Consider the following 55837-nt stretch of genomic DNA (forward strand, 5'->3'; position numbering starts at 1 on the left):
ATTGCTTCGGATTTGGAACGGGACTTAGACAAAAACTGAGGCAAAAATGGCTTCAAATCGAGATAGAGAAATGCTTTCAGCTCAAATGGGCATAAATCTAGTATTCACTAGGGTTTCAGGCGTTTTTATGTTGTTGACCTCTTTCCCTTGTCCTGAAAGCTTTTCAGCCCCTTCAGGAGCCAGAAAATGTCTAAGCCCCAATAGCACAATGTTTTGCGATGTAATCGTGCTAGATAGTGCCTCAAACGTGTATTCTCACCTTCGACTCGTGTCATGTAGGTTTTGCTCACAATCTGATCTCCCGATGGAATAAATCCCGGATAAACACTCCAACCATCAGTGACATAGAAATAACATTGCCATGCTCCAACGATTGCCCACAAAGGTTCAAACGTCTTTGCACTACATCGCCTAATACCCAACCTAAAATGCCTGCTCTAAAGTGGTCTACTGCTGTCCACAGCCAAATTTTGTTTTTTTTGCCCCAACAAATGTTTCGAGTTCATCGAGTTCACCGACTTGTGGAACCACTTCTGGCTCATAGGCATCAGGCAGGTGTTCTCCAACCTGTTTGACCCAGTGAATTACAGTTGTATGGTGAACGCCTGTCACTCGTTCAATAGCTCGAAAGCCCATACCATTGACATACATCCGTAAGCATTGCTGCTTGATGTCGTCACTGTATCCTTGAGCCACGGTGTAGCTATCAACGAACTGACGGCGACAACTGGCACAGATGTAATGAAAGCTTACCCCTTCTCTTGCCGTTCTTACGGATGTGAGTAGATTGACAGTCTGGGCATTGCATCAAAACCCACCCTAATTCATCCCTCCATTATGCAACGCCCAATTTCCCTTAATAAACTGGAAAGTAGGGAAATCCGCATCTCGATGGGTGGGAATTCCATAGGTTTAAGTAGTCTGCCCTCTACTCAGAACGAACAGCGATCGCTCACAATCAATACTTAAGATACTCGAAGCAAGCGAATTAGAGATCCCTAACTATGCTGGAACAAGGCACAATCACGATTCATACCGAGAATATTTTCCCGATTATCAAGAAATCTCTCTACACAGACCACGAGATATTCTTGCGGGAACTAGTTTCAAACGCTGTGGATGCCATCCAGAAACTCAAGATGGTTTCCTTCGCAGGCGAATTCACCGGCGAACTGGGCGCACCAGAAATCAAAATCGCAATTGACAAAGACAAAAAAACCCTCTCCATCTCGGATAACGGTATCGGCATGACGGCAGAGGAGGTCAAGAAATACATCAACCAAGTTGCCTTCTCTAGCGCCGAAGAATTTATCCAAAAGTACAAAGCCAACGCAGATCAACAGATTATTGGTCACTTCGGTCTTGGCTTCTACTCCTCCTTCATGGTGGCCCAAAAAGTCGAGATTGATACCCTCTCTTACCAGCAAGGAGCGCAAGCAGTTCATTGGTCTTGCGATGGTTCACCCGTCTTTCAGTTAGAAGACTCACCAAAAACTGAACGCGGCACCACCATCACCCTCACGCTTCAGGATGAGGAAGTGGAATACCTGGAAGCAATGCGGATTCGGCAGTTGGTAAAAACTTACTGCGACTTCATGCCAGTAGCTATCCAACTGGACGGGGAGACAATTAACCGGCAAAAGGCACCTTGGAAGGAATCGCCCCAAAACCTGACCAAAGAAGATTATCTAGAATTCTACCGCTACCTCTACCCTTTCCAAGAAGAGCCGCTGCTGTGGGTGCATCTTAACACTGACTATCCCTTCATCCTGAATGGGATTCTTTACTTCCCGAAGCTCAAGCCGGATGTGGACACCACCAAAGGGCAAATTAAGCTGTTCTGTAATCAAGTATTTGTCAGCGACCACTGCGAAGAAGTCATCCCCAAGTTCCTGCTGCCGCTGCGAGGCGTCATTGATAGCACTGACATCCCCCTGAATGTCTCGCGCAGTTCCTTGACCAACGACCGGACAGTGCGGAGAATTGCCGATTACATTGCTAAGAAAGTAGGCGATCGCTTGAAAGAACTTTACCGCGAAAATCGCGGCGAATATATCCGCTGCTGGCAAGACGTAGGCACTTTCGTCAAATTCGGCTCCCTCAACGACGACAAATTCAAAAAACAAGTTGAAGACATCCTGATTTATCGCACCACTGCCAACCTTACACCAGCAACTCCAGAAACTCCCCAACCCGATATCCCATCTGTTGAAGTGCAATCTCAAGAGGGCGATGTCTGGCAAGAAGTGACCCCAAGTCAAACCTCGGCTTCTTCACCTCTCAGCCCTCAGTCCGAAGCCCTCACCACTAACTACACCACCCTTAAAGAGTACCTGGAACGGAATAAAGACCGCCACGAAAATCGAGTTTTTTACTGCACCGATGAAGTCTCCCAGGCGACCTACGTAGGACTACACAAAAACCAAGGTCTAGAAGTCCTGTTTATGGACTCCTTCATAGACTCTCACTTCATCAGCTTCCTAGAGCATGAACATCCGAATGTTAAGTTCTCCCGCGTAGACTCTGACCTCGACCAAACCCTGCTTGACCAGGATAAAGCAGGAGAAATTGTTGACCCCAAAACTAACAAAACTCGCTCAGAACAGATCAAAGAGTTATTTCAGAAAGCCCTCAACAAGCCCAAACTGAACATCCGCACCGAGGCGCTCAAGTCAGATGATCCTCAGGGAACCCCACCAGCAATGGTACTCTTGCCAGAAGTTCTGCGGCGTCTGCGGGAGATGAACGCATTGATGCAGCAGCAAAACGTTGAATTTCCTGAAGAACACACCTTAGTGGTAAATACCGCGCACCCGCTGATTCAAAATCTAGTTCAGTTAAGCCAAGGCAGTATTATCCAAGGTGAGGGTCAATCACCCACCGGCGATTTAGCTAATCTGATGTGCCAGCATATCTATGATTTGGCATTAATGGCTCAGAAAGGATTTGACGCTGAAGGGATGAAATCCTTTGTGGAACGCTCGAATCAAGTGCTAACTCGTCTGACAGCACGCTAGGCGAGTATGGGTGGGCACTGCCCACCTAAGCAATAGCTTGGGTACAATCTAAAAGCTATATCTAAATAACGACCGAAAATCTGGAGACTAGACTATGTCGCGCAAATGTCAGCTGACCGGCAAAAAGGCGAATAATGCCTATGCAGTTTCTCACTCTCACCGGCGTACCAAAAAGCTACAGGAAGCAAATCTGCAATGGAAGCGAGTTTGGTGGCCTCAAGGGAATCGCTGGGTGAAGCTAAGGCTTTCTACGAAGGCAATCAAGACTCTAGAGCTAAAGGGTCTGCAAACGATGGCTAAAGAAGCGGGAATTAACCTGAATCACTATTAGTACACACTATTAGTACAGCCTCTAGAGAATCCCTGAGTGCTTATGGCTTCTAGTAGAGCACGTTGCCTGCGATGTCTCTACACTTTGTTATTTATGTGCTGCCTGATACCCCACTTCATGGTGCGTGTTGGGCAGTTTCTTTATTTTTTTACTAGAGGTGATAGGTTTTGCACAACATCTGGGTATCTTAACTACAGTAAATCTACCCCGATTTTTTGTTAAGTTGTGTTGAAGCTAAACGCTATGTTTGCAAAGATGGTTTATAGAGACTCTTAAATCTATCCCTTGGGGGAAGCGCACATCTAGCCTTTATGCCAGAATACGGAACCGACATTTCTACTCCGGAAAGGTACTGAAAAATTTAACAAGCCATTAAACAGCCGTTAAACATCTGAGTGCGTAGTTTCCCGGTTGCCCGCCAGAAATTGGGTTGTTAAGACAGAGGAGAAATGTCGAACTATAAATTTTTGATGAAGCTTCCCCTCACCTCATAAAAAGCGAAATTTTAGGCGATTAGCCTTTTCTGATCCCTTTCGACGCCAGTTCTTAATTTTTTAAGTTTTAAACTCTTCATTCCACCCATCTCTCACCTTTGACAGGAAAGCAGCCATGTCATCCCGCAACAAGTTAGTTAAAGCTATCCAGAATCTTTTCCGGCAAATGATGCAGCTAGGAAGAGCTATTACCAAAACGCTCATGAACTGGCTTTTGCGGAGCTTAATGGTTATCGGTCGAGGCTCAAAGCCTGCCAAGTCTGGATTTATCTTGCCAACGGTGACAATGGTAATCCTAGTTGTCATCTTGCTGACGACAGCGATGGTGTTCCGGTCGTTCGATCGTTCCAAAAATGCCAGTAACGTGAGGGTGAATCAGGCAGTGCTGGCAGCGGCTACCCCAGCGCTTGATCGAGCCAAGGCAAAGATAGCGGCTTTACTTGAAGATCCGACACTGCCACGGTCAACGCCAACAGATTTTGCCTTAAATCAGGTAATTTTTGGGAACCTTAATAAGTATACTTTGGGCGATGAGACGCAGCTGCTTGTTCAATATGACATTAATGGCAACAACACTATTGAAAAGGCAATCAACCTCCCATTAGATAGTAACGAAAGTACAACCAATGCTTGGAGATTTCCGGTTGATACCGATAACGATGGGCGATTTGATAGCTATACCCTCTACGGCATTTACTTCAGGACTCCCAATCCGAGTGTAAGACCCAAAAGAACTCCTATCGAGGCGCGAACTGCGCCGATGGATGACAGTGCCGCCAATCCGGCTTGTGCAGCAGCACAAGGTAGCTTCGCTGGTTTGGTGGGAGGCACGGGTTGGTATAAAACTGGGTCTCTTTTGAAGAAAAGCTTCTATGTCTTTGCGGCAACTGTTCCATTTACCACTAACACTAATAAGCCGACTAACCCTCAGATTTTTCCGCCAGGTAGCAACAAAGGATTTTCTGCTATAGAGTACCAGCAAGACCGGGCGCAGATTCCCCTGAATAACAATGCTGTTGTGTATGAAGATGACTTAGAGATTACTCCAGGTTCGGGACTCAAAATAAATGGACGCATCCAGACCAACAGTAACTTGATAACTGGCAAAGCGGCTAGTGGAGATGTTGAGTACTACCAGGTCAGTAGCCTCGAATCTTGTTTCTATCAAGAGGAAAACGGGAAAATTACCGTTGGCGGTAATTTGCTGGTTGGGAGTACAAATGGCGCTAGTGTTAGCGCAGTAAAGGTGGATCGATACCAGGCAAACAGTGCCGCTCGTCAAGACTTAACAACGACGACTAATACGGTCAGTAACACGCCCAATCAAGCAGCTTATAACAGCCAAGCGTATGCTAATCGAATAAATGTTTTAGTCCAAAAATGGACATCTGCGAATCCGACTTACGATCCAGCAACGAGCAGCGATCCAGATGATGTTAAAAAGCAAATTCCAACGACTGCCTCGGCAGAAAAACAACAAGAGGTTCGCCTAAGCGCGCTAGAGAATTACTTCACAGAGCGTATGCGTCGCGTTCCTTATGCAGAAGATACTACGGGTGATGGCGCTAAAACTTATCTTGGAACAGGGGACACGCTGCGACCACCGGATGAATGGGTACATCCAGCCAATCCAACAAGTGGAGCGAGTAATAATGGTCTGACACTGGTGACGAATCAGCCACCAGCAACAGAACCAACAGAACAGCAAAAAGGTAAAGTTGGGGAAAAATTCGTTGGCGATCGCATCCTTGTTGGCAATGGTCTACCTGCTCAGTGGTGGGACAGCACAGCAAACAAGTTTCAGGGTGAGAAAGGACAGCAACCAGTTAAACCTAATGCAGACTGGAATTATTTCCTTGACTCCAGTAAGAAAGCACGCTACCGCACCACCCAAGTATTTCCTTTATCAGATTTAGGGAATACAGATCGGGATGGCTTCTGGGAACAACAAGCTGCTCTAGCCCCTAACCAACCACTTGAGGCAGTAGGGGGTCTTCGAGTCGTCACGGGTGCTGGAGTTTACACAGGTTATCACGTCGGTCCAGATAACGGAATAACACCTGCCAATGCTAGCGCGTCCTTCCTACCAACGCCACCAACTGTTCCCGATGTACCCTCAACCGCTACTGTAAACGAGTCACTGTTTACACCTGTCTGGCCAGACTCCATGCCAATGTGGGAAGACACACAACAAGAGGGTATTCCTGCCCTTCCTATCCCTAGCGGTGATAGAAGAGGGGATTTAGTGATGCGAGCTACGGCAGTTTATCACTATAAAGGCAGCTCTGCTAACACCCTTACACAGCGTCAAACGCCAATTGCCTGTGTCAGCAGCTACTACGACCCCAGCACTAGCGTAACAGCTAGGAACCAATCTACTTTGGCAACACCTTTTGCTGGACCACCAGGCGTTACTGGCACTATCAGAGGCAGATCTAACAACGGCATCAGCTACGATGCAGCACCAGTCGCAGCTGCATTGCCTACTACTTCAGCACCGCCAAACGGTACTACTGGTTTATTTCCCTATACAGCACCAGCATTGCCAGGAGCGGGAGCTGAGAATCCAGCAAATATTAGCGTTTCTATCTTGGATCGGCTCTACTATCAAGCCAACCTGATCTTCCCCAACGGGCGGTTTGTGAATGAGCCACTCCGCAATGCGCTGACAAGCCTAGCTGCTAATGGTGCAGCAGCTCTCACCCTCGCACAGCAATCTACTATTGATTCCACCATTTGTGCTTTAAAAATTGCTGACGGAACTCTGACTCGTAATGCCACCGTCATCCCCGATGGCAGCATCTACGAAACAACTTTTTTGGACGCCAGAGAGATTAAAGCAATTGATCGAGATAATAATCCGGCTGACGATGCTGCTGGCGGTTTAGCAACCTTTAGAGCCATCAATCCCACCAATGTATCTACGCTGACCGGGAATTATGACCTCGGCATTGAAGAGCGTCAGCCTCTAGAGATTCGCGTCACGGCATTGGATTTAAATAAGCTGCGACAAACTGAAATCGGTACCGCAGCAACAAATACTCCCTCAAAAGAGTATTTACTGCCAGACAGCGGCATTATCTATGCCACTCGTGAAGACGCTCTGCTGGATCTGAGCGAACCTGTACCTACAACGGGTACCGAAGCCCAAAAAATGTCAGCGCGGAAGAGCAAAAGCCCTGTTGACTTTAAGCTTGACCCTACCCGACGACCTAGCGGGATTATGTTAGTCAACGGTAGCATCCTAGCTCGTGGAGCCGCGACTCCCACTAATGCCTACACTTTGGTCACTCCTGCAGGGGCAGAAAAGGGTCTAATTTTAGCCACTAACTTGCCAGCTTATGTCAAAGCTGATGTTCAAGGCTTTAACCTGCACCAAACATCAGGGGGAACACGCCTAGAAGAGTTTCAGGAACAACTGGCAACGAATCCTACCTATGACGAGGACGCTTTCTATAATCGTGCAACTCCTGAATACAACTTTGCCTGCCGCAATGGACAGCCAGGGCTTAGCTGTACAGGTGGTGACTTCTGGCGACCCGCAACAGTGCTTGCAGATTCCGTCACTCTCCTTTCTGACAGTTTCAGATTTGGTTTCCGCAATGAGGGAGACTATGACCTGAGAAACAACCAGGGAGACTTAGCTTCGATAACTCAGCGGAAAGAGCGGGGCTTCTGGAACAACAACTTTGTCACCAACGGTCTTAGCAGTGGCATCAGTGTTGATGTTGGCGGCATCAAAACGCCTACAGATGCTGACTACATCAGCAACACTCCTTCCAGTAATTACGTCCCCAGTTCTTACTTCAACAACTTCATCACGCCCATTCAACGACGAGGGCAGTTCTCAGAGTATGTCATGGAAATCTGCCGGAAACTGCCTGTTTCCGAATGTGGACCAGCCGACTGGGTGATTGGTACAGGTACACCAGTAAATCTTAACTTGAGTGCCAAAGATGCAAGCTTGATCGGTAAGGATGTGGGCCAACTTTTGTCGGGCACTACCGCTCTACCTGCTCCAGGTTACGATGCTAACGGCGATAGTACGATATCGCCAGAAGAAAAAACAGCGGAGCGACGCTATCCCCGCAGGGTTGCTTTCCAACGGGATACTAGCAATTTGCTGGTGCTAAATGCTGGTAAACCAGTGCCTTTAGGAATTGATAGCAATGGAAAAGTTACAGCTTATCCGTACAGCACTTTTAGCAGCATCCGGCCTCGGACGCAACCCAATGCTCTGTTGTATCGAACAACCTCTAACACTACAGATCCCAGCAGCGCTACCCCTGGTGATTGGAGTTACAGTGACACTAAGCCGCTGTTTTACCGAACCCAAAACACTGTACCATTCGCTGCCAACGATCCGGCGTTAATCCCGAGCGCACATCCGCTCTTAGTGCCTGTATTGCAATTTCATCTCCCGAATCAAACAGCAGGTGCAAATCCTGATACGGCTAGTCCTGCATACATTAAAGACAAGACGCTCTGGCTGCACAGACCTAGTATTGATACGACTTTCAATCTGGTGGTTGCGGGAGGAGATAGCCCGCTCAACGGTTTAAAAAGTGAATCCAATGGAGGTTTGCAAAACTTTGTGCGATTCATGGAGAACTGGTATCAGGTTCCTGCCCGAATCAGCGGTTCATTCATCCAGTTTAAGCACAGTGCCCAGGCAACAGCCCCGTTCCAAGGTGCTCAAAGTTCAACGCTGCCTTCTAGTCCTTTTGGGTACACAAAGTTGTACAGCAGTGAAATCAATACCATTGGTAGCAGTGGAGGTGGCACAGCCTTCTATGTAGAACCTTTCCGGTACTGGGGTTTTGATGTAGCGTTGCTGTCTCAGTTGCCTGACAGGTTCTCCCAACAGTTCACCAGAGAGTCGCCTGGCTCGCCAAACGAATTCTATCGGGAAGTGGGCAGGGATGACGAGTGGATGAAAACGTTACTGTGTGCTAAAGAATTGGCAAATCCTGCTAACTTCGCCATCGACATTGACCAACGCCCGCCCGGTACTTTCTGTACAGCCAAGACAGGCGGTTGATTTCGGCAAACCGTAAGCAAGAAATTCTACCGAATCTAGCAAAACCCAAATAGTTCAGGTCAGATATAGCCATGATAAAACCCAAACAACAGCAACCGATATCCCAGTCTAGTCAGGGCGGTTTCACAATCATTGAGTCCTTGCTGGCAATTATCGTCGTGACTATTTTGATGGTGGGGTTAACACCCGTAATCGTTCTCTCAGTAGCAACACGGGTTCAGGCAAAGCGGGTGGAAAGGGGAACGGATGCGGCAAGGGCATACATTGATGGTCTTCGCTCAGGAGCAATTACCGCTCCCACGCCTACATCTGCTAGCTTTAATCCTGATGCTCCTTCAGGAAGTTTGACGTGCACTGCGAATGCAACTTACTGCTCGTCGCCAGCTAGTACCTACTGTATAAATCTCGATGAGACAGTAGGCTGTAGCCCGAATAGTCTTAGCGATTTGGTAGTTCAAGGTTTTCGCACAGCTACTACATCTACTGATGGTAAAGAAGGCTACCGCCTAGGGGTGCGAGTTTACCGGGCAGATGCTTTTAGCCCTGATTTTCCCGGCTCTTTGAAGAAGAATAATCCAGACAAAGTCACGCAATCAACTTATAGTGGGGGGCTAGGCGATCGCAAAGCCCCACTGTTTGAAACAACGACAGAGATTGCTGGCAGTGACACTTCGCTGAAAACGTTGTGCGATCGCATTAAAGTTAACAACCCTAGTAATCCTAGTTCTAGTTGCTCCTAGCACTGTTAGCTTAGGTTGCTAAATACTTGTGAATAAAGGGAAAACTCTAGCATCATGAATCAACTGAAATTTCTGTTAACCAGTCAGCTCAAACGTTCCCCTCTGGCTCAGAAGAATAGCGGCTTTACCCTCATCGAACTTCTAGTAGCTATAATCCTGGCTGCTTTGGTCATTGCGCCTTTGTTAGGGTTTATGGTTAACATTCTAGATAACGATCGCAAAGAACAAGCAAAGTCTGCTTCAGAGCAAGAGATTAAAGACGCCCTTGATTACATTTCACAAGATTTAGCACAAGCAGTCTATGTTTACGATAACGATGGCTTGAAAAATAATTCAACGACCAACCCAGCTACTTCTGGCATTAAAAATCAAATTCCACCTTTTGCTACAGGTTCTACAGAAGTGGGTTGCAATCCGGCAACGACTGAGTGCGTACCGATTCTTGTCTTATGGAAGCGGTCGGCAAAACCAAAAGCCATACCAACTATTACCGGAGCTACCTGCCCACCACCCCCAAATACAGTTGATAACTGTAACGATGGCAGCGTTTATTCACTTGTTGGCTATTACCTAATCAGAGATATTACCCCTAGCAATACTTGGTCTAAAGCTGCTCGAATTGGTAGATTTGAAATTAGCGATGAAGTCAGAAATCCTAATAATCCGGCTGTTTACATTACACCGCCAAAGCCGGGTTTTAAAATGTTTGACCTAAAAGCAGCAAGTAGTCTTAACTTGGCAATGAACTCGTGGACGAACTCAGGCGCTTACACTGCAAACAGCCCTAAAATTCAAGTATTGGTCGATTATATTGATAAAAGTACAGTTGGTCTAACACCTAGTTGTCCGAATCCATCAGGAACAACCCCGAATCCACAACAGGTTCCGACTACTTTAACGGGTGGCTTCTATGCTTGCATAAATTCCGATCCAAGCCAGCTTTCAACCCAAGTGTTTATCAGAGGGAATGCTTTGGCGCGAACGATTAATCCTTCTGATGAGCCTCTTCCTTACTCTTCTAACAGGTCAATTTATTATCCAAGCGCAAGCATCCAGGTGAAGGGGCGTGGTTTTCTATATAGTAAATAACCCCAACAAGTAAAAAGCCATTAAATAGGGTAAAAAAATATGGGAAATTTAGATGTGTTAAAAAAATTACAGATATGGAAGCGATCGCGCTATCAATCTGCTGCTGGATTCACCATGATCGAGTTGCTGGTAGTAATTATAATCATCGGAGTATTAAGCGCGATCGCCGCTCCTGGTTGGCTTGCTTTTACCAATCGGCAACGAGTCAATGCCGTTAATGATGCAGCCTTAAATGCCCTCCGAGAAGCCCAACGAGAAGCTAAAAGGACAAAACTTAGCTACAGTGTGAGCTTTCAAACTCCCGCTGGTCAACGACCAAAAGTTGTTGTTTATCCTGGTACTACTGCTCCTGCTTCTACTGACCCTCAATGGAGGACTTTAGCAGAGAATCAAGACATCAAGCCCGGTCAAGTTGAAGTTACTCCTAGTGCAAACACATTCACGTTTGATTACCAAGGCATCGTCAACCAAAACCCTAGCCAAACTCTTCCGTATAAAGTCACAACATCTCTACCGAACACGACTGTCAAGCGCTGCATCAAAGTGACAACTCTTTTAGGTTCAATTCAAACTGGAAAAGATGCTGCTGAATGTAATTAGTTAACAGATTAACTGGCTCTTAAAAATTGGTGAATATTAGGATTGCAAAAGACGTATCCAAAGATGAACCTTGAGAGATTACATGCATCTTTTCTGTATCTAGCTATAGCTCATGCCTAAGAAGCTGTTAAATTGCTCCAGCGGTGGGCTGATTTGGATAGAAGTTGAGTCATAAATTTAATAATTAGAATTTTGGGCGCGATCGCTATTGGAAAAAATACTGGCTAAAACCAATAGTCAATTGCAAAAATCAGCGAAGATACGGAACTCAAAAGACACATCAAACAAGGAAACTTGAGAAATTGGGTGTGTCTTTTTAGTATCTAGCTAATGCGTAAAAAGTTATCTAATTGCTCCAGCGGCGGGTTCACGCTGATAGAGAGTTTAGTAGTAATTTTAATAATAGGGATTTTAAGCGCGATCGCCGCCCCCAGTTGGGTGGGATTTCTCAATGCCCAACGTCTCAGAGTCGCCCAAGACCAAGTTTACCGAGCGATGCGAGAAGCCCAAAGCAACGCTAAGCGCGACAAAGTTTCTTGGGAAGCTAGCTTTCAAGAACAAAATGAAGTTGTTCAGTGGGCAGTTCACCGTGCCGGTATTAACCCCAGCCCCGGACAATGGCAGAATTTTGAGCAAAGTATTCAAATAGACGCTCCTAATACCACCTTAGCTTCACAGTCCTTAGGTAGTCCGCGCCGAGTTCGGTTTGACTATAGAGGTTGCGTAATTATGAATCCGCAAGAGAACTTATATCTGGCAAGGGTAACGCTGAACATTAAGAATGGTGGGGAAATCAAACGCTGTGTATTTGTTTCCACCCTTTTGGGAGCGATGCGAAAAGAGCAAGATAAAGGTTGCAAAGTGTGAATGCGATCGCAATTATCGCTCGGTAGTAGGGAATGCGATCGCATCGAGATTCTTGTTCCCAGAACGGTTGTCTGGGAACAAGAAACCCGACTATCCCTGAGACAACCAAGACTGCATCGCGGCTGCTGTCTTCTGCCGGTCAAGCTTCAAAACCAGCACTCCTAGTGGCGGCAAACACAAGTCTAGCGAATAAGGACGAGTGTGGAACGACCACTCATCTGTCCACTTACCGCCTAAATTGCCCATGTTACTTCCGCCGTACTCACGGGCATCGCTGTTAAACAGTTCGGTATAGAATCCGGGTTCGGGGACACCTACACGGTAGTGACTATGCGGCTGAGGAGTAAAATTGCACACTGTGATAATAAACTCCTCCGAATCTTTCGCCCTGCGGATAAACGCGACCACGCTATGACGGTTGTCGCTGCAATCAATCCACTCAAAGCCTTCTTGAGCAAAATCCTGAGTAAAAAGAGCCGATTCGCTGCGGTAGACATGGTTGAGTTCACTCATAAACCGCTTCAGTTTTTGATGTGACTCATGCTGCAACAAATGCCACTCTAAGTCACCCCAGACATTCCACTCACTCCACTGCCCAAACTCCATGCTCATAAACAGAGTCTTCTTGCCAGGGTGAGTAAACATAAAGGCGAATAAGCAGCGAGCATTCGCGAACTTCTGCCACTCATCCCCCGGCATCTTGCCAATGATATTACTCTTGCCGTGGACTATCTCATCGTGAGATAGCGCCAGCATGAAGTTCTCACTGTGGTTGTACCACATACTGAAAGTAATATTGTTCTGGTGAAACTGGCGGAACCAAGGGTCCATGTGGAAATAGTCCAGCATGTCGTGCATCCAGCCCATGTTCCACTTCAAATTAAAGCCCAGTCCTCCTACGTAAGTAGGCCAAGACACCATAGGCCAAGAAGTTGACTCTTCTGCAATCGACAGGGTGCCAGGGTAATAGCTGAAAATCGTATGATTTGCCTGACGCAGAAAATCAGCTGCCTCAATGTTTTCTCTGCCGCCGTACTGGTTAGGCAACCATTCCCCAGGCTCACGGCAATAGTCTAAGTAAAGCATCGACGCCACAGCATCCACACGAATTCCATCAATGTGGTACTTGTCAAACCAGAACAGGGCGTTGGCAACCAGGAAGTTCCGCACTTCATTGCGATTGTAGTTAAATACTAGAGTCCCCCACTCTTTATGTTCGCCTTTGCGGGGGTCGGCGTGTTCGTAAAGGTGGGTGCCATCAAAGAAAGCGAGACCGTGACCATCTTTGGGGAAGTGACCCGGAACCCAGTCCACTAGCACCCCAATTTCGTTCTGGTGGCACTGGTCAATAAAATACATGAAGTCCTCAGGTGTCCCATAACGGGAAGTACAGGCATAATACCCAGTTACCTGATAACCCCAAGAGCCATCATAAGGATGCTCAGCAATTGGCAATAATTCAATATGAGTAAATCCCAGCTCTTTAACGTAAGGAATTAACCGTTCTGCCAGTTCCCGGTAGGTGAGGAAACGCGCTCCTGGTTTGTAGTCAGAGACGACTACCACTGGCTCTGTCTCTCCATTGGACAACCGTGGCGGTTCAGCAGAGGAAGCGTGCAGCCAAGACCCTAGATGAACTTCATAGACAGAGATAGGATGGGTGAGCGGGTCGGTGTGGCGGCGCTTTTCCATCCAATCTTGGTCATTCCATTGGTAGGAATCTAAGTCAGTGACAATCGATGCTGTTTTAGGACGCACTTCATGCTGGAAGCCGTAGGGATCGGATTTTTCGTAAATGTGACCGTCGGCGTTTTTGATTTCATATTTATAGTGTTCCCCAACGCCCAAACCTGGGATGAACATTTCCCAGATGCCGGTGGAACCTTTACGCATTTGATGTTTGCGACCATCCCAGTTATTAAAATCCCCCAAGACAGAAGCGTTGCGGGCATTGGGTGCCCAAACTGCAAAATAAACTCCTGTTACCCCATCAATTTCCGTTGCATGGGCACCTAGTTTCTCGTAGATGCGATGATGATTCCCTTCTGCAAACAGGTGTAGGTCAAACTCTGTCAGGTGGGGAGAACGGAAGGCGTAGGGGTCGTAGATAACACGCTCGTGTTCCCCTTCTTGAATCCGCAGCTGATAGTTTGCCAGTTTTGGCATCTCAATGGTGCATTCAAAAAAATGAGGGTGATGCACTGCTTGCATGGGATATTCTGTCCGTTCTTGGGGGCAAACTACCCACGCGGCGTTGGCATTGGGTAGATAGGCTCGCACTGCCCAGACGGTTTTGCCATTTTGCTGAATGGGATGGGCACCCAGGATTTCAAATGGGTCTTGATGTTGATTCCAAACAATCCGCTCAATCTGTTCGGGGGCGATGGTCATGGACATAAACCTATTTATCTAAAGGTCTTGAATGAATGGGTTCTCGATAGGGCTTTTTGGACGCGCACGTGTGTTGCGATCGCCCGTATCGTTGGCTTAAGGCGATCGCGTAGCGTCTGCCCTAAGCCTGAAAGTCTTCCCGTCAGGTAGGGCTATAGCAGCTAGCGGTTGAAGAACGAGCATCTCCCTCTGGTTAACAGCACTTTAATATTTATATACATTTTTTGTTTTTTGTATATTTTGTCATCGGTAGCAGGACACAGTTGTTTCTTCTACTTAGGACAATGTCAATAAAAGTGCATCGTCATCTAGCGTGAAACTGGCTGTTTTTAGAGTTATTGAAATTTACGTCTTCATCTGAGTATTGAGTTAAGAGTCGGAGCAAGCAAGTAGGTATAGCAAACAAAGGCAGATTTTCAAGTGGGGTGTACGCAGTTTATGATATCGACTTACTTAGGCAAACGCTTTTCTCGTTGCCATCACTTTCCAAGGAACGCGAACCTTTATAACACTGACCCCACACAAAGCAGATAAATTAATTGCTAAAATGCAGGATTTATTTGGGAGTAGGGATACCGAAGGTACGCAGCAGCCGCCGCACGCGGAGCAGAAAAACTAATTCTCGGAGTTTGGGATTCACCTGAGATGTTGCAGAAGGGCGGGTTTGCAGAGAATTCTGCAATTGGGCGTACTCAGCAGCAGTGAGTCGCTTGCCGTCGATAGGCGATCGCGCTTCCGTAATAATCTCCGTCCGCAATACTTCCTCAGGAGTATCCTCCGGTGGTGGCAGTCCCCTAGCAGGCATCACCCCCAGCAGTTGAAATGAAAATTGCAAAATCCATAGTGAAATAATGGGCTTTTTCATTTCTATTTTTAATTTTCAGTGTATTTTTAATTTTTAATTTCCCAATCCGGGGGGTAGTGGTTCCCGACAAAGAAGGTGAATCCGCTCAATGCGCTCAAACAACCAAGGATAATCTTCTCGGTATTGAGGAATCAGCGCTAGAGGACTGAGTAAAGCGGCTGCGGCGATGTCTGCAACGCTTAAGCGATCGCCCACCAGGTAGAGGCTATTCTGCCAGCGACTGGATAACACTTCCATTGCTACCTTCAGCCGATTTGCTGCCAGTTCCACCGCCGCCTGATTAATTCCATATTGCCGCCGCACCACCTGAATCACCAGCTGACTAGACGGCGAAGGGTCGATTTGCTTACCAGCACCGGCACGAAAATCATAGTAAACAAAGCGAGTCGCCGTGCCGATACTTTCATCCAGCCAATCTTCCAGCATCAAGGCTTCTGTCTGTAGTTGGCGATCCGGTAACGATAGCGCTGGTTCTGGGCGATAGCGATCTAGAAATTGTAAAATCTGCGTCGAGTCAGCGATCGCTTGCACTTCCTGCCGCGTCCCTGACGGGATGGCTTCGCTGACTCCCTGCATATCTTCTGCCTCTAACAAAAGCACCGGCACTGTCGTGAGTCCGGTGATTGGCTTGAGTTTGAGGATATGTAGCCCTGGGGTTAAATTTTCAACCTGATAAGCAATTTGCTTATAACCTAGCCCCAGTCTTGCTTTCCGACAATAGTGAGAAGTACTAAATTGCAGTAGTCGCATTTAATGCCAAAGCCGCCTACCGCAACAACAGATAAACATAGTCAGACCTTACTCCGACTCTAGGTGAGCCAACTAATGCTTGTGACCCCAGTTGTTTTCGTCAGTCAGTTGTTGCCAACATAACAGTTGTCCTGGGTGTCAATATTGACTCAGATAGTAGTAGATACCCAGTGAATGTGTGAGGAGCAATTACCAGATCGGGGTTCAGATGTTTTAGAACTCACTACTAACTTTCATACCCGTCGATTCGGTATGAATCCCTTTCAGGAGAAGTAAGGAGCGAAAACCAGCTCCTTAAGGAGACTTTGTGGGCGCTGGGCTAGTAGTCGTTCCACCAGTCGTTCCACCAGTCGTTGGAGATGTGGTAGGAGAAGGGCTAGTAGTACTATCACTCGGTCCTTCCTGACAAGCTCCCAAGGTGGTAGCCAAGCCGAGAACTAAAAGCAGACTCACTATTTTTTTGTTCATACACTCCTCTTTAAGAGATTGCAACCAAAGGAATCGTTTGCTATTTAATCACAATATTGCGGTTTTTGCTTAGACGCTCCCGCAGGTGAAATCTGGAATTCTTGGTTTCACCAGTCCTCTTAGCCAGTTTTGGGTATTCCAAAAGAGTGAGGTTCCTTGCTCCCAAGCTTGAATTCCGGTGCGCCCCACCGTATTCTTCGGATTTCGTACTTAGGAAAGAATACTCTCGTACTGCTGGATTCACACTCACTCTTGGGAGTGATATTGCTTTGAGTTTTTTTCAATTTCTTTTTTAGCAGAAGCCTCGGAAAAACAGAGCAAACTGTACCAGCAAGTGGTAATTTTGTCTATCCGCGACTTTTCGAGGATTTCCACATCGGGAGCGAATTTAGTTTTCTCAGTCAAAGCAACGGAATGAAGCTAAAAAATCAACCTTTATGGAGATGTGGAGACTCACTATCAGTTATTCTGAATACAATTTCTAACCAAAGTGACTGATAAACTAACATGGCTTACCAATTGCTAGTGATTTGACAACAGGACGATTGACCGCTGCCTAAAATTTTTACCAAACTAGACGCGCAAGAAGAGTTCAAGGGAGGCGGCGTGTTTCCGCTTGTGGCTTATACCAGCAAATTATTTCCAGCCTGGATTCAGTACCCGCGAAAGCATTGGGCACTGCTACAGAAAATTGTGGATCGCATCCGCAACTCGTTGGAGTTGCAAGTGGTGCTGCAAACGGCAGTGGACGAAATTGCCACGTTGCTACACCTAGATAGGTGTTGTTTTTTGTGGTATTTCGAGGATACCAAGCGGGTACAAGTTGTCTGCGAGCAGATCAATGGAGAGCAAAAGAATTCTCAACTGGGGTACCATCCCTTAGAAACTTTTGGCGCAGTGAAGAGTGCGATCGCTTCTGGGAAATTAATTATCAACAGCCAAACAGCAGGTTCTCACCCGACGACAGGGGGGATGATGAATCGATGGCTTTCCTGGCTAAAGCGAGATAACCAGCAAATCGACACCAGTGGACGCTCCCAAGGGTCTTCTCCCTGGGACAGGGCTAACTTGTTCGTTCCGGTTAAGCGAAAAGAAGGATGGGTTGGCTTTATTGTCTGTATTTCAGAGCAACCCCGCACCTGGTCAAACTCCGAAATTGAATTTCTGCAAGCGATCGCCCAGCAGCTAGAAATTGCGATTTGTCAAGCTCAGCTTTACGAGCAAACCCAGAAACAAGCTCAAAGAGAGCAATTGGTGAATCAAATTACCAGTCAAACCCGGCAGAGTTTTAACTTGGAGACGATTCTGACTGAAGCGATCGCTCATCTGATGCAGGCGCTGTCAGCAGATCGGTGTCTAGTTCATCTGGTGGAACATAGCGACACTTTGGAAGAGGAGCGAAACCGGGGAGTCGGGAAGCAGCTTGTAGAAACAAAGCCGATCGCGTCTGAAGCCGAGGAGCAAGAAGCAAAGGAGCAAACAGATAAAACTTGCTTATTGCAACCCTTGCCCGCTGACGGTGCCGCTTTTCGGCGGAAATACCTTTTTGAGGTGTGTCGGGAGCCTTTTCCTTCTACCATTGATGACTTTGATACCCACGGGCCACTGACCCAATGGGCGATCCAGCATCGTCAACAAGTGAGTATTCCTGACATCAAGCAAGACCCTCGAATTGGGGAAGCAAACGAAGAGTATCAAAAAGCCCAGATAAAATCTTCCCTGGTCGTGCCAGTACAGGCAAACGGAACACTCAACGCAATTCTTTATCTCAATCAGTGTTCGCATATCCGGTATTGGTCGAAAAATGACCGGACACTTGCCCAAGCGGTTGCCGATCAGCTGGCGATTTCCATTCGACAAGCCAACTTATACGCCCAAACTCAGCAGCAGGCAGTAGAAAGCGCTGCTCAAGCTAAGCAACTTGCCCAAACGCTGATTGAACTGCGGCTAACGCAATCCCAGTTGATTCAAAGTGAAAAAATGTCAAGTCTGGGTCGGATGGTAGCTGGCGTTGCCCACGAAATTAATAATCCAGTGAACTTTATCTACGGCAATATTCCTTATGTGGAAAAGTATGTAGATGACCTGATTCGATTAGTGCGGACCTATCAAACTTTCTATGTCAATCCAGATGCTGAATTACAAAAGCTCAGTGAGGAACTAGAGCTAGATTTCCTCCTGAGAGATTTACCGCGCATTTTGAATTCGATGCAGGCAGGTGCCCAGCGAATTCACGAAATTGTTAAATCATTGCAGAACTTCTCGCGCCATAATCAAGCGTCCCTGAAACCAGTAGATATTCACATCGGACTGGAAAATACGCTGTTCTTGCTGCACAGTCAGCTGGGCAATGAGATCCAAATAGAGAGAAACTATAGCGACTTGCCTTTAGTGGAGTGTTACCCGAAGCAACTCAATCAAGTTTTCTTGAGTATTCTGATGAATGCGATAGAAGCGCTCAATCGGTGGTCTTCCGAGGACAAAAAAATCGCCTTGCGTACCGAATTGCTGCCGGACTGCTCTCCAGGGGTCGCTAGTGTGCGGATTGCGATCGCTGACAATGGGCCAGGAATTCCCCCAGAAATTCAGTCGAAAATCTTTGACCCCTTCTTTACTACGAAAGACGTTGGTCAGGGCAGCGGATTGGGCTTAGCAGTAAGTTACCAAATCATCGTTACCCAACACAAAGGCAAGCTACAATGCCACTCCCAAGTCGGTCAAGGTGCAGAGTTTATTGTTGAAATTCCCTTAATGCCCCCCCAACCGTTGTTAGCGCGGGGTGAGGAGAAGGACGCTAGCATTCAGGAGTCAGCAGTCAGAAACTCAGAAGCAGAAATTTATCCCTCATCCTATCCGGTGGGTAACGCGAGCAGCTCTCCAGCAGCTTCCCTCAGCATCCCAACATCTTACATCCTTCATCCTACCGAACCTTCTCCTGTTCATCTCAAAGCAATCGCGACGACCTTGCCAAAAGAAGCAATTAGAGAGTGTTAAGCTGTGGTTGCGTCGAAGGTAGCGACTAGGTACACGTTCGCTATCGATTAGCCATCTCGACAAGAATGTTGGATTCGATGCGAGAAAATATGGACTATAGACAGCTCTTGTGTCTAGAGTTTAAATTGATTGGTTTATTGTCCTTTGTCAGTGGTCAACAGTCAGTGGCAAAGCAAACTGACCTTGAGAAGAGAAAAAACTCATTTCTGACAACTGATACTAATAAAAAGAACTACTTATGGCTGCTGCCCCTCACTCCCTGACTCCAGATCGTCACCGTCCGGATAGAAGAAGCACTGTTTCCTCGCGGCAACCTAAAGGAAAGACAATACCCCCGCGTTCCGAAAGCGGTTCATCGTCTAGAACCCGTAGCAGAAGCTCCCAACAGCGGGACTTTCAGGCACAGACACCCGCATGGCTGCGATCGCTGGTGAGATTGCAGCGCACCTCCAACCTGGTATGCTTCTTCCTGATTGCTAGCACCCTGGGAGTTTATGCCTGGACGGTCTATACTCAGCAGATGTGGAGCCAGGAGTACCGCAAGTTAGAAAATCTGCAACGCAACGAGCGGCAAATGACAGCGGCAAATGAAGCCCTAAAAAACCAGCTGGCTCAAGAAGCTGAGCGTCCGGGTACGGGTTTGGTTGCTCCCAATCCAGCTAACACCATCTTTCTGCCGCCAGCGCCCCAGCGCCAGTCACGGCCCAAGCCAGTGGCAGCTCCTAACTCAGAAACATCCCCAACTACGCCACTAGGCTATTAACGAGGTATGGAAAAGTCAGGAGTCAGCAATCGTAGGTCGCTGCCTACGCAAAAGGTTTCTGCAACTGCTAAAGAGACGGGCGAGTTGAACCAGAATGGAAGTGGAATGCCAGAGTTAGTGAAAAAACTGCCTCGAAAACCCACTCGAAACGGAAAAAGTCGTCAGTCATCAGAACCGAAGCAAGGCGGCGAAAATCGGCAACAGGAGAAGATATCACCACAGCAGTCTTTACCTCAGAAGTCTTTTGATTGGAGCCTATTGCGTTCGCCGTCCTTGTTGCTGGGTACTTCATCCTTACGGTTGCTGCTTGTTTGGCTAATCATGTCTCTGAGCGGGCTAGGGCTTGCGATCAATTTGTATCGCCTACAAGTGGTGCAGGCACCGAGCCTGCTGCAAAAAGCGCGACAGCAGCAGATGGTCTATCTGCGCCCCTTTGTTCCCCGACGCTCGATTGTGGATCGCAGTGGTAACGTTTTGGCAACTGACCGTCCCGCCTATACGCTGTACGCCCATCCAAAGCTGTTTAAACAATCCAAACAGGTAATTGCGACGAAATTGGCGGTGATTTTGGGAGTTTCTGCTGACAATTTGCTTAAGCAGTTCAACAAGCAGGAAAGTGGAATTCGGGTTGCCTACGCCCTGACAGAAGAAGAAGCTGACGGTATTTCCCAATTGCGAACCGATGGCTTAGAGCTGATTCAACATTACGCCCGCCTCTATCCCCAGCAGGATCTAGCCGCAGACGTCGTGGGCTATGTGGATGTGGATCATCGAGGTCAGGCGGGTGTGGAGTATAGCCAGGAAAATTTACTCACCCGGGCTGTTCGCACCGTTCGACTGAGCCGCGCTGGTAACGGAACGTTGATGCCAGATCACGTGCCCGAAGGATTGCTGCATTTTGATGAACTGCAACTCCAGCTGACAATTGATAATCGCCTGCAACGTGCTGCTCGTTCTGCCCTCAAGCAACAAATGGAGTTGTTTAGTGCCAAACGGGGCACTATCATCGTGATGGATGCGCGGGATGGTGCGGTGCTGTCCCTGGTTGCAGAGCCGACGTACAACCCGAATGAGTACTCTACATCGGATGTAGGTTTGTTTAAGAACTGGGCGCTGGCAGACCTTTACGAACCGGGTTCGACGTTTAAGCCGCTCAATATAGCGATCGCGCTAGAAGCGGGAGCCATCAAACCCGACACTGTATTCTACGATCGAGGTCAGATTCAGGTAGCTGGCTGGCAGATCAAAAATGCTGAAGAGGGCAGTCACGGTGCCCTGTCGATTTCTCAGATTCTGCAACAGTCAAGCAACGTCGGCATGGTGCAAGTTATCCAACAACTCAAGCCGAGTATCTACTACGGTTGGCTGGAACGGCTGGGGCTGGGGCAAGCGGTTGGTATCGACCTGCCCTTTGAATCACCCGGACAAATGAAAAGCCAAGAGCAGTTTACGTCATCTCGAATTGAACCCGCTACCACCTCCTTTGGTCAGGGCTTTTCTCTCACCCCCATCCATCTGGCTCAGTTGCACGCTGCTCTCGCCAATGGCGGCAAACTGGTAACTCCTCATCTCGTCCGGGGACTCATCGACTCCCAAGGGCAGATGTACTGGCAGCCAACGCTACCCACGCCGCGCCCCGTCTTTTCCCCATCGACGACTCAGACGGTGTTAGAAATGATGGAAGCGGTCGTCACGAAGGGAACCGGGAAAGCGGCGCAAATCCCAGGCTATCGAATAGGAGGGAAAACGGGCACTTCCCAGAAAGCCAGCGCTACTGGGGGATATTCTAGCTCTGCCAGAATCACTAGCTTTGTGGGCATTTTTCCGGTTGATGCTCCCCGCTATGTGGTTCTAGCTGTTGTCGATGAACCGAAGGGCAAGGTCTATGGTTCCACCGTAGCCGCACCTGTAGTGAAATCAGTGATGGAAGCCTTAATTAGCCTTGAGAAAATTCCGCCTTCTGAAATTAAAAATTAAGTAGGAGAGCGTAAAGAAACCTATGTTGAAGCTGTCATTAGTTATTGGTGATAATTCAGAGCTAATAACTAATCGCAACCAACCGTTAGATTAGTTGTGCAAATCTGCTGACCCTTACATTTTTAATTACGAGTGGGGATAACGGCTTGCAGGCGATCGCGCAAAATTTTTATTTAATATGACTTTCTTAATTAGGCTGCCCAAGGTATCCTTAAATAATAGAAATATGTCTGATTTAAATATTAAAAGCTAGTTCTTCCTTATCGATTTTATTTTAACAAAAATAAAATAAAAAGTCTATATCGTAGCCCTCAATAATTGTATGTAAAGGCAAGATCCCCGACGGCTAAGAGAAGTCGGGGATTCGGAAATCTAGCATCTCACAATTAAAATAGGATTGCTATCGCAGCCCTAAATGATTTGTGAAGCACCATCCTAAAATAAATTGCGGCTAATCGCTAAAGCCAATTCCGAAGGTGAAATTAAAAAAGAAGAATTAAATCTTACCTCTTTAATTTCTAACTTGGTACTTTTAATTGCGAATTTGACTTCGCTGCACTTGTTCCCACATTTGGTCGCGACTTTGGGACGGTTCCAGACAAGTTAGTCCTTGGCAAACTAACCCGACCGCACCTGATGGCAGATTCGACTCCGCCGTCGATACTGTTGTAGGCAGATATTGAGCAACTAAAGGAGTTAGGTGGTCGATAGTAGTGCGAACCAGTGTACAGTGATGATACCAATCCAGGGCGGTAAACAAACTCGGACAAGCTTGAGGTGACTGATGCATCACACTGCTGAAGGCTTGCAAAGCTTGTTCGCTGCGGTCGAGATAGGTAAGATTTTCAGTGAGTAAAGCCAGACGCACTAAGTTAGCGATCGCAATTCCATTCGCAGCCGGGGTGGCATTATCCACATAGCTGCGTTCTCGCACTAACAGATCGCTACTGGCATCGCTGGCGGTGTTATAGTATCCACCTAGTTCCACACTCCAGAGGAATTCGTCAAATTCTTCTTGGAGGGCGATCGCTTTCTCCATCCAGAAACTAGCGTGAGTTACTTGGTGCAAATCAAGCAGCGCTTTAATAAACAAAGCGTAATCTTCCGACTGCGCCAGTACAGAAGGTTTTCCGTCGTAGTTGAGACGGTGGAAGCGCCCCTCCACCCACTGACAATCCAAAATGAAATTAGCTGCTTTTCCAGCTAAAGACAGATATTCTTCCTTAGCAAATACTCCGTAAGCTCTGGCTAACCCTGAAATCATCAGGCTATTCCAAGCCACAATCATTTTAGTATCCGTCACTGGCGGAATTCGACCCGACCAGTTGCCAGTTTTTGCCTCGTAGTTATTGCGGGCGGGAGGAAAGGTTTCTAGGGCAGTGGGAGACGTACCGTAACGCGCTTCAAATAGCTTTGCGAGTGCCCTTTCTACTGTTTCGCTCAAAATACCCGGATGACGGCGCTGCAATACGTTGAGGCCTTCAAAGTTGCCCCCCGGCGTCACGGTAAATTGCACTTGAATTTCGTCTAACTCGTCTGGAGTCAGCAATTCGACTACTTCAGGGTACGTCCAGACATAAAATGCCCCTTCCTCTGGTTCTGCTTCCTCTGGATGGGTAAAATTATCCGCGTCTTGGGCAGCATAGAAATAACCCTGCGGTGCCGTCATTTCTCGCTTTAGCCATTGAAATGTACCTGCGATCGCTCTTTCAAATGCCGGTTCTTGTATCCCAGCACTCCACAAATCAGCCAGATACTCCACGATCTGACCATTGTCATAGAGCATTTTTTCAAAATGCGGTACCGTCCAAGTCGGATCGACCGTGTAGCGGTGAAAACCGCCGCCTACATGGTCGTAAATCCCGCCCAGTGCTAAATCTAAACCGCGCTGGGTACACGCCTGCTTGGCGTCGTATTTGGATTCAAAATTAAATCGAATTGCTCGCAGCGCCAACTCGGCATAGGGCATCATTGGGAAACTAGCGCCATGTTCGCTAGAAGCCACTATCCCGGTATTCGTTTCTAACCCCTGCTGTAGCAAATCCTTGTTGGTCAAGGCAGGTTTTAAACCCGTCCCCATACTTGGTCGCAGAATGGCTGCTTGCTGGAGATGACCCAGAAGTTCTTCTTTTACCGCGTGCAACTTCGCTTTGTCTGTATCGTAGTAACCACGAATCGCTTGTAGCACTTGTAAAAATCCGGGACGCCCGTAGCGCGGTTCTACCGGAAAATATGTACCGCCATAAAACGGCACCCGATCCTCAGGAGAGAGAAAGACATTCAAGGGCCAACCGCCTTGACCTACCATCATCTGTAACGCCTGCATATAAATACTATCAATGTCAGGTCGTTCTTCCCGGTCTACCTTGATCGGGATAAAGTTGGCATTCATGTAGTCTGCGATCGCCTGGTCGGAAAACGCTTCTCCTTCCATCACCGTACACCAGTGGCAGCTGGAGTAGCCAATCGATAGGAAAATTGGCTTATTGTCCCGCTTGGCAGCTTCTAGGGCTTCTTCACTCCAAGGCCACCAGTCGATGGGATTTTCAGCGTGTTTGCGGAGGTACAGGCTTTCAGCTTGATTGAGGCGATTGGTCATGGGGCTAATAGCAGAACTCGATATGAGTACGTTTTCACCCCTAGCAGTTTAGCGTGATGAATGGAGCGATCGCTCCATCCCACGCTAGATTCTGGTCAATCGTGGCTGGGTGAGTACATTAGTTAACCGAACCTTTGAGCGAAGCGTTATTTTCTTTAATTTCGATATCGTTTATTTTTAAACGTCCCAATTCCAGTTCCAGTTTCAATCTTTGTTCAATCTTCTCTTGAGGAATTCCCAGCCGCTGGGAAAGTTCTGCTGTGGTAAAACTCAAATTTCCTACTTTTATTTTTGTTTGTTCTTCAAGTTTTAATTGCCCATTTTCTACCCTTGGCTTACCTTCCACACCAATATAAACTTCTTTCTCTTCTAAAAAAGGGAATGTTTTTATAACTTTTTCCAACAATTCTTTCTCTTGTTGATTCAGTTCTTCTTTGGGAACTTCTGAGACATTGAATACAACCCCGCTTTCTACCTGACCATTCTTGATGGTTGTATTGAGGCCCTTGGTAGATGCCAGTAACTTACTGGTATTTTTATCTTTAGCAATTGTTGAAATTACCAAATCATTAACTTCATGTTCGCTCAAATCAATTTCTATATTTTGAGTGCCTAATTCCGCTTGCGGGTTTTCGGTAATTTTATCAATAGCAGTTTTTTCATCACCTCCATCGCGTCTGCCTAGTTTTGTTGGCAATCCTTGGCTAGCCCCAATGCTATTTTCTATTTTGGCATCAACATTTCTTTGCAATCTGTCTTTGACTGTTTGGACTTCAGCTTCATTGCGAAAGTTAATTTGCCTAACTTGGGAATTTGTAGCTTTTTCTTTGCTAATATACCATTCAGGAAGTTGGGTTGCCTGTTTCCAGTAATAATAAACTACTAAAAAAGAACTCAGGGCTAACAACAAAAATAGAAAAATGCTTTTTTTCATGTTTAACTCAATTTCCTTTTGTCACAAAATCTGATATTGATATATAAAGATTTTATTCTTCTTTATAAAAAAATTAGGTTCTTTTCTTTTTTAGGGTTCTTTATGTTTTTGGCGTTGAATAACATTGCCTGGTTCGCGGGAAGCACAGGGATGAGAAAAAGAAAAGCACCCCAGCCGCTATAGCTTGTGTAGATTATAGATGCCACCCCTATCCAAGCGAGCAACTAGAGCGCTAGGACAGGGGTGCTAGGAGCGTGCTAAGAGCAACACCGCTTCGCTACCGCGCCTACCAATAACTTCCATCAATTAAAGCATCCTATCTCTGGCTTGATTGATGGAGGGGCGATCGAGGCGCTGTTGGTACAAACAGGCAAAAAACTCAATTTCTTGTCGGGCACTTTGTTGGAGTGGTGTAGGAAGAGAATCCGCTAACACGGTAAAAGGTTCTGTGACACTTTCGAGTAAATCGTAGATTTCTTCTAAAGGTACATCCTGATATTGCCGAGTCTGTGCAGCCAGTGCTGCTGTTGGCGTTAAGTCAATCTTCTGTTGAGCGATCGCTTCTAAATCTTTAAATTGCACGGTCATATCGAGCAACTCCTTTGTTAATAAGGACGCATCTGTACAGAAGTCGATCCAGTCAACTCCCCATTAGTGTTGGGTTGAGCAGTTGAGAGCGATCGCGGTGTCTGAATTGTTGTTGGGACGCTTAATGCTGCGATTACATTGAGCAACAAGGTGATCGTGGCGGCTTGCAGAAGTCTTTTAGGCATGACTCGGTTCCCTCCATCCCCGAATAGTTCTAACAGTACGATTTGCTATAGCGATCGCACTTCGTCCCATTGATTCACCCAGTTGGGCGATTGTTTCCTGACGAAGACAACCAGCAAGATGCGATCGCTGTTGAAAAACCGAACCCCCGAGGACACAACGACAAAACACGCCTACCCTTTCAGTGCTAGCGACGGGTTTTCCCTGATGTTCTACATTCCAGCCGACAAGCCCAATCCACCTGCTGCAAGCGCACCTTCTCGCTAGGGTTGTATCGGTAGTATTTCCAGCACCCGGTACTTTCTCCTACAATCGCTAAAATTAAGAAAAATCACCCGAAAAAGCAGACTCCATGATTCCTACCGTTATCGAACAATCAGGTCGTGGCGAACGTGCCTTTGATATCTACTCCCGGCTCCTCCGGGAACGCATCATCTTCCTGGGACAACAGGTTGATTCCGACCTTGCCAACTTAATCGTGGCTCAGCTGCTGTTTCTAGACGCTGAAGATCCAGAGAAAGACGTTTACCTGTATATCAACTCTCCCGGTGGTTCCGTCACCGCAGGCATGGGCATTTTTGACACGATGAATCAAATCCGCCCGGATGTTTGCACCATCTGCCTCGGATTAGCCGCTAGTATGGGCGCTTTCCTCCTCAGCGCGGGTGCTAAAGGCAAGCGGATGAGTCTGCCTCATTCCCGGATCATGATCCACCAGCCTCTCGGCGGCGCTCAAGGTCAAGCCACCGATATTGAGATTCAAGCCAAGGAAATCCTGTACCACAAAAGACAGCTGAACGAATATCTGGCTAAACACACAGGTCAGCCCATCGAGCGGATTGAGGAAGATACCGAACGCGATTTCTTTATGTCGGCAGAGGAAGCCAAGGACTACGGTTTGATCGATCAGGTGATTAAACGCAGTCCCTCTGCTACCCGCACAGCCGTTGCAGCGGTATAGAGAACTAAAAGTTAACGGACGTGCAATTTCTGGTTAGCCCCTCCATCGAGGGGGCTTGGGAGGATCGAGTCAAGCAAATGTTGTGAGCTCCCCTCAGGAACATAGATTAAATAACTTACGCTCGTTCACGTTTTGTAGGGACATGGCAATGCTATGTCCCTACTACGCAAAAATAGGAGGTTAATCAATCCACGAGCATTCGCTCCCGATTGATTGAGGGAGAAATACAGAAAATTACACATCCCGTCAATAAAAAATGGAGCTTCCCCCATTTTTTATTGACAATGTTGCTCAGTTACTTTTCCGGTGTTGGGAGAGATTCAAGATAGCGCAGGAAATCCAGCAATTGTTCCTGATTCAGCTCCGAACGACCTCGCTTACCGTAGGTTCGCTTCAGATAATCTTTTCCTTGCTCAGCAGTCCAGCGCAAACGCTTAATTTCTACCGTCGTTCTAGCCATCGCTTCGGATAAGTCCATCTCCTCAGCAGCAGAACTTGTGCTGCCGATAGTCATATCCATCGGACTTGGCTGAATAACCTCTTCGCTAGCGTGATAACCAGGCGATGAGGTCATTGGCTGATTATGCTGGCTGCTAAACAAGCCTCCCGATATTTCTTCGGGTGTCTCGATCGCAGCATCATCCCCATAAAGCTCAGTATGGGCAGGGGAATACTCTTCTGCAAACGGGACATCCTGATTCGATAGCACGACGGGAGGTGGTGAAGCAGGTTCTTTTTGCCCCCGATCTGAGAAGGACATTCCAGCCATATCATTGAAGCTGACTGGATCGGAATACAGCCGATTTGGGCTTGGCTGCGAGGGGCTTTCTGACGGAATGACCGTTTCGCGTCTGGGGTTAGCGATCGCCCCCACTGGCACCTCAACCGCCACAGTTTGCGTAATCTGAGCATCAGACTGCGTAACTGGAGTGTTGTGGCTAGAACTTCCAGCAGGAATTCCCAAACAGTTCAACGCTCTGGCTGTTGCCTTGTCTTCTGCCAGCTCAATCTCACCGGCTGCTGCCAAACCTGTCGCTAGGATGACACCTTCGACTTGAACAGCGGCTTTGACCACGTACTTTCCTTCATGAATGGTCAGTAACTCAGTGGTCAGGCTGCCTAAGGGATAACGAACTCGGAATTGAGAAAACATAATACTCCACGCCACCCAAACCTAGTCGGGTTTTTTGGCTCCCATCAACGTTAAGTATAGTACGCCCCCTGAAAAACGATTTTAGAGAAGGTACCGCAAGAAACTAAAATAATTAGAGACTGTTCATCGGTATGGTATAAAACCATTCGCTACTGCCCGCTACGCTCGCAAGTGACCGAGTCCGTTTCACAGTGGTTGGCTTGAGAAAAGGCAGTCAGACAAAGTGCTTGTCGTCGCTTTTGTCGTCAAGCACCTGAACAGAGAAAGCACTGGTTGCTGCCAGGCGCTGGTTGCATCCGGAGTTCTTGTTCGGGACATCTGCTTGATATTCGCAAAGGCGGGCTGAAGGAGGGATGGTTGCCTGACGATGTTCCCTTGACGCTCAACTGTGGACTGTAGATTAAAGACGACCAACCGTGGACTAGAGACTACCAAACGCAGCCGTCTGTTGTCCAAAATCTGTAAAAAGACAAAATTTTGTTTGTTTACAAAGTCTAAAATCGATAGTCCAAAATCTTCCGCTCGCGTAGTGTATGCCGCGATTAACTGCGACTCCTCGCATAGCGTATATCGCGATATGCATCTCCTCGTGTAGCGCTAAGAAGGCTAGAGCATCGCGTTCGATGACGATGACAAGGTTTCGCATACTGTAGGGTGAGAAACGCGCCACCCAGGTAGTAGCGAGACATCTGTTAAAAACGCGGCGAATTTGGCGCTGCCACATCAGGGTAAAAATACCCATGCTTTCTAAGCATGGCGTCAGGATAACAAGGAGAAAAATCGCTTTCAATCGTCAGCGGTCAACAGTCAGTAGTCGGTAAGAAGAAAGAAGCAACTGTTGTAGAGACAAGGTTAGCTCGTCTCTATCAGCTGACAAATTTAGACAAACAGAATTGTTTTTATGGTGGAGGCAAACTCATAGCTGCATGGAATTTTCAATCGCTACACTACTTTCTAATTTCACAGATGACAAATTAGTTGCTCCTAAGGTTCTGGAAAAAAAACTGCGTTGCCAGGATGAAGAGAGCTTAACTAAACTACAAATTGCCTTGGATGCCTTGGAAAAAATTGGCATTTTGGTCAAAGATCGCGGTAAGTATCGGCGCGTCCAAGAAGAAGATGTCGTCGAAGCCAAACTGCGCTGTTCGAGTAAAGGGTTCTGCTTTGCCATTCAGGAGGTAGAAGGAGCGGAGGATATTTACGTCCGAGAGAGCCATCTGAGTACTGCTTGGAATGGCGATCGCGTTCTCGTCAAAGTCACCAAAGAAGGAAACCGCAAACGCTCTCCAGAAGGGGAAGTACGGCTGATTCTAGAACGAGCCAATCCCTCGGTCTTAGCACGAGTCAAGCAAGTCGAAACCGGCTTTAGAGCCGTCCCTCTAGACGATCGACTGCTATTTGAACTGAATCTGCATCCGAACGGTCAAAACTTGGCGGAAGCCGTCGATTACCTGGTTCACGTCGAAGTTTTACGCTATCCCCTGGCATCGCAGCCGCCGATTGGCAAAGTCGCTCGCATTCTCGGCAGCAATGCAGAAGCTGCCGCAGACACTGATATTGTCTGTTGCAAGCACGACTTACCTCGCAACTTTCCATCTGAGGTGCTTAGAGCCGCAGAGGAATTGCCCAAACAGCCAAGTCAAAAAGATTTCAAGCACCGGCTGGATTTGCGGAATTTGTTAACTCTTGCCTTTATTCCTGAGCCTTCAGGAGCGGGAAGTGAGAACGAAACCGCTCAGCACGTCACAGAAAACGCTCTGACTCTTAACAAAACAGAGGCTGGAGTGTGGCAGTTGGGCGTCCACATCACGGATGTTGCCCACTACATTGAGCCACAAGAAGCCCTGGATCGGGAAGCTCGCAAGCGGGGAAACACCGTCTATCTCGGAGACATGGTGCTGCCAATGCTGCCGGATGCTGTTGCCAGTCGCTGCTCCTTGGTACCCGGCGAAGCTCGCTTAGCGATCTCGGTACTGTTAACTCTCGATTCCGCCACCGGACAAATGGTGGAGTATGAGATTCAACCCACGGTGATTCAAGTAGATCGCCAACTCAGTTACGACGAAGCGACAGCAATTTTAGAGCGTCATCAAGATGCCGAAGCGCCAGTGTTTGAAATGCTCAGTCAGTTGTTTTACGAGCTGAGTCCGGCAGTGAAAGCACAGCGCCTAGGGAGGGGAGGATTTGAACTGAATCTGCCCGGTACTCAATTGCCCTACAACGATGAAGGCATCCTAGGAGCGATTGTATTTTCGGGAGGAGTGCGTTCTCTAGTCGTAGAGTTGATGCTCCTGGCAAATCAAGCGATCGCAACCCATTTGCAAGCACTCTTTCTGCCTGCAACCTATCGCATTCAGCCTTCTCCAGACCCGGAGGATGTGCAGGAATTGATGAAGTTGGCGAGTAATCTAGGCATGGAACTGCGTTTAGAGCAGGAAGAAGCCGTGACATCACGGGATTATCAACGTTTTACTCAAATGTTCGCTCAATCCCAGTCAGAGCGAGTCTTGATGTATCTGTTGCAGTCCACGCTGAGACCCTGTGGTTACAGTACAGCTCCCGGCTCTCACTTTGGTTTGGCTTTGGGAATCGGCGAGGACGAAAGCCCTTACACGCACTGTCTCTCACCGCTGCGACGCTACGCAGATTTACTGATGTCGCGGGTATTGCTTGCTGTATTCGAGAAAGGGCGCGATCGCCGAACCACTCGCGCCAAAGAAAGCGTGAATCTGCGTCATAGTTCCGCCCACGGCAATATCAACTGGAATGTCTTGCCACCAGACGTGCAAGAAGATTTAGAAAGCCAGCTACAGGGTATCGTTGTGCATCTCAACGAGCGTGAAAAGCTGACTTCAGATGCACAAGCGGATCTGGAAGGACTCAAAAAAGCCGAGCTAATGAAGGAGCGCACGGGAGAGGTCTTCCAGGGCTTAATTACCGGCGTCCAGTCGTACGGGTTCTTTGTGGAAATTGAAGACTTGCTAGTGGAAGGACTGGTACACGTCAGCTCTCTTAAAGATGACTGGTACGAGTTTCGCTCTCGTCATGCTTGTCTGGTTGGACGGAAAAGCCGCGTTTCTTATCGTCTAGGCGATCGCGTGGAAGTCCAAGTTAAGAGCGTTGATTACTATCGTCAGCAAATTGACTTGGTCATTGTCGGCGGCGGTAGCGAAGCCAGCAATGAGGATATAGAAGCAGATCCTTCTGCCGATCCTGAATTGGATGAATAGCTAATCGTTAATGGCTCATGGTGTGTTCAAGAACCATGAGCCATTAACCGTTTAGCTAATTACCCATTACCTACTACTAATGACCAAACCCCTTATCCTCGGCATCACGGGTGCCTCTGGCTTAATTTATGCCGTACGTGCCTTAAAATTTCTGCTCCAAGCTGAGTACAGCGTTGAACTGGTTGCCTCCAAATCTACTTACATGGTTTGGCAGGCAGAGCAAACTATCCGGATGCCTGTAGAAGCAGTGGCACAGGAACTATTTTGGCGACAGCAAGCTGGAGTCGAAACGCAGGGTAAACTTTACTGCCATCCTTGGGGCGATGTGGGAGCCAATATTGCCAGTGGTTCCTTCCGCACCCTAGGGATGGTGATTATGCCGTGTAGTATGAGTACCGTGGCGAAACTGGCAGCTGGCTTAAGTTCCGACCTTTTGGAGCGAGCAGCAGATGTCCAACTCAAGGAAGGGCGGAAACTGGTTCTTGTGCCCCGCGAAACGCCCTTTAGCTTGATTCACCTGCGTAACCTGACGGCTTTGGCAGAAGCAGGTGCCCGAATTGTCCCAGCAATTCCTGCTTGGTATCACAATCCCCAAACAATTGAAGACTTAGTAGACTTTGTGGTGGCGCGTGCCTTAGATCAGCTAGATATTGACTGTATCCCGATTAACCGATGGGAAGGAAAATGAAAAATTAAAAATGTAAAATTGAAAATACAAGAAGAAATTCTGCATTTTTAAGCTTTAATTTTTAATTTTTAATAGATTATGCCTGCGATTCGGATTTTACTGCTGATGTTGGTGCTAGGGTCCGTAGCACTACTTGCTTTACAAAATTTGTCGCCGGTGCTAGCGCTGGTATTTTTGGGTGCTAAGACGCAAGCGCTACCTGTAGGGGTTTGGATTTTGGCAGCGATCGCAACGGGTGCCCTGACTGGCAGTTTCTTACAATTGTTGAGCTATCTACAACGGCGTCCCTTACAAGCACGCATCCGCAAACTAGAAGCTACAGAACCCCCTCGTGCCAACCAGTCGCGGCGGGAAACTGCCCAATCTACCTATACCACTCAACAAACCTCTACCACTCAACAAACCAGGTACACCCCTCCCCCTCCGCCAGAGCCAACGAATACCGATGCGGATGGAGATGACTGGGAAGAGGAGGTTGCGGAGGATGATGATTGGGGGGATGAATCAGAGGAACCGCGCGATCGCACTCCAAGCCGACAACCGTTTGCAAAAGAATCTGTAGAAGAACGTACAACTTACGAGCGTCAGCAAGAACCGAAAAGCGCCTCTCGATCGGGTTCCGTCTATTCTTACAGCTACCGGGAACCGCGCAATTCTGGGGTGGGAAAAACTGAAGCCGTTTATGATGCTAGTTACCGGGTAATTACCCCGCCCTATCAGGAACCTGAACCTGTACGGAAAACCAATCCGGATGAGGACGACTGGGGATTTGAAGACGAGGACGACGAGTTTGACACTGATTGGAAGAACCGATAAGCCTAGAGGGTGACTTTTTTTTGTGAGGGTTTCCCTCAACCCCTCTCCGGGGAAGCATTCACACGCTTTATTATTTTGACTCCTGAATGCTCAAGTCATTAACCCCAAGAATTAACTCCAAACCACTGCTTATAACCGCATCAGTTCGCGCGATTGCTGCTTAACAAGACCTGTCATTGCGGCTTTCTGCAAGGTCATGAAGGCATTAAAATCCTCATTGTCATACTTTTTTCTTAATAACTGTCGCAGTTGATCTTCAGCTTCAACGGTTAAATATCCAATAGTCAGTGCTTGTTCGACAAGTTCGCGGATGAGCATCATAATTTGTCACCAACTCAATCAACACCAGGAGAAACCATTAGGTTTTGAAATAGGGAATTCACGTCAGTTAATTTACGGATGCCTTTTCTGAGGCAGGGCAATATAATTGAGCCGCAGGGTAGGGTAATGCCGTTAAAACCTAGGAAAACCATCGCTTCACCTCTTTTCTCCCTCTCAAAAACTGTGAAATTTTAATGAACTTTAGATGAAAGTTAGATAAAGTCTCCCTAAAATTTAAGGATAGCCAAAATATTAAAGAAACTTCATCTAACAATCGTTATTAAATTCGTTAGAACTTCATCGTAACTTCGTTAGGATTTCATAATTAATCCGTTAGAATCAGGCGTTGACAGCCTTTATTGGGGTTAGCAACGCGAGAGAATGGTATCAACTGTTGAGCGGCAGGACGACGAGTTTACAGAAGCAGCAAATAATTGGCATTTAGAGAAGCTTTATCTAGATTTAGCATCTGCCAAAGGAAGGAGTTTGACGCCAGTTGAGAAGAAATTCTTAAGAGGATTGTTGTGTGGCTATAGTCCAGCAGAAATAGCAGACACTGTCTACAAAAGTCGCACTAGCAGTGCCGTTAGAGTTTACTTATCGAATGGGCTGTACAAATACATTCAAGAACTCCTGATTCGCCAGACGGGTGACGTTATAAAAATCAAGAACTGGAGCCGCGTCACCAACTTGCTCTCAAAAGCTGGATATAAAATAGATTCCGCTAACGTATCCGAACACGGTCAAGCTGAGACATCTGCCATCGGGACGGCGAGCGCTTCCCAGGATTGGGAAGAAGTGATTGATGTAGCAGCTTACTACGGTTGCGAGGAAGAACTGGCAACCTTAGAGCAGTGGATTGTCCACGACAGCTGCCGCTTAGTGGCATTGTTGGGGATAGGGGGAATCGGGAAAACTGCTCTTGCTGTAAAGCTAGCAGAACAGATTCAGCAAGATTTTGAGTTTGTAATTTGGCGATCGCTACGTCATGCTCCATCAGTTCAAGATTTGGTGGCAAACTTGGTTCAATTTCTGTCGCAGGGACAGGAAATCATCGGTCACGCAACCGCAGACGAGGGAATTTCCCTACTGATGGCTTATCTGCGATCGCACCGCTGTCTGATCGTCCTCGATCGAGCTGAGGAAGTTTTATCTCCTATCCAACACGCTGGATACTATCGTCCCGAATATGAGGGATATGGGGAACTGTTCCGACGTCTGGGAGAAGAACGCCATCCTAGCTGTCTGGTTCTCACCAGTCGGGAGAAACCGAAAGAAATTGCATCCTTAGAAGGGGAAAACTTACCCATTCGTTCCTTAGAACTGAGGGGGTTGTCAGCATCCGATGGACAAGAGTTACTGCAACTCAAAGGTTTAGTTGGCTCAACCGAAGAATGTAGAGTCCTGATCAACCGCTATGCGGGAAATCCGCTAGTCCTGAAAATTGTAGCAACGACGATTCAAGATGTCTTTGACGGGAATATTACCGACTTTTTAGCAGAAGGGTTGGTTGTCTTTGGGGATATCCGAGATCTATTAGATCGGCAGTTCAATCGCCTCTCGGACTTAGAAAAAAAAGTAATGTACTGGCTGGCAATTCGTCACAAGTTAATTCCTATACGTTCCTTGCGAGACGAGGTGGTGCCGGGAGTATCGAAACGGCAGCAGCTAGAAGCAATGGAATCTTTGCGACGGCGATCGCTGATTGAAAAAACCTCGAATAATTTCACCTTGCCACCTGTTGTCAGGGCGTATCTCGCTGACAAATTAGTTGAGCAGATTTGTGAAGAAATGACGACTAAAGACGTGGCTCTTTTATTAAGCTTGGGGCTAATTAACGCTCCATCTGGGAGATACGAAACCAACCGTCGTCTAACCTTACCGGGTTAACATTACCGGGTTAATAAAGGGCTGGAAAGGACGATTTTTCGCCAATGCTTGGCTTAGCCGCTAGCATCTCCCACAGGAAAGTCGCTGAGAAAGGGCGAGTTCGCGGGACTCTTGCCTCACTTGACCCAGCATTGCAGCTTGCTGCAACTGCATAAAAGCGTTGAAGTCTTCTAATCCATACTTAGTTGTTAAAAGTCTCCGCAGCTGTTCTTCGGCTGCAACAGTTAAGTAGCCTGTACTCAAAGCGTGTTGGACGACTTCGCGGATATTGCTGAGGTTATTTTTCATGGTAGAACACCCAACTTTGATGATCCTAAGTGAGATTACCGTGCTTCACAATTTAACCTTATTAGGCAACCGTAACATTACTGAAATTGAAACAAAGCAATTATAGGGTAATTTCAAAGTAATTCAAAGCCAAGTTGGTTGCTCAAGTTAATAGTTTGCAGGATTTTGTTGATACAAAGCTCCAAATTTTGTCAGAAATACGCAAAAAGGTCTATCGGTATCTATATGGCTGGTGGATTTGACCTCAGAAGAGATAACAGTAACGTTTTTTTGTCCGCAAGCTTAAAGAAAAAGCTACACGAAGAATTCAACAGAAAGTACAAGCCTGAAGGCAAGCGTGCCTTAATGCAAGAATTTTTGAGTGCGTGGCGGAAACAACTCAATACACTTGAACCCTCCCGCCAAGCTTTACAAGCGATTTTGAACTCGGAGAGCCGCCAAACCTGCGAGTATCGGATTGCCAATGGCTTATGTCATCTGTTATTGAACTGTTCCTATGATGAATGGAGCGAGTTTTCTAAGAATGCTCCGGACAATTCTCAGAGCTTGCTATCCTGTCCAATCGGGGAACAGGTCGTTCCTCAAGACTCCTTGTCTACTACTCCTGGTACAAGATGCTGGGAGGAGAATGGAACCCTCAACGCCCCAGCCGAAGCACCACTAGAGCGGGGCAAAAAACGCCAGCGGGGCTTGTTTATCCCCAATCCGCGATGTCGAATGGTGTGGGGGCGAGAAAGCTTCATTCAAGAAGTATTGAACCGCCTAGACGATCCCGCCGAACTCTCTATTTTTTCCCTCAGCGGCAGTCCAGGGTATGGCAAATCTGAAGCTGCCAGCCAAATTGCGAAAGAAGCACTCGACAGAAATCTGTTCGCGGATGTGGTGTGGGTGACAGCGAGGCAAAGTGAGTGGGTGGATGGTTACATCAGCCAGGAAAAGCAGTTTGAGGCGCTGACGTGGAAGAAATTTTTAAATGGAATCGCGCATCAACTGGATTGTCCCCCTGAGCGAGTTCACCAGCGTTTGAGAGCAGAGAAATTGCTAGTCGTCTTGGATAATGCGGAAACCGCACAAGTTGAAGATATTCTGGCGAACCTTATCAAAATGCTCAACCCCAGTCGGGCACTGATTACCAGCCGACACCGAACTAAACCTCCGTATGTGAGATTAATCGAAATCCCAGGACTCGAAGCAAGATGGTCGTCTAAATTGTTGGAGGATGAGGCAAAATACAACAACATTTCGGTAATCAGGCAGGCAAGCAACGAACAACTTTATCAAATGCATCAATTGTCTTGCGGCGCACCCTTAGCACTGCATTTCCTAGCTGGGCGAGTATTCCACGATCAAGCACTTGAGCCAATCTTGTCGGAATTAAAGCATGCCAGCCGACAAGTAGAGACCTTCTACCGCTTCTGTCTAGAGGCAGCGTGGCAGCGAATCAATGTGGCAGCAAAAAATGTACTGCGTTACCTGGGTGGGGTGGATGCAACGGTTAGCAGAGCCGAGTTATCTCAAGTTGGGAAATTGCTGGATTTAGACTTAGATGCAGCACTAGCGGATCTGAGACGATGGTATTTGATTGAAGACGTACAAGATGAGCTAGGCAATCCCCGCTACGATCTGCATCCTTGGGTAAGAAGCAGCGTGCGCGGCGGATTGGTAGAGAAGTGGCAATCGTCGCTGGAAGACATAGATAAAGATAGCTACCTGGAAATTTGTATGTAGGTAAAAAAGTAAATTTCTTCCGTTGATGGTTACACTAGGACAGCGATCGCTCTTGCAATTGTAAAGATGGAAAATAGCAATCAGAACCTGCGCGACCGACTCAAGGGCATCAATGTCTACCTGATTGGCATGATGGGTGCGGGAAAGACAAGCGTAGGACGCTTATTGGCACAGCATCTGGATTATCACTTTTTCGATACCGACGCGGTGATTGAGCAAGTTGCGAAAAAATCGATTAATGATATTTTTGCCAGTGACGGCGAAGAAAGCTTTCGGAAGCTGGAAAGCCAAGTGCTGTCCGAATTGTCGGCTTATACGAAGTTAGCGATCGCTACTGGCGGCGGTATTATCCTGAAGCGAGAAAATTGGAGCTATCTCCAACACGGTCTCGTCGTATGGCTGGATGTCCCTGTGGAACTTTTAGTCGCCCGTTTGCAAAACGATACCACCCGACCTCTGTTAAAAAACGCTGACATCGCGACCGAATTCCCAAAGCGGTTTGAGCAACGAAAACCGCTGTACGCCCAAGCCGACCTGCACATCACCGTTGGCGAGGGGCAAACTCCCGAACAAATTGCGACGCAAGTAATTGAAGCTATTCCCACAGTTCTTAAGCCAAAGCCAGACAATAACGGTCAGTAAAACTGGAAACAGCCGCCTCTAATCGTGCCGCAGACGCCAGTATGCACTAAACTTCTAGAAAACGATTACTGGCATCATCCTGCTAAGCAATGCTTAACGATAGCGAATACCTCAAGAAAGCTGAAGCGACTCGCGTTCGAGTGCTAAGCGAAGCACTACCCTACATCCAGCAATTTGCCGGTCGCACCGTTGTCGTTAAATACGGCGGCGCGGCGATGAAAGACGCTTCGCTCAAAGATAAGGTAATGCGCGACATTGTATTCTTATCCTGTGTAGGCTTGCGTCCCGTCGTGGTACATGGCGGTGGTCCAGAAATAAACTCTTGGCTGGGCAAACTGGGAATCGAACCCCAATTTAAAAATGGCCTGCGCGTGACCGATGCCGCCACAATGGAGGTGGTGGAAATGGTTTTAGTGGGTCGGGTCAATAAAGAAATTGTCTCCTTAATTAACCGTGCTGGCGGTTCCGCTGTTGGACTTTGCGGCACAGATGGCAACTTGATCAAAGCCCGACCAGAAGGGGTAGAGGGCATTGGTTTTGTGGGAGAAGTGAACAGTATTGATATCAAGCTTTTGCAGTCACTGGTCAGTAGCGGATATATCCCTGTAGTGTCTAGCGTGGCAACCGATGACAGTGGACAAGCCTATAACATCAATGCGGATACCGTAGCTGGGGAACTTGCGGCAGCTTTGGGGGCAGAAAAGTTGATTTTGCTCACAGATACAGCAGGGATCTTGCAGGATTATAAAGATCCCTCCACTCTGATTGCCAAAGTGGATATCGCCGAAGCGAGGCGTCTAATTGAGAAGGGTATTGTGGGCGGTGGGATGATTCCCAAGGTGAAATGTTGCGTGCGATCGCTTGCTCAAGGCGTTCGGGCTACTCATATTATTGACGGTCGTATTCCCCACGCACTGCTATTAGAAATTTTCACCGACGCCGGTATCGGCTCGATGATTATCGCCTCTGAGTTTATGACTTAGGGTCTATGACTTAGGCGTGCGCGATTAACGAATAATAATCTGCCTGGGTTGGTTGAAGCGTCTGCGATTGCCTCGCGGATTCACAATCACTGGATTAATCAGGATAGAATCCCGAATCTGGGGATTGATTAAGGTGGGGTTGATCAGTGTCGAGTTGTTGACTCTTCTGTGCGATCCCACCGGGTAGCCGGGATAACTCGGATAGGAGTTGGGATAACCCTGGTAATAGTCGGGATAACTTGGATAGGAGTTGGGATAACCCTGGTAATAGTCGGGATAACTCGGATAGGGATTGGGATTGACTCGGTAGTAATTACTCGATCCGCGATCGCTCATCCCCGTCGTTGGGTTTATCGGAATCGGACTGGGAATCGGACTGCCATAAACAAAGCTACCCGACGACGGCTGGATAACTCCATGCTGGGGAAATCCATAAGTAGGCACGCCTTGCTGAATGATTAATTGTGCCTTGGCTGGGGAAATCGCCCCGGTTAGTACCGTAATGCCCAGGGTCAAGGGTGCTAAGCCGGTGGCAAGGCAAAACCGATGAAAACGATGCAACGGCAGAGGTAGGGTTTTGAGCATGGTTTTACATCCTAATCTTTTGGATGGTGCTAAGTATGAAATTTTGAATGACTTCTTAAGATAAACCCTGGCAAGGCGAGAAAAATTCCCCTCGTTGATTCACCTGAACGGGTGATGTTAGAACAACGAAATAGAAACCACCCCTTACAGACGATAAATCTTCCGATCTGGCAGCTGGCAACTTTTGTCTTTGGATGCTCTGGAAAACCCTGGCAAAGGCAATTGATTTTAGCCGTCTTGATTACAGGATAATCTGCTTCGCTAAAATTTAAAGAGGCTATCGGTGATGACGTACAAAGCACAAAAAAGTTCTCTTTAAATTCAATTGGCACAGTGAATTCAGAAACCCAGGAAATTATTAGAACCGAGTACCAGACTGGCACAGCAGCATTTGAGCGAGGAAATTACCGCCAGTCAGTGCAGCATTTAGAGAAGGCGAGTAGCTTGGTGACTCGAAACTCCCGATTGGGAGGAGAAATCTTGATTTGGCTGGTGACGGCTTACGAAGCAGCAGGACAAACAACAGAAGCGATCGCCCTCTGCAAACAGCTGCGACATCATCCCGATCCACAAACTAGCAAGCAAAGCCGTCGCTTACTCTACATTATGGAAGCCCCGCAACTCAGCAGGCGTCCAGAATGGTTGACAGAGATTCCCGATCTCACAACTCTCGCTGACAGCGAACCGGAATTTCGCCGGGGGAGCAATCTTCAGGGTGCTACGAAAACTCCTCAAAAGCGTCCAGAACCGGAACCCATCGATCTCAGCCAAGTAAATACCAAGGACAATTTGTTTATTTGGGTTGCCTTGGTTGCCATTGGTTTGACACTCGGTGGATTGGCTTGGTTTAATTTTTGAACGCTAATTTTATCTGTGATTGAGTTCTTGTTTGGCTTCCCGCAAACCTTTTTTTATGCCCAATATGGCGTGACTGGATGGGCTTTCCTAGGTTGGGAAAATTCATCTAATCGCAAATCCAGCTTCTGTTTGAGTTGTTGAGGAGATTTTTCTCCAATTAAAAGTCGTAGAACAATTAGCAGCAGTCGGTAAACTTCCTGTCTGTCTTTACAGCGGTATTTAGGGCAGTAGTGCGACGAGTCCCGCTGGTAGCTTTAAGATGGTATGGGTGAAGCGGGAGAACCTGAGATGGTGACTGATGCGACGCTGGAGCAGATTCTGAAATTGGCGAAGGGACGAACCGACTCCGCTGAGGTTTACTATCTATCAAGCCAAGACACACCAGTTGAGTTTGAAAACAATCGCTTAAAATCCCTGCAAACCAAAGCGCTACAAGGAGTAGCGCTGCGGGTGCTACACGAAGGGAGGCTGGGTTTTGCCAGTTCCACTGACTTGACGCGGCTGGAAGATTTGGTGGATGCTGCCGTACAAACTTCAGAAATTGGCGATAAGGCTGAGTTTGAATTTGCTGCGGATGTACAGGTGACGGAACCGGAAAAAAAATATACGCCACCAGCAACCCAGGAATTAGTGGAAGTGGGCGATCGCTTAATTTCTCAAATCCACGACTACAACTCCGATATTCTGGTAGATGTGGGGTTCCACGTCCGGACAAATAACGTAAAAATTGCAACCAGTGCGGATGTCTACGCCTCGCGCACCAGCCAGGTTGTTAGTGCCAGCCTTTCGGGGAATTTGGTACGGGGTGAAGATTTTCTCCAGGTTTATAGCTCCGATATTGCCCGTGAAGGCGTCCCAGATTTTAATCGCCTTCTAGAAGATTTGTTACGAAAATACGCTCTAGCAGAGCAGCCAGCGACCATTCAGAGCGGAGCTTTCCCCGTTCTGTTTAATCCTAGAGCCGCCGCTAGTGCCATCGGACGCCTATTTAAGACGGTTCTCTCCGGTCAAAGTATCGTCCAAAAAGCCTCTCCTCTCGTCGGTAAACTGGGCGAAACCCTCTTTGACGAACGCTTAAATTTATTTGAAGACCCCAGCATCGGGCCATCTGCCTGTGCTTTTGACGATGAAGGCATGCCCACCCGTCGCAAAGTGTTTGTTGAGAAAGGCACAGTGAAAGAATTTTACTGGGATCGGCGCTGGGCAGCCAGGGCTGGCTGTGAGTCAACAGGAAACGGCTTTCGGGGTGGTTTGTCGCGTCCCAGCCCAGAGTTAGTAAATCTCTGCTTTGCGCCTGGGAAGACATCGACAGCGGATTTAATTGCCAGCATGGATGAGGGGGTGATTGTGGATCAGGTTCTCGGTGCTGGACAGTCGAATCAAATGGCGGGAGAGTTTTCTGTCAATCTGGATTTAGGCTACAAGGTAGAAAAAGGTCAGATTGTCGGTCGAGTCAAGAATACGATGGTGGCTGGTAGTATTTTTGAGGCGTTTAAAAATTTGGTGGATTTGGGCGATAAGCCGGAATGGGTAGGTGGGGGTAGTTTCTTGCCGAGTTTGTTGTTCCAGCAGTTGGGTGTAGCGGCGCGGCAAGGGTAACGAACGACTTCCGGCACGAGAGAAGGCAACCAGAGAAGTAAGGAGGAGAGAAAGGCGTGAAGTTAGCTGTGTTGAGTCGGAGTGCGAGGGGTGCTTTCGGTAAAGTATTGCCGAAAATGCGGGTTCTTTGGGCGATGCTGTTAGCGGTCGTATTGCTGTCGGGCTGCGTTCAGTATGATGCTGGGGTGAGGTTCGAGAATCCGAACCGTGGCGAGATTGTCCAGCATATCAAGTTGGGCGAACAACTGACGGCATTGAGCAGCGAGCAGGCACAGGAATGGTTAGATAGCCTTCAGCGTCGGGCGCGACAATTGCAAGGGAAAACGAAGCGCATCTCAAACCAGGAAGTTGTCGTGACAATTCCGTTTGCTAGTGGTGCGGAACTGGAGGAGAAGTTTAACCAGTTTTTTAATCCCCCTGCAAAGAAAGGTTCTCAGGCGGCGACAGATACAGATTTACCAAAGATTAATTCCCACCTGAGTCTGAGACAGGGGAATTTCCTGTTCTGGATACGGAATCACTTAAGCTACGATTTGGATTTGCGATCGCTCGGCGTTCTTTCTACTAACGGTAACGTTATCGTTAGTCCCGGTTCGCTGTTCGATTTGGACTTTAGCTTGAGAACCCCTTGGGGCGCGCGGAGTGTTGAGAAAGCGGAGAATGCACTCAACCCAGTTATCTCAGAGAAAGGACATCTGTTAGTTTGGACGCTCAAACCCGGTGAAGTGAACCATGTTGAGGCGGTATTCTGGCTTCCCAGTCCCCTCGGTATTGGCACCCTCGCAATTATCTTGTTAGTAGTGGCAGGGTTTTATTTGAAATACAACCGAGGCAAGGGAAGCGGTGTCAGTTCTGCACCTCCATCGGTGCCACAGGTGCAGTAAAAGCACGATCGCGCTTTATTCGGAGCTAACAATTCGGAGCTAACAGACTGGGAGCCTAGAACAGCTTACTTGCCGTTCGGAAGCCGCTTCTGGGAATCCCAGTCGCTGGGATAGACATCAGCCTCAGTCTGCGATTTGCGTACTAACAATGTATAAATTTCAGTGGGTATTTCAATCTCCGCTTTGTGCAAGGCTTCTTTAATTGCCTCATTTGCTTTAGAAGTGGTTTCTAAAAACTCCAAACGCCGAGAATTCACCCAAAAGCGGATTTCCAAATTCACCTTTCCAGAATCCAGTTCCCGGACAAGGACTTCTGGCACTGGTTTTGGCTGCACGCCTTTGACTTTAAGAACGGCATCAGTAATCACTTGTTTAGCAGTAGAGATATTGGCACCATAGGCAATGCCAACTGTAACCGAACTGCGGCGGTGCTTGAAAGCTGTGTTATTGATAATGCTGGCAAGGAAAACTTCTTGATTCGGGATATACACTTTCCGCCCATCATAGGTATTTAGAGTGGTTGCCCGCAGTTGGATTTGAGTAACGGTTCCCTCAAATTCCTTGATCGTCACTTGATCGCCTAACCGAAAAGGCCGGGCGGCAAGTAAAATCATCCCAGAAATGTAGTTACTGAAAACCTCTTTGAGGGCGAAACCAATCGCGACGCTGGTGAGTCCTAAGGCTCCCAGTAAGGCTCCAATGTCAAGCCCCAAGACGCCTAGAGCGATGACAGAGCCAATAACCCAGACTCCACCGTATCCCACTCGCCCCATCAGAATTTCAGTGCTGCGATCGCCTTCTGTCTCTTTCTGCGCCCATTTTAAAGCAATGTAACGGACGCCTCTAGCACCTACCCAGGTGATGCCAACGACGACCAATGCCCCTAAAATTAAGGGCAAGCTGCTGATGGCGTCCCGTACCAGATCGCGCACGGTAAGATAAAGTCGCTGTCCGACATCAATGGCTAGGGGGGGTTTTTTGAAAGCTTGATTTAATTGGTTCGCCCATTTCTCGCCAAGCACCTCTACAGACACCCCAAAGTCGCGGGCGTCCTGTTGAGTTACTGACATTAAGACTCGGTTATTGAGTTGTAAGGTGGCTATCTTCCGTGGATTGTCTGGTTTAACGGTGACTTGCCCCAAAGCCTCTGATTGCAGCAGTATACTGGCAATCCGCCGATTGATAATTTGCGATCGCTCTTGAGCGCTGATTCCCGATAAACTACCTACTTGAAAAACTGGGCGTCCTCTGACAACAACATCAGCAAAATATTGTTCTTCAGTTGAAATCCTTACGGGTGTGGATTTTGGCGAGGCAGTCTCCTGGGCGAGTCCAGATGGAATGGTAATGAAGAAAATGCCAGTGATAACCATTAAAATCTGGAGTCGCTGTGAGCCTTGCTGCCAAGTGCAACGATGAAAAAGAATTTTCATATCCATTCCGAAGAACGACCAAATTTAGCATAATTCGCGCATTTGGCATCTGAATTCTTACTATAGATAGGGAATCTTACTCTAAGTTTCAGTTGTTGCATGTCTCTTACCCATACTTGACTTGTTTTCCCTCTATAATATTTGATGCGCGATCGCTTGGTGTTCGTTATTCATTTTTTTATCTATCTTTAGGCGGATGAAAATACTTGATAATTAAAACTCTTTATTTTTAGTAAACTGCAACACTGAATAGTCTTACTCGCTCTGCTACTCTGTTGAAACAAAAATTATTTTAATGGAGAAGCGCAGTGCAAACTTCAACAAAATCCTATCTTCCAGAAGAGCTATGTAAGGCTCCAGATTATCATTTAGCTGAGAATTACCCAAAAGATTTACCAGAAGTTGAAATAGGTTCTACTAAATCTAAATACTTAGACTCCCTAGCACCCATTAGTGCTGTGCAAGTTTTTGAAGACATACCAGGTATAAAAAAATCTACTTTCTCATTTGATACAGAGACAGAGACTTCCTTTGAAGTTTGGACTATTCTACCCAACAGGGTATTACTTCCCGAAGATTTAGAGTTTCTCAAGCAAGACAAGCATCGGGTAGAATTAATCGCGAAACAACTGGTTGAAATTGGTAATTCTTGGCTGAATTCACGAATTTTTGACAAAAAAATAAAAGTTCAAAGTTGGGAGGATATTCTAAGTATTTTGGATAAGTATGAATATGCTTATGATTTAATCGATATTATTGAAGTTCCTTATAAAATTAGTAAAACAAATTTACAAAACGAATCTAGTGAAAAAGCTAAATATTGGAGTATTTCTCCACCGAGTTGGAATATTTCCCTGAAGAAAACTCGCAGTTTTAATGGATGTTATATTGTCGATGACTACAATTCATCTTATAATTTCTCGATAGAAGTTTGGATAGGAATTCCTTTTTTGAAAAATATCCAAACAGGAGAAGTCATTACAAGGGAAAATTTTCAGTGAAGATGCGATTCTACTGGGGAGACGGTAGACTATAGCACGGCAGATGTTGAGAGAACGCTGTCTAAGTCGCGATCGCCTCTACGATAGAAATCATGCGCTACTCTCTGTTAAGTCGGTTTCGCGGCACCTTGTTGGGCGCTGCATTCGGGGATTTCACCCCTTTGAGCAAAAAACAGTCTCAGCAGCCTCCTAGCTGGGGCAAAATGGCAGTTTGGGGTGCAGAAAGCTTAATTGAGCGGGGTAAATTCGATTTCGCAGATTGGCGTCACCTCACGGAAAAATTTTTAGAGATAGACGCGAGCAGTGCTAACACGCCTACGCCAGGAGCGATTATTGCCACACTGCCGATTGTGCTGTTCTCCCATGAATATAAAGCCAAACTGCGGCAAAATTTAGAACAAGTTGTCAGCATCTGGCAAGATGAGCCAGAGTTAAGAGATGGGGCGTTAGCAGTGGGATACGCGATCGCTCAATGCCTTCGAGAAAAACTCAATCGGGCTACTTTGATTCCCAAAACCCTTGCCTTCTTAGGAGATTCCCAGACGCCTCTGGTGCAACAATTAGAGCAAGTCCAAATTTTATTAGCAGAAAATGCGAGCTTAGAAATAGCGATCGCTCAACTATGTCGGAATCCCCAGCCCCAGAGTACCCCCATCGCTCTCGGCTTTTACTGCTTCCTCAGTACTCTAGAAGATTTTCGCCTGAGTGTCGCCCGTGCTGCCCGTAGCGGCTACCAACCCTCGATTACCTGCGCGATCGCGGGTGCTTTATCGGGAGCGTATAACAGTACAGTGGGCATTCCTATGGGATGGCGGCTATCTTGGAATCAACCTAAGTGGGGAATCGCCTCAGATGCTCAGTTGTTTCAACTAGCAGACAATCTCCTTGCTGTTTGGTCTGGTGTTTATGATGCCTCAACAGCAAAGCAAGTCCAGCAAATAAGCGCCGTAGCAGCGCCCCATGTAATTCAACGGCGTTAATTTTTTTTAATACCAGCGATCGCTACTCCATGCAAGCTAAGCTGGTCAAAGAAAATTAAATTTAATCGGATAAATCCCCCAAGGGGGATAGGCAATTTGGGCAGTGTTTTGTAAGGTAGGATGAAGCCAACAAAGGGGTGCCATTAAGGGTAAAGATTGCTGTAAGGTGCCTTTTATGAATGCCAATCTACTTTTCGCTACCATCACTCCTGTCGCCTAAAACGACAGCCATACTATAAACATGAAGACGCTTCAGTCATTGACGCACCAGCTTGATCAATGGCGGCGGACGTACCAGCCCCTTCGCAGTCTTTTACCATCCCGACTTTTTGATTCGCCTGCCGCTATACCAGGGCAAGGTCTAGGATTAGGTCTTGGCGCTACTCTCCAAAACCGCAGAAACCGTCCTCGGATCGTTTGGCTGCTGGCAGTGGTGTCCCTCACCGGAACAATGGGGCAGCGCTACTACAATGCGCCAAAGCTCGCCGTCGGCAAGATAGCACCGCAGACGATTCGGGCAACCTTTGACGCTAATGTCGTAGATACTTTCACCACAGAAGAAAAACGGAAGGCAGCCCGCACAGGTGCCGTGCCCGTCTTGACGATCCAGCAAGACGTAACCGAACAAGTTTACGATGATTTGGAGCGATCCCTTCGTACCGCCGACGACCTCCGACAACTAGCCGGTTCTTTTCCAATGGTTCCGACTGCCATATTGTCTGCTGCCACTCAGATTGACCTCCGCAAGTGCGCGGAGTGGGAGTGGCGCTCCATATTGGCAGCGGTGGACACTGACATGAAAGTGAATCAATCCCAGTCAGGGTTATTGCCAGATGCCAACGGTCAATCGAATATTTCCGCAACACCTGCTGTCGCCGAACTCCAAGCTTACCATCAGGCCGCAAGTCCTCAAGATTTTTTAGCCCTAATAAGCACGATTAACCAAGCCCGCGCGCAATACGCCAAAGCTGTCGCCGCCTTCTCAGATGGCAATCCAGAAAGGCGCTACGATGCCTCCCTGCTTGACTTGTCAAATGAAGCTTGGCAGCAAACAAAAACCGGCATCCCCCAGGTTGCCGAACGGATGCTCACCCAAGGGATTCCCCCAGGCTTGCCTGACAGTATCTTACAGCAAGCGTTGAGAGTGCAAATGAATTTGCTCGTTCCCCCGGAAGCTGAGCCGGTGGCAACCCAAATGTTGCTCTGGGGACTGCGCCCCAACTTAATAGAAGATCCAGAACAAACGAAACAACTGGCAGAACAGGCAGCAAAAGCGGTGGCACTGCAAACGATCGCAGTTCGGCAGGATGAGGTGATTGTCCGCGCCGGTGAAACCATCTCCCAGGCAGATTTTGTGCTGTTAGAGTATTTTCAATTAAGCCGCCGGAGCCTTAGCTGGTCTGGATTGATTGGTTTTGGAATTCTGGTCACGGGTGGCGTGTGTACGTTCTGGCGGGTGGAACGGCGATTTAATCCCCAAATCCGGCAACGAGATCACTTGCTGATATTGCTGCTGACTTTGAGTACGCCAGTGCTAGTGAGTTTGGGTATTCGCTATACGAATTTGCCAGCAGTTGGTTTATTGGTGGGCAGTTTCTACGGTTCTGCGTTGGGTGTCACCGTTGTGGGACTGCTGGGTGGCGTGTTATCGGTTAGCCTGCCCATTACTTGGGATTGTTTGGTGGCGGGTGCTGCGGGTGGAATTATGATGAGCTTACTGGCAGGGAAAATGCGATCGCGCGAAGAACTCGCTTTCCTTGGCGTTGGCGTCGGATTAACTCAAGGCACTGTCTACCTGATTGTAAATCTGATTCTCGGTGCCGCAACGGGTTCAATTTGGTACACCGTACTCCAAGAAGCTGCCTTATGCGGTTTTTCCGGTTTAGCCTGGAGTATTGTAGCGCTGGGTTTGAGTCCCTATCTAGAACACGTATTTGACTTGGTGACGCCGATTCGGCTGGCGGAACTCGCGAACCCCAACCGTCCCTTGTTGAAACGTTTAGCCGCTCAAGCGCCCGGAACTTTCCAACATACGCTGTTCGTTTCCACCCTAGCAGAAGCCGCAGCGCGGGAACTGGGCTGCAATGTGGAACTCGTTCGAGCCGGTACTTTGTACCACGATATTGGGAAAATGCACGATCCATTAGGATTTATTGAAAATCAGATGGGTGGTCCCAACAAGCATGATGAAATTAATGACCCCTGGAAGAGTGCTGAGATTATCAAAAAACACGTGACTGAGGGCATGGTAATGGCGCGGCGATGCCGTTTGCCCAAGGCAATTCAGGGGTTTATCCCGGAACACCAGGGAACAATGTTGATTGCCTATTTTTATCACCAAGCGCAGCAGATAGCCGAGAAAGACCCCACTAAAATTGTGCGGGAGGAAGATTTCCGCTATGACGGGCCGATTCCTCAGTCGCGAGAAACGGGGATAATGATGTTGGCAGATTCCTGTGAGGCAGCATTGCGATCGCTTAAAGATGCGACTCCAGAACAAGCCCTCTCCATGATTAACAAAATTCTCCGCGCCCGTTGGCAAGACAGCCAGTTAGCTGAGTCTGGGTTAACGCGAGAAGAACTATCCCGCATTGCGGAAGTTTTCGTCCAAGTCTGGCAACAATATAATCACCAACGCATTGCTTATCCCAAATTTACGGTTAGCTCAGACAAAGGATGTAAAGCATCCGTTTAATAGAAGAGGATTCGCGTAGCTGCGCTCTACTTCGCAGGCTGAGAAAAACACAATTAGCAATTCGCTGCTGAGAAATAACCTTGAAGCAGTCCAATTACGACTTCTGGTTGCTCTAAATGAGGTAGCACTCCCGTTCCTACAATTGGCTGAAACCGGCGAATTGCTTTTGGATTGAGTGCAGCCAAACGTTTCCCTAGATTCACACTGATAAACTGTGCCTGTTCACCCCACAGGATAAAAGTCGGCACCGTCAATTGCTGAATATACAGGGCAAGGTCAAAATAAAGGTCGCCCCGTAAAAACGCCAGCGCCGCGTATTCTGCATTCGGCTGCTGTGCTGACGCCAAATAAGCCTCTACTATCTCTTCAGACAATCGTTCTAGCTGAGCAAACAAGAAGCGTTCCAGAAAACTCCGCACCGCCACTTCGTTTGTCGCGCCAAGGGTATAAATTAGCTTATCTAACAGCGGCGTCCCAATTACTTGAAGCGGTAATCTGCGCCCAGCATCTTGCCCAAAATCGGCAAACCCAGATGGACAGACTAAAAATAGCGTTTGGAATAACTCCGGACGTTCAGTTGCCAGACGGATTGTGAAACCCGCCGTCAGCAAAGATGCCACCACTTTTACCGGGGTAAAGCTTTGCTCTCCTCCAGAAATCGCAATTTTCTCAATAAACTCCGTCAGCGTCTTCAAATAGTCTGCAATTTGATAATCTCGGACTGGATGAGCTGACTCTCCCCAACCAATTAAATCTGGTGCGAATATGCGGTGAGTCGTTGCAAAAGCCGGGTACACCTTCGACCACTCGTAGGCAGAAGCTCCGCCACCAAAGCCATGCAGGAAGATTAACGGTGGCAATTCAGCTTGTCGTTGCCCTAACCACGAGTCCTCTACTGCGGTATAGTAAACCATCGAACCGAGGGAGGTTTCTATGACTTTTTGCTCAAAACCAGGCGGCTGAAACTGAAGCATAAGCGCTAACAAACCTTAAGCTTACATCTTTAATTTTGCGTACTTTTGCGCTTACCTTTGCGCTCTTTGCGTTAAAAGACAGCCAATTTTGGACTAAAGGAAATAGTAACCGATGAATCTGCATTTGCTGGAGCAAAATCTATGGCAATTACAGTTGCGTAAGCATCAATCGCTGATGCTGGCACAGTAATTGTTACCTCACCCAACGGATCGGGATTGGAAAGAGTGAGTCGGCGATCGCATCCTCATCCCCATTTGTTCAAACGTCAGTATCGCCATAAGTTTGCCTCCAGCTTTCTGCTTGCTGAAATTTGATGCCTGCGGCTTTTGCGGCATTCCTATCATCTGAGCGATCGCCTACCATTAACACTTTGTCTGGCAAGTGTTTTTCTATCGCCAAATTCAGCATTCCTGGATTCGGTTTGCGAAACTTCCCAGATTCAGGGTGTTGGCTGTGGTTAACAATATCGCTGGGGGTTACGCAAAAACACTTTTTTCCTTCAAAGTCAGGACAGAAATAAATTTCTTCTATCTCTGGTAATAATCCCAAAGTGTATTGCTGCTCTTTAATGCAACTTTGCAGAGATTTTTTACCACTGGCGACGCCCCCTTGATTGGTTACGCCGACAATTTTCCAGCCAGTCGCGGCAAAGTAAGCGATCGCTCCCTCAGCGCCTTTAATAATCTGCTGATCGCCGGGACGCTGGATAAACTTGTTATCTGAGAGTGGCGAGCGCACCGTGCCATCAAGATCGAGGATGAGTAAATTAGTCTCAGCATTGACGGCTGAAGGATCTTGCTCCATTAGAGAGTTGTTTTCAAATTAGTGGGCTATTAAACAAAGATAAAGGGAATCAGCTAAAAACGTGAATTTTACAAGAAAATGACGAATCAAAATAACCGAGCTAAATGGGATTTCGGCAGATTTTTGCAAACGCTGACCTATTTCGAGGTGATTCCTTTCTTCAACTGCCTTCAGCGGTTGCTGCAAGGTCGCACCAAGGATAATCAAGACAAATCTACTGGAGGAAAGCGCGTGGGAGTGATACTGGTTGCTGGGGCGACGGGTGGTGTCGGTAAACGAGTCGTGCAGCGACTGGTTGAACGGGGTTATCCAGTGCGTGCCCTCGTCAGAAATACTCAGAAAGCGCAGGAAATGCTGGGCGACAACGTAGAACTCTTTGAGGGAGACATCACCATCCCAGAAACATTGACTCCGGAAATGATGTCGAACGTTAGTGCTGTAATTTGTTGCACTGGGGTTCGGGTGCAGCCAGTCGAGGGCGATACACCAGATCGGGCGAAGTATTATCAGGGTATCAAGTTTTATATGCCCGAAGTCGTTGACAGCCCGGAAATCGTGGATTATCAAGGCATCCAGAACTTAGTGCAAGTTGCTGCCAACTCCTTCACTCCTCTTACGGAGGGGGGATCTGTCGAAAAAGTGGTGTTTGATTTTAGCAACCCCTCCGATGACATCAAAGATACATGGGGTGCGGTGGATGATGTCGTTATGGGTGGCGTAAGCCAGAGTGCGATGCAACTGGTAGAAGGCACAGCGCTGTTTGCTGGCAACGTGTCAACCGACAACTCTGGTGGCTTTGCTTCCGTTCGTACCCGTAACTTTGACACTCCGATGAATTTGGCAGCATACGAGGGTGTGGAATTGCGCGTCAGAGGCGATGGAAAACGCTACAAATTTTTTATCCGCACCGAATCCAGATGGGATGGCGTTGCTTATTCTTATTCTTTTGATACCGTAGCAAATACCTGGATCGATGTTCGCGTTCCCTTCGCTGACTTAACTCCTGTGTTTCGCGCCAAAACTTTGCAAGATGGCGAAGCAATTAACCCTAGCAAAATTTGCTCGTTCCAGTTGATGCTGAGCAAGTTTGAATACGACGGAGAATTAAATCCAAAGTTTTCACCGGGAGGCTTTGCTTTGCAGGTGGAATCTATCAAAGCTTATGGCGGCGCGATGCCTCAATTTATCATGGTCAGTTCGGCAGGTGTAACTCGTCCCGGTCGTCCTGGAATTAATTTAGAGGAAGAACCACCAGCGGTGAGAATGAATGACCAACTAGGAGGAATCCTTACTTGGAAATTGCGCGGGGAAGAAAGTATCCGTGAAAGTGGTATTCCTTACACAATTATCAGACCTTGTGCTTTGACGGAAGAACCAGGAGGCAAGGCGTTAATTTTCGAGCAAGGTGATAATATTCGGGGCAAAGTGAGCCGGGAAGATATTGCCGAATTGTGCGTGCGATCGCTAGAAGAACCGAAAGCGTGTAATCTCACCTTTGAGGTAAAAGAGGCAGAAGATAGCCAAAATCCCGACTGGGAAAGCTTATTCTCCAGCTTGCAAAGCGATCGCATTGCAGCAATCAAATCGTAAAACAAATAGACTTCTTGCCTCTGCGGTTTTATAAAAAACTCCGTGCAAGAAGTCTACTATCTTTACAAACATTTGCTTGTCCCTACTTTATTCCCTCAAATTGTCCTAGAAAAGTTGGTTGAGGACGGAGAAGATTCACCTCTAAAACGGCTTTCACCGTCGCGAGTGCTTCCCGCGTTGTATAAGATTTCATCACCCCATCTCCATACCGTCCCCAATCGGGTGTACCCAAGCCGATCGCATTCACACCTAATTGACGGCAAGTATACACGGCGCGTGACAGGTGGAACTGCTGCGTGATGACAACCGCCTGTGTCACCCCAAAAATCTCTCGTGCGCGATAGCAACTTTCATAAGTGCTGAAACCAGCATAATCCAGAGTAATATCAGCAGCCGGTACACCGCGATCGCTCGCGTAGCGCTGCATTACGCTCACTTCATCGTAGTCGGTGCGGCTATTATCGCCCGTCATCAACAGTTTTTTAACCCGACCCATCTGATAAAGTTGCACAGCCGCTTTCACCCGATCGGCTAGCATCGGTGTGGGGCTACCGTCGGGCAATACGCCTGCACCAAGAACAATGGCGACACGCTCAGCCGGAACTTGGGCAGGATCGGTATAGCGATCGCTTCTGGTAACTGCATTCACATAGTAAATCGTCGCTGGAGCGATCGCGGCACTTCCCAACAAGAGGAGCAGAAAAACACGACGCCAGTTAGACAAAAACCATTGACGCACGCTCACTCAAACTCCCCTCAAAGGTTATCAGAAATCTGTTCTAGCTAGCCTCAAGGAATTGCATCCCAACTCCGGAAAATATCAATCGGTCAAAATAACCCCTTAAAAAGAAAAACCCCTGGCTTGTCTCCAGGGGTAAACATCAGGGTGCATCTAACTAATCTTTGTTTTACATAGACAACGTAGCTATATCCGGAAGAAATCTGATTTCTATATCTCAACGTCTTCAGTTGTTCTTCCGAGCAGAATTTGAAAGATTAATGAGCGAATCAACTTTGTCTAATTAGGCAGAGTAGGAACCGCCCAGCCTGTCTAATCCACGTTTCACGCTGCTGTAGCAGTGGCAAAGAACAACTTCTCCAAGTTTTGTGGCTGCATAAATGCTACGTATTGAGGGGCAATCTCTGGGGGTAGCAGTTCAATCAATAGCTTGTTCTCAATCCACAACTCGATCACATCAAAAAACGAGTCCCGGTTACAGCGCAGCACGCGCCAGCCTTCACGGGTGGCAATTTTCTCAATCTGTTCTTGGCTCGTCGGTACAGATATGGCAGCATGGGTAGCTGTAAACGGTGAGTACAAAACGTTTTGAATGAATGCTGCCTGCTCGTAACCTTCACCAGGTATCATTTCGGTACCAACCGGATAAATCTCAATCATCGTCCCGTACTCATCGCAGGCGATAACGATATAACTGCCTGGGTTTGGTGGGAATGGGGCAACCTTTCCATTCCATATCTCTGCAAAGACATTGGCGACGTGAAGGGGATTTTCAGCGGGGAGAGAAATGTGGTGAATCATAGAGAGTGACTGCTCCTGAAGGAATCGCTGCAAGAATTTAAATCGGTACTTCTGAAACATCCAGATGAGTCATTGAAATTTCGCAAACAGCCAGGTTGTTGCCGCAAATTTCACCCGATTGGGTGAGTTTTCATCACCCGATTGCATGACTTAGATCAAGCTGAATCCACTTAAATCTCTCGTACGCGATCGCTTCCGGGTCGAATTCAGGACTCTTGGAACTGAAAATAAAGCTAACAGTAGCACCGCTCTGTTTTTAAGGGAAATTTCTGGTTGGATAGAGTGTTTTGATAAATCTTTGCGCGATCGCCTTGATCTGAAGCACCATTAACCTTTGACGCCGCTCCCTGCATCTGTCGGCACAATATATCGCTGCAAAAAGAGGAAGACAAGCAGCACTGGAGTAATGGAAATGACAGAACCCGCTGCAACCAGTCGCCAATCTAGAGATAATGCCCCGGCAAGGGTGGCGACGCCTAAGGGGAGGGTGTAATATTCGGGTCGGTCAAGGACAATTAAGGGCCAGAGGAAGTCACTCCAAGAACCGATAAAGACAAAAATTGCCAGAGTCACCAGTGCTGGGCGAATTGCCGGAAGCATGACGTGCCACCACAAGCCTAGCTCCGAACAGCCATCCATCCGAGCGGCTTCTTCCAGTTCTTTGGGAACGCCCTGAAATGCTTGCCGCAGTAGGAAAATCCCGAAGGCAGAGGCGATGCTTGGCAAAATAACACCCAAATAGGTATTTCTCAAACCTAGCTGTACGGTCAAGATGTACAGGGGAATCATCACAATTTGGAACGGAATCATAATCGTGGAGACAACAGCCGCAAAAACCATGTCTCGTCCCCGAAAATCCAGCCGTGCCAAGGGGTAAGCGGCAAGCGAGCAGAATAGCAGATTTAAGCCCACTGTCAGCACTGCCACCAGGGTACTGTTGAACAAATACTGACCAAAGGGATTGGTTTGCCAAACGGTGATGAAGTTCTGGAATGTCGGCTCTTGTGGCACTATCTGGGGTGGGAACTGAAAGATATTTTCAGTGGGAGATTTTAAGGAAGTACTGATGAGCCAAAGTAGAGGAAAAAGCATCACTAGCGCGATCGCTCCCAGGAACCCATACATCCAAAAAGTTTTAACTTTTGAGTTTTGAGTTGTAAAAAGGCGATATATCACGTTTGTTTTTTGAGTTTTGGAATTTATCATTGGGCGACAATAGCTGTTTTCTTTAATTGGAATCAGTCAATAAAAAAATAAATAAATAATTATTTCTATTATTATTATTATTAATTTATGATGTTTATTTTTGGAAAAAATCTTGCTTTTAATCTAATTAAGTGCTTAAGCAAAATTAATTACATATTCGGTTCCGACTTTTTTAGCACATTTTTGACATACTTTACTAAACTTTTCCAGTCCCGATAAGCCTCTATCTCTATCCATTCATATTTCATAAACTTCCATAAGATTTCAATTAAGTTGAGTTCGGGTGAATAAGGGGG

At 47.4% G+C, this 55837-nt stretch carries 42 protein-coding genes and 3 pseudogenes; 25 read left to right on the forward strand and 20 right to left on the reverse strand.

Annotated features, from left to right (window positions below; translation table 11 throughout):
- Positions 1-200: 200 nt before the first annotated feature.
- Positions 201-808: pseudogene (locus NDA06_RS15095) on the reverse strand (IS1 family transposase); the annotation flags it as partial.
- A gap of 196 nt (positions 809-1004) precedes the next feature.
- Here NDA06_RS15095 and htpG point away from each other — a divergent pair.
- From htpG to NDA06_RS15130, 7 genes are all read left to right on the forward strand, one after another.
- Positions 1005-3017, forward strand: a complete 2013-nt coding sequence (gene htpG, locus NDA06_RS15100; RefSeq protein ID WP_190533469.1) for a molecular chaperone HtpG — start codon at positions 1005-1007, stop codon at positions 3015-3017.
- Between the two features lie 94 nt (positions 3018-3111).
- On the forward strand, positions 3112-3348 hold the full coding sequence (gene rpmB, locus NDA06_RS15105; RefSeq protein ID WP_190410643.1) for a 50S ribosomal protein L28: 237 nt from the start codon (positions 3112-3114) through the stop codon (positions 3346-3348).
- Between the two features lie 609 nt (positions 3349-3957).
- A complete protein-coding gene (gene hpsA, locus NDA06_RS15110; protein WP_190986884.1) occupies positions 3958-8883 on the forward strand; it encodes a hormogonium polysaccharide biosynthesis protein HpsA in 4926 nt (1641 codons plus the stop codon).
- Positions 8884-8954: 71 nt separating this feature from the next.
- Positions 8955-9623: a hormogonium polysaccharide secretion pseudopilin HpsB gene (gene hpsB, locus NDA06_RS15115; RefSeq protein WP_190986885.1), complete on the forward strand. Its 669-nt coding sequence runs from the start codon at positions 8955-8957 to the stop codon at positions 9621-9623.
- 54 nt (positions 9624-9677) lie between these two features.
- Positions 9678-10712, forward strand: coding sequence for a hormogonium polysaccharide secretion pseudopilin HpsC (hpsC, locus tag NDA06_RS15120; RefSeq protein WP_190986886.1), 1035 nt, complete (start codon positions 9678-9680; stop codon positions 10710-10712).
- Between the two features lie 39 nt (positions 10713-10751).
- A complete protein-coding gene (locus NDA06_RS15125; RefSeq protein ID WP_190533463.1) occupies positions 10752-11312 on the forward strand; it encodes a prepilin-type N-terminal cleavage/methylation domain-containing protein in 561 nt (186 codons plus the stop codon).
- A gap of 330 nt (positions 11313-11642) precedes the next feature.
- Positions 11643-12179 (forward strand): prepilin-type N-terminal cleavage/methylation domain-containing protein, encoded by a 537-nt coding sequence (locus NDA06_RS15130; protein WP_190986887.1) that lies wholly within the window; start codon positions 11643-11645, stop codon positions 12177-12179.
- Positions 12180-12269: 90 nt separating this feature from the next.
- On the opposite strand, the gene glgB is transcribed toward NDA06_RS15130, so the two are convergent.
- The 4 genes from glgB to NDA06_RS15150 form a co-directional block, all read right to left on the reverse strand.
- Positions 12270-14576 carry a 1,4-alpha-glucan branching enzyme gene (glgB, locus tag NDA06_RS15135; protein ID WP_190673967.1) on the reverse strand — a complete coding sequence of 769 codons (2307 nt, stop codon included), beginning with the start codon at positions 14574-14576 and terminating at the stop codon, positions 12270-12272.
- A gap of 550 nt (positions 14577-15126) precedes the next feature.
- Positions 15127-15435, reverse strand: a complete 309-nt coding sequence (locus tag NDA06_RS15140; protein WP_190673970.1) for a hypothetical protein — start codon at positions 15433-15435, stop codon at positions 15127-15129.
- A 33-nt stretch (positions 15436-15468) separates the two neighbouring features.
- Positions 15469-16185, reverse strand: coding sequence for a glutathione S-transferase family protein (locus tag NDA06_RS15145; RefSeq protein WP_190410651.1), 717 nt, complete (start codon positions 16183-16185; stop codon positions 15469-15471).
- Positions 16186-16479: 294 nt separating this feature from the next.
- On the reverse strand, positions 16480-16653 hold the full coding sequence (locus NDA06_RS15150) for a hypothetical protein (protein WP_190410652.1): 174 nt from the start codon (positions 16651-16653) through the stop codon (positions 16480-16482).
- A gap of 606 nt (positions 16654-17259) precedes the next feature.
- Between NDA06_RS15150 and NDA06_RS15155 the strand changes: the two genes are divergently transcribed.
- From NDA06_RS15155 to NDA06_RS15165, 3 genes are all read left to right on the forward strand, one after another.
- Positions 17260-19647 carry a GAF domain-containing protein gene (locus NDA06_RS15155; RefSeq protein ID WP_348251765.1) on the forward strand — a complete coding sequence of 796 codons (2388 nt, stop codon included), beginning with the start codon at positions 17260-17262 and terminating at the stop codon, positions 19645-19647.
- A gap of 238 nt (positions 19648-19885) precedes the next feature.
- Positions 19886-20410, forward strand: a complete 525-nt coding sequence (locus NDA06_RS15160; protein WP_199324160.1) for a hypothetical protein — start codon at positions 19886-19888, stop codon at positions 20408-20410.
- Positions 20411-20731: 321 nt separating this feature from the next.
- Positions 20732-22387: a penicillin-binding protein 2 gene (locus NDA06_RS15165; protein ID WP_242047502.1), complete on the forward strand. Its 1656-nt coding sequence runs from the start codon at positions 20732-20734 to the stop codon at positions 22385-22387.
- 532 nt (positions 22388-22919) lie between these two features.
- On the opposite strand, the gene NDA06_RS15170 is transcribed toward NDA06_RS15165, so the two are convergent.
- From NDA06_RS15170 to NDA06_RS15185, 4 genes are all read right to left on the reverse strand, one after another.
- Positions 22920-24986 (reverse strand): thioredoxin domain-containing protein, encoded by a 2067-nt coding sequence (locus NDA06_RS15170; RefSeq protein WP_190986407.1) that lies wholly within the window; start codon positions 24984-24986, stop codon positions 22920-22922.
- A gap of 118 nt (positions 24987-25104) precedes the next feature.
- Positions 25105-25920, reverse strand: coding sequence for a hypothetical protein (locus NDA06_RS15175; protein ID WP_190986408.1), 816 nt, complete (start codon positions 25918-25920; stop codon positions 25105-25107).
- Between the two features lie 306 nt (positions 25921-26226).
- Positions 26227-26508, reverse strand: coding sequence for a hypothetical protein (locus tag NDA06_RS15180; protein WP_190986409.1), 282 nt, complete (start codon positions 26506-26508; stop codon positions 26227-26229).
- Between the two features lie 17 nt (positions 26509-26525).
- Positions 26526-26693, reverse strand: coding sequence for a hypothetical protein (locus NDA06_RS15185; RefSeq protein WP_190428773.1), 168 nt, complete (start codon positions 26691-26693; stop codon positions 26526-26528).
- A 347-nt stretch (positions 26694-27040) separates the two neighbouring features.
- Between NDA06_RS15185 and clpP the strand changes: the two are divergent.
- A pseudogene (gene clpP / locus NDA06_RS15190) lies at positions 27041-27652 on the forward strand (ATP-dependent Clp endopeptidase proteolytic subunit ClpP); the annotation flags it as partial.
- Positions 27653-27947: 295 nt separating this feature from the next.
- Here clpP and NDA06_RS15195 read toward each other — a convergent pair.
- Positions 27948-28805, reverse strand: a complete 858-nt coding sequence (locus NDA06_RS15195; protein WP_190428771.1) for a hypothetical protein — start codon at positions 28803-28805, stop codon at positions 27948-27950.
- Positions 28806-29731: 926 nt separating this feature from the next.
- On the opposite strand from NDA06_RS15195, the gene NDA06_RS15200 reads away from it, so the two are divergent.
- From NDA06_RS15200 to NDA06_RS15210, 3 genes are all read left to right on the forward strand, one after another.
- Complete coding sequence (locus NDA06_RS15200) at positions 29732-32035, forward strand: ribonuclease R family protein (RefSeq protein ID WP_190986410.1); 2304 nt, start codon at positions 29732-29734, stop codon at positions 32033-32035.
- 79 nt (positions 32036-32114) lie between these two features.
- Positions 32115-32723: a flavin prenyltransferase UbiX gene (locus tag NDA06_RS15205; protein WP_190410662.1), complete on the forward strand. Its 609-nt coding sequence runs from the start codon at positions 32115-32117 to the stop codon at positions 32721-32723.
- A 78-nt stretch (positions 32724-32801) separates the two neighbouring features.
- Positions 32802-33539 carry a LapA family protein gene (locus NDA06_RS15210; protein WP_190986411.1) on the forward strand — a complete coding sequence of 246 codons (738 nt, stop codon included), beginning with the start codon at positions 32802-32804 and terminating at the stop codon, positions 33537-33539.
- Positions 33540-33668: 129 nt separating this feature from the next.
- On the opposite strand, the gene NDA06_RS15215 is transcribed toward NDA06_RS15210, so the two are convergent.
- Entirely contained in the window at positions 33669-33860 is a 192-nt protein-coding gene (locus NDA06_RS15215) for a hypothetical protein (RefSeq protein WP_190410913.1), read from the reverse strand.
- A gap of 381 nt (positions 33861-34241) precedes the next feature.
- On the opposite strand from NDA06_RS15215, the gene NDA06_RS15220 reads away from it, so the two are divergent.
- A complete protein-coding gene (locus NDA06_RS15220; protein ID WP_190986412.1) occupies positions 34242-35750 on the forward strand; it encodes an NB-ARC domain-containing protein in 1509 nt (502 codons plus the stop codon).
- A 60-nt stretch (positions 35751-35810) separates the two neighbouring features.
- Here the strand turns inward: NDA06_RS15220 and NDA06_RS15225 are convergent, their stop codons facing one another.
- Positions 35811-36038 carry a hypothetical protein gene (locus tag NDA06_RS15225; protein WP_190410665.1) on the reverse strand — a complete coding sequence of 76 codons (228 nt, stop codon included), beginning with the start codon at positions 36036-36038 and terminating at the stop codon, positions 35811-35813.
- Positions 36039-36308: 270 nt separating this feature from the next.
- Between NDA06_RS15225 and NDA06_RS15230 the strand changes: the two genes are divergently transcribed.
- From NDA06_RS15230 to argB, 3 genes are all read left to right on the forward strand, one after another.
- Entirely contained in the window at positions 36309-37766 is a 1458-nt protein-coding gene (locus tag NDA06_RS15230) for an NB-ARC domain-containing protein (RefSeq protein ID WP_190986413.1), read from the forward strand.
- A gap of 66 nt (positions 37767-37832) precedes the next feature.
- Entirely contained in the window at positions 37833-38408 is a 576-nt protein-coding gene (locus tag NDA06_RS15235; protein WP_199324161.1) for a shikimate kinase, read from the forward strand.
- Positions 38409-38497: 89 nt separating this feature from the next.
- Positions 38498-39391 carry an acetylglutamate kinase gene (gene argB, locus NDA06_RS15240; protein ID WP_190410667.1) on the forward strand — a complete coding sequence of 298 codons (894 nt, stop codon included), beginning with the start codon at positions 38498-38500 and terminating at the stop codon, positions 39389-39391.
- A 24-nt stretch (positions 39392-39415) separates the two neighbouring features.
- Here the strand turns inward: argB and NDA06_RS15245 are convergent, their stop codons facing one another.
- Positions 39416-39976 carry a hypothetical protein gene (locus tag NDA06_RS15245; protein ID WP_190535392.1) on the reverse strand — a complete coding sequence of 187 codons (561 nt, stop codon included), beginning with the start codon at positions 39974-39976 and terminating at the stop codon, positions 39416-39418.
- 333 nt (positions 39977-40309) lie between these two features.
- On the opposite strand from NDA06_RS15245, the gene NDA06_RS15250 reads away from it, so the two are divergent.
- The 3 genes from NDA06_RS15250 (at position 40310) to NDA06_RS15260 (ending at position 43317) form a co-directional block, all read left to right on the forward strand.
- A complete protein-coding gene (locus tag NDA06_RS15250; protein WP_190410669.1) occupies positions 40310-40834 on the forward strand; it encodes a tetratricopeptide repeat protein in 525 nt (174 codons plus the stop codon).
- 291 nt (positions 40835-41125) lie between these two features.
- On the forward strand, positions 41126-42433 hold the full coding sequence (locus tag NDA06_RS15255) for a metallopeptidase TldD-related protein (protein WP_190986424.1): 1308 nt from the start codon (positions 41126-41128) through the stop codon (positions 42431-42433).
- 56 nt (positions 42434-42489) lie between these two features.
- A complete protein-coding gene (locus tag NDA06_RS15260) occupies positions 42490-43317 on the forward strand; it encodes a DUF3153 domain-containing protein (RefSeq protein ID WP_347277042.1) in 828 nt (275 codons plus the stop codon).
- A gap of 65 nt (positions 43318-43382) precedes the next feature.
- On the opposite strand, the gene NDA06_RS15265 is transcribed toward NDA06_RS15260, so the two are convergent.
- Positions 43383-44750, reverse strand: a complete 1368-nt coding sequence (locus NDA06_RS15265) for a mechanosensitive ion channel family protein (RefSeq protein ID WP_190986414.1) — start codon at positions 44748-44750, stop codon at positions 43383-43385.
- 308 nt (positions 44751-45058) lie between these two features.
- Here NDA06_RS15265 and NDA06_RS15270 point away from each other — a divergent pair, with 308 nt between their 5' ends.
- The 3 genes from NDA06_RS15270 (at position 45059) to NDA06_RS15280 (ending at position 49426) form a co-directional block, all read left to right on the forward strand.
- Complete coding sequence (locus NDA06_RS15270) at positions 45059-45751, forward strand: hypothetical protein (RefSeq protein WP_190530352.1); 693 nt, start codon at positions 45059-45061, stop codon at positions 45749-45751.
- A gap of 92 nt (positions 45752-45843) precedes the next feature.
- On the forward strand, positions 45844-46731 hold the full coding sequence (locus NDA06_RS15275; RefSeq protein ID WP_190986415.1) for an ADP-ribosylglycohydrolase family protein: 888 nt from the start codon (positions 45844-45846) through the stop codon (positions 46729-46731).
- A 241-nt stretch (positions 46732-46972) separates the two neighbouring features.
- On the forward strand, positions 46973-49426 hold the full coding sequence (locus tag NDA06_RS15280; protein ID WP_190986416.1) for an HD family phosphohydrolase: 2454 nt from the start codon (positions 46973-46975) through the stop codon (positions 49424-49426).
- A 53-nt stretch (positions 49427-49479) separates the two neighbouring features.
- Here the strand turns inward: NDA06_RS15280 and NDA06_RS15285 are convergent, their stop codons facing one another.
- Together NDA06_RS15285 and NDA06_RS15290 are read right to left on the reverse strand one after the other, a co-directional pair.
- Positions 49480-50400: an alpha/beta hydrolase gene (locus tag NDA06_RS15285; RefSeq protein WP_190986417.1), complete on the reverse strand. Its 921-nt coding sequence runs from the start codon at positions 50398-50400 to the stop codon at positions 49480-49482.
- 259 nt (positions 50401-50659) lie between these two features.
- Positions 50660-51205: an HAD-IIIA family hydrolase gene (locus tag NDA06_RS15290; RefSeq protein WP_190986418.1), complete on the reverse strand. Its 546-nt coding sequence runs from the start codon at positions 51203-51205 to the stop codon at positions 50660-50662.
- A gap of 78 nt (positions 51206-51283) precedes the next feature.
- On the opposite strand from NDA06_RS15290, the gene NDA06_RS15295 reads away from it, so the two are divergent.
- Complete coding sequence (locus tag NDA06_RS15295) at positions 51284-52795, forward strand: CIA30 family protein (RefSeq protein WP_190986419.1); 1512 nt, start codon at positions 51284-51286, stop codon at positions 52793-52795.
- Positions 52796-52877: 82 nt separating this feature from the next.
- Here the strand turns inward: NDA06_RS15295 and NDA06_RS15300 are convergent, their stop codons facing one another.
- The 4 genes and pseudogenes from NDA06_RS15300 to NDA06_RS15315 form a co-directional block, all read right to left on the reverse strand.
- Positions 52878-53495 (reverse strand): ElyC/SanA/YdcF family protein, encoded by a 618-nt coding sequence (locus NDA06_RS15300; protein WP_242047503.1) that lies wholly within the window; start codon positions 53493-53495, stop codon positions 52878-52880.
- Positions 53496-53858: 363 nt separating this feature from the next.
- Complete coding sequence (locus tag NDA06_RS15305) at positions 53859-54335, reverse strand: hypothetical protein (RefSeq protein ID WP_190986420.1); 477 nt, start codon at positions 54333-54335, stop codon at positions 53859-53861.
- Positions 54336-54662: 327 nt separating this feature from the next.
- Positions 54663-55460, reverse strand: a complete 798-nt coding sequence (locus NDA06_RS15310; protein WP_242030340.1) for a carbohydrate ABC transporter permease — start codon at positions 55458-55460, stop codon at positions 54663-54665.
- A 216-nt stretch (positions 55461-55676) separates the two neighbouring features.
- Positions 55677-55837, reverse strand: a pseudogene (locus NDA06_RS15315) (transposase); the annotation flags it as partial.

This window comes from Trichocoleus sp. ST-U1 (assembly GCF_039961835.1).
GTDB lineage: Bacteria > Cyanobacteriota > Cyanobacteriia > Cyanobacteriales > FACHB-T130 > FACHB-T130.

Excerpts from the sequence above, each read along its gene's own strand:
- htpG (WP_190533469.1), top strand. The coding sequence starts at position 1,005 with ATGCTGGAACAAGGCACAATCACGATTCATACCGAGAATATTTTCCCG.
- rpmB (WP_190410643.1), top strand. The coding sequence starts at position 3,112 with ATGTCGCGCAAATGTCAGCTGACCGGCAAAAAGGCGAATAATGCCTAT.
- hpsA (WP_190986884.1), top strand. The coding sequence starts at position 3,958 with ATGTCATCCCGCAACAAGTTAGTTAAAGCTATCCAGAATCTTTTCCGG.
- hpsB (WP_190986885.1), top strand. The coding sequence starts at position 8,955 with ATGATAAAACCCAAACAACAGCAACCGATATCCCAGTCTAGTCAGGGC.
- hpsC (WP_190986886.1), top strand. The coding sequence starts at position 9,678 with ATGAATCAACTGAAATTTCTGTTAACCAGTCAGCTCAAACGTTCCCCT.
- NDA06_RS15125 (WP_190533463.1), top strand. The coding sequence starts at position 10,752 with ATGGGAAATTTAGATGTGTTAAAAAAATTACAGATATGGAAGCGATCG.
- NDA06_RS15130 (WP_190986887.1), top strand. The coding sequence starts at position 11,643 with ATGCGTAAAAAGTTATCTAATTGCTCCAGCGGCGGGTTCACGCTGATA.
- glgB (WP_190673967.1), bottom strand. The coding sequence starts at position 14,576 with ATGTCCATGACCATCGCCCCCGAACAGATTGAGCGGATTGTTTGGAAT.
- NDA06_RS15140 (WP_190673970.1), bottom strand. The coding sequence starts at position 15,435 with ATGAAAAAGCCCATTATTTCACTATGGATTTTGCAATTTTCATTTCAA.
- NDA06_RS15145 (WP_190410651.1), bottom strand. The coding sequence starts at position 16,185 with ATGCGACTACTGCAATTTAGTACTTCTCACTATTGTCGGAAAGCAAGA.
- NDA06_RS15150 (WP_190410652.1), bottom strand. The coding sequence starts at position 16,653 with ATGAACAAAAAAATAGTGAGTCTGCTTTTAGTTCTCGGCTTGGCTACC.
- NDA06_RS15160 (WP_199324160.1), top strand. The coding sequence starts at position 19,886 with ATGGCTGCTGCCCCTCACTCCCTGACTCCAGATCGTCACCGTCCGGAT.
- NDA06_RS15165 (WP_242047502.1), top strand. The coding sequence starts at position 20,732 with ATGTCTCTGAGCGGGCTAGGGCTTGCGATCAATTTGTATCGCCTACAA.
- NDA06_RS15170 (WP_190986407.1), bottom strand. The coding sequence starts at position 24,986 with ATGACCAATCGCCTCAATCAAGCTGAAAGCCTGTACCTCCGCAAACAC.
- NDA06_RS15175 (WP_190986408.1), bottom strand. The coding sequence starts at position 25,920 with ATGAAAAAAAGCATTTTTCTATTTTTGTTGTTAGCCCTGAGTTCTTTT.
- NDA06_RS15180 (WP_190986409.1), bottom strand. The coding sequence starts at position 26,508 with ATGACCGTGCAATTTAAAGATTTAGAAGCGATCGCTCAACAGAAGATT.
- NDA06_RS15185 (WP_190428773.1), bottom strand. The coding sequence starts at position 26,693 with ATGCCTAAAAGACTTCTGCAAGCCGCCACGATCACCTTGTTGCTCAAT.
- NDA06_RS15195 (WP_190428771.1), bottom strand. The coding sequence starts at position 28,805 with ATGTTTTCTCAATTCCGAGTTCGTTATCCCTTAGGCAGCCTGACCACT.
- NDA06_RS15200 (WP_190986410.1), top strand. The coding sequence starts at position 29,732 with ATGGAATTTTCAATCGCTACACTACTTTCTAATTTCACAGATGACAAA.
- NDA06_RS15205 (WP_190410662.1), top strand. The coding sequence starts at position 32,115 with ATGACCAAACCCCTTATCCTCGGCATCACGGGTGCCTCTGGCTTAATT.
- NDA06_RS15210 (WP_190986411.1), top strand. The coding sequence starts at position 32,802 with ATGCCTGCGATTCGGATTTTACTGCTGATGTTGGTGCTAGGGTCCGTA.
- NDA06_RS15215 (WP_190410913.1), bottom strand. The coding sequence starts at position 33,860 with ATGATGCTCATCCGCGAACTTGTCGAACAAGCACTGACTATTGGATAT.
- NDA06_RS15220 (WP_190986412.1), top strand. The coding sequence starts at position 34,242 with ATGGTATCAACTGTTGAGCGGCAGGACGACGAGTTTACAGAAGCAGCA.
- NDA06_RS15225 (WP_190410665.1), bottom strand. The coding sequence starts at position 36,038 with ATGAAAAATAACCTCAGCAATATCCGCGAAGTCGTCCAACACGCTTTG.
- NDA06_RS15235 (WP_199324161.1), top strand. The coding sequence starts at position 37,833 with ATGGAAAATAGCAATCAGAACCTGCGCGACCGACTCAAGGGCATCAAT.
- argB (WP_190410667.1), top strand. The coding sequence starts at position 38,498 with ATGCTTAACGATAGCGAATACCTCAAGAAAGCTGAAGCGACTCGCGTT.
- NDA06_RS15245 (WP_190535392.1), bottom strand. The coding sequence starts at position 39,976 with ATGCTCAAAACCCTACCTCTGCCGTTGCATCGTTTTCATCGGTTTTGC.
- NDA06_RS15265 (WP_190986414.1), bottom strand. The coding sequence starts at position 44,750 with ATGAAAATTCTTTTTCATCGTTGCACTTGGCAGCAAGGCTCACAGCGA.
- NDA06_RS15275 (WP_190986415.1), top strand. The coding sequence starts at position 45,844 with ATGCGCTACTCTCTGTTAAGTCGGTTTCGCGGCACCTTGTTGGGCGCT.
- NDA06_RS15280 (WP_190986416.1), top strand. The coding sequence starts at position 46,973 with ATGAAGACGCTTCAGTCATTGACGCACCAGCTTGATCAATGGCGGCGG.
- NDA06_RS15285 (WP_190986417.1), bottom strand. The coding sequence starts at position 50,400 with ATGCTTCAGTTTCAGCCGCCTGGTTTTGAGCAAAAAGTCATAGAAACC.
- NDA06_RS15290 (WP_190986418.1), bottom strand. The coding sequence starts at position 51,205 with ATGGAGCAAGATCCTTCAGCCGTCAATGCTGAGACTAATTTACTCATC.
- NDA06_RS15295 (WP_190986419.1), top strand. The coding sequence starts at position 51,284 with ATGACGAATCAAAATAACCGAGCTAAATGGGATTTCGGCAGATTTTTG.
- NDA06_RS15305 (WP_190986420.1), bottom strand. The coding sequence starts at position 54,335 with ATGATTCACCACATTTCTCTCCCCGCTGAAAATCCCCTTCACGTCGCC.
- NDA06_RS15310 (WP_242030340.1), bottom strand. The coding sequence starts at position 55,460 with ATGTATGGGTTCCTGGGAGCGATCGCGCTAGTGATGCTTTTTCCTCTA.